This is a genomic window from Sedimentimonas flavescens, from assembly GCF_025154035.1.
Taxonomy (GTDB): domain Bacteria; phylum Pseudomonadota; class Alphaproteobacteria; order Rhodobacterales; family Rhodobacteraceae; genus Rhodobacter; species Rhodobacter flavescens.
On the sequence record NZ_JAOALJ010000007.1, the window covers coordinates 108,492 to 163,364 of the forward strand.

At 64.8% G+C, this 54,873-nt stretch carries 58 protein-coding genes (1 of these 58 cut by a window edge); 26 read left to right on the forward strand and 32 right to left on the reverse strand.

Annotated elements, in window-relative coordinates:
• Positions 1-99: the beginning of an NnrU family protein gene (locus N3C64_RS13715; protein WP_218630390.1), read on the reverse strand. It extends 588 nt beyond the left edge of the window; only the first 99 of its 687 coding nucleotides appear in the window; it begins with the start codon at positions 97-99; the stop codon falls past the left edge of the window.
• 77 nt (positions 100-176) lie between these two features.
• Here N3C64_RS13715 and N3C64_RS13720 point away from each other — a divergent pair, with 77 nt between their 5' ends.
• Positions 177-740, forward strand: a complete 564-nt coding sequence (locus N3C64_RS13720) for a DUF4202 domain-containing protein (protein ID WP_260014884.1) — start codon at positions 177-179, stop codon at positions 738-740.
• Here the strand turns inward: N3C64_RS13720 and N3C64_RS13725 are convergent.
• The 4 genes from N3C64_RS13725 to ade all read right to left on the reverse strand — a co-directional run bounded on the left by N3C64_RS13725 (position 737) and on the right by ade (position 5,402).
• Complete coding sequence (locus N3C64_RS13725) at positions 737-1,600, reverse strand: DMT family transporter (RefSeq protein WP_260014885.1); 864 nt, start codon at positions 1,598-1,600, stop codon at positions 737-739. The genes N3C64_RS13720 and N3C64_RS13725 overlap by 4 nt on opposite strands.
• A gap of 91 nt (positions 1,601-1,691) precedes the next feature.
• Positions 1,692-1,979, reverse strand: coding sequence for an HU family DNA-binding protein (locus tag N3C64_RS13730; protein ID WP_218630387.1), 288 nt, complete (start codon positions 1,977-1,979; stop codon positions 1,692-1,694).
• A gap of 148 nt (positions 1,980-2,127) precedes the next feature.
• Complete coding sequence (locus N3C64_RS13735) at positions 2,128-3,603, reverse strand: AMP nucleosidase (RefSeq protein ID WP_218630386.1); 1,476 nt, start codon at positions 3,601-3,603, stop codon at positions 2,128-2,130.
• A complete protein-coding gene (gene ade, locus N3C64_RS13740) occupies positions 3,600-5,402 on the reverse strand; it encodes an adenine deaminase (RefSeq protein WP_260014886.1) in 1,803 nt (600 codons plus the stop codon). The genes N3C64_RS13735 and ade overlap by 4 nt, the downstream gene beginning before the upstream one ends.
• A 75-nt stretch (positions 5,403-5,477) precedes the next feature.
• On the opposite strand from ade, the gene N3C64_RS13745 reads away from it, so the two are divergent.
• Together N3C64_RS13745 and N3C64_RS13750 are read left to right on the forward strand one after the other, a co-directional pair.
• Positions 5,478-5,771, forward strand: a complete 294-nt coding sequence (locus N3C64_RS13745) for an Rdx family protein (protein WP_218630384.1) — start codon at positions 5,478-5,480, stop codon at positions 5,769-5,771.
• The gene (locus N3C64_RS13750; RefSeq protein WP_260014887.1) at positions 5,768-6,610 is read left to right on the forward strand and encodes an SDR family oxidoreductase; all 843 of its coding nucleotides are present in this window, start codon (positions 5,768-5,770) and stop codon (positions 6,608-6,610) included. The genes N3C64_RS13745 and N3C64_RS13750 overlap by 4 nt, the downstream gene beginning before the upstream one ends.
• Here N3C64_RS13750 and N3C64_RS13755 read toward each other — a convergent pair.
• Positions 6,598-7,833 carry an MFS transporter gene (locus tag N3C64_RS13755; RefSeq protein ID WP_218630382.1) on the reverse strand — a complete coding sequence of 412 codons (1,236 nt, stop codon included), beginning with the start codon at positions 7,831-7,833 and terminating at the stop codon, positions 6,598-6,600. The genes N3C64_RS13750 and N3C64_RS13755 overlap by 13 nt on opposite strands.
• A gap of 132 nt (positions 7,834-7,965) precedes the next feature.
• Between N3C64_RS13755 and N3C64_RS13760 the strand changes: the two genes are divergently transcribed.
• A complete protein-coding gene (locus N3C64_RS13760; protein WP_218630381.1) occupies positions 7,966-8,553 on the forward strand; it encodes a glutathione S-transferase family protein in 588 nt (195 codons plus the stop codon).
• A gap of 15 nt (positions 8,554-8,568) precedes the next feature.
• Here N3C64_RS13760 and N3C64_RS13765 read toward each other — a convergent pair whose 3' ends face one another.
• Genes N3C64_RS13765 through N3C64_RS13775 form a run of 3 tightly spaced genes read right to left on the reverse strand, consistent with a single transcriptional unit; the run spans position 8,569 to position 10,921 of the window.
• On the reverse strand, positions 8,569-9,708 hold the full coding sequence (locus N3C64_RS13765) for a CaiB/BaiF CoA transferase family protein (RefSeq protein ID WP_260014888.1): 1,140 nt from the start codon (positions 9,706-9,708) through the stop codon (positions 8,569-8,571).
• A gap of 1 nt (position 9,709) precedes the next feature.
• The gene (locus N3C64_RS13770) at positions 9,710-10,363 is read right to left on the reverse strand and encodes a DsbA family protein (protein ID WP_218630379.1); all 654 of its coding nucleotides are present in this window, start codon (positions 10,361-10,363) and stop codon (positions 9,710-9,712) included.
• Between the two features lie 3 nt (positions 10,364-10,366).
• Positions 10,367-10,921: a DUF721 domain-containing protein gene (locus N3C64_RS13775; protein WP_375546120.1), complete on the reverse strand. Its 555-nt coding sequence runs from the start codon at positions 10,919-10,921 to the stop codon at positions 10,367-10,369.
• 83 nt (positions 10,922-11,004) lie between these two features.
• Between N3C64_RS13775 and mutY the strand changes: the two genes are divergently transcribed.
• Both mutY and N3C64_RS13785 read left to right on the forward strand, forming a co-directional pair.
• Entirely contained in the window at positions 11,005-12,051 is a 1,047-nt protein-coding gene (gene mutY, locus N3C64_RS13780; protein WP_260014889.1) for an A/G-specific adenine glycosylase, read from the forward strand.
• A 60-nt stretch (positions 12,052-12,111) separates the two neighbouring features.
• Entirely contained in the window at positions 12,112-13,254 is a 1,143-nt protein-coding gene (locus N3C64_RS13785) for an alkane 1-monooxygenase (RefSeq protein ID WP_260014890.1), read from the forward strand.
• A gap of 59 nt (positions 13,255-13,313) precedes the next feature.
• Here N3C64_RS13785 and N3C64_RS13790 read toward each other — a convergent pair whose 3' ends face one another.
• Positions 13,314-13,949 (reverse strand): alpha-ketoglutarate-dependent dioxygenase AlkB family protein, encoded by a 636-nt coding sequence (locus N3C64_RS13790; RefSeq protein ID WP_260014891.1) that lies wholly within the window; start codon positions 13,947-13,949, stop codon positions 13,314-13,316.
• Positions 13,950-14,127: 178 nt separating this feature from the next.
• Between N3C64_RS13790 and dnaK the strand changes: the two genes are divergently transcribed.
• The 3 genes from dnaK (at position 14,128) to radC (ending at position 18,093) form a co-directional block, all read left to right on the forward strand.
• Positions 14,128-16,041, forward strand: coding sequence for a molecular chaperone DnaK (gene dnaK / locus N3C64_RS13795; protein ID WP_260014892.1), 1,914 nt, complete (start codon positions 14,128-14,130; stop codon positions 16,039-16,041).
• Between the two features lie 65 nt (positions 16,042-16,106).
• Positions 16,107-17,258: a molecular chaperone DnaJ gene (dnaJ, locus tag N3C64_RS13800; protein WP_260014893.1), complete on the forward strand. Its 1,152-nt coding sequence runs from the start codon at positions 16,107-16,109 to the stop codon at positions 17,256-17,258.
• Between the two features lie 70 nt (positions 17,259-17,328).
• Entirely contained in the window at positions 17,329-18,093 is a 765-nt protein-coding gene (radC, locus tag N3C64_RS13805; protein ID WP_260014894.1) for a RadC family protein, read from the forward strand.
• A gap of 7 nt (positions 18,094-18,100) precedes the next feature.
• Here radC and N3C64_RS13810 read toward each other — a convergent pair whose 3' ends face one another.
• Entirely contained in the window at positions 18,101-18,460 is a 360-nt protein-coding gene (locus tag N3C64_RS13810; protein WP_260014895.1) for a hypothetical protein, read from the reverse strand.
• 198 nt (positions 18,461-18,658) lie between these two features.
• Positions 18,659-21,328, reverse strand: coding sequence for a preprotein translocase subunit SecA (gene secA, locus N3C64_RS13815; RefSeq protein ID WP_260014896.1), 2,670 nt, complete (start codon positions 21,326-21,328; stop codon positions 18,659-18,661).
• Between the two features lie 185 nt (positions 21,329-21,513).
• Between secA and N3C64_RS13820 the strand changes: the two genes are divergently transcribed.
• The 4 genes from N3C64_RS13820 to N3C64_RS13835 all read left to right on the forward strand — a co-directional run bounded on the left by N3C64_RS13820 (position 21,514) and on the right by N3C64_RS13835 (position 24,442).
• Positions 21,514-22,359, forward strand: a complete 846-nt coding sequence (locus N3C64_RS13820) for a peptidylprolyl isomerase (protein WP_218630369.1) — start codon at positions 21,514-21,516, stop codon at positions 22,357-22,359.
• A gap of 19 nt (positions 22,360-22,378) precedes the next feature.
• The gene (gene argJ / locus N3C64_RS13825) at positions 22,379-23,779 is read left to right on the forward strand and encodes a bifunctional glutamate N-acetyltransferase/amino-acid acetyltransferase ArgJ (RefSeq protein WP_260014897.1); all 1,401 of its coding nucleotides are present in this window, start codon (positions 22,379-22,381) and stop codon (positions 23,777-23,779) included.
• A 50-nt stretch (positions 23,780-23,829) separates the two neighbouring features.
• Positions 23,830-24,222 (forward strand): (deoxy)nucleoside triphosphate pyrophosphohydrolase, encoded by a 393-nt coding sequence (locus N3C64_RS13830; RefSeq protein WP_260014898.1) that lies wholly within the window; start codon positions 23,830-23,832, stop codon positions 24,220-24,222.
• An 88-nt stretch (positions 24,223-24,310) separates the two neighbouring features.
• Positions 24,311-24,442 (forward strand): hypothetical protein, encoded by a 132-nt coding sequence (locus tag N3C64_RS13835; protein WP_260014899.1) that lies wholly within the window; start codon positions 24,311-24,313, stop codon positions 24,440-24,442.
• A 69-nt stretch (positions 24,443-24,511) separates the two neighbouring features.
• Here N3C64_RS13835 and infB read toward each other — a convergent pair whose 3' ends face one another.
• The 6 genes from infB to pip form a co-directional block, all read right to left on the reverse strand.
• A complete protein-coding gene (gene infB / locus N3C64_RS13840; protein WP_218630366.1) occupies positions 24,512-27,040 on the reverse strand; it encodes a translation initiation factor IF-2 in 2,529 nt (842 codons plus the stop codon).
• On the reverse strand, positions 27,037-27,666 hold the full coding sequence (locus tag N3C64_RS13845; protein WP_218630365.1) for an RNA-binding protein: 630 nt from the start codon (positions 27,664-27,666) through the stop codon (positions 27,037-27,039). Before N3C64_RS13845 ends, infB begins: the two co-directional genes overlap by 4 nt.
• A 1-nt stretch (position 27,667) precedes the next feature.
• Positions 27,668-29,278, reverse strand: a complete 1,611-nt coding sequence (nusA, locus tag N3C64_RS13850; RefSeq protein WP_260014900.1) for a transcription termination factor NusA — start codon at positions 29,276-29,278, stop codon at positions 27,668-27,670.
• Positions 29,279-29,281: 3 nt separating this feature from the next.
• Positions 29,282-29,875 carry a ribosome maturation factor RimP gene (gene rimP / locus N3C64_RS13855; protein WP_218630363.1) on the reverse strand — a complete coding sequence of 198 codons (594 nt, stop codon included), beginning with the start codon at positions 29,873-29,875 and terminating at the stop codon, positions 29,282-29,284.
• A gap of 133 nt (positions 29,876-30,008) precedes the next feature.
• On the reverse strand, positions 30,009-30,467 hold the full coding sequence (gene tspO, locus N3C64_RS13860) for a tryptophan-rich sensory protein TspO (protein ID WP_260014901.1): 459 nt from the start codon (positions 30,465-30,467) through the stop codon (positions 30,009-30,011).
• A 16-nt stretch (positions 30,468-30,483) separates the two neighbouring features.
• The gene (pip, locus tag N3C64_RS13865; protein ID WP_218630361.1) at positions 30,484-31,455 is read right to left on the reverse strand and encodes a prolyl aminopeptidase; all 972 of its coding nucleotides are present in this window, start codon (positions 31,453-31,455) and stop codon (positions 30,484-30,486) included.
• A 66-nt stretch (positions 31,456-31,521) separates the two neighbouring features.
• Between pip and ubiG the strand changes: the two genes are divergently transcribed.
• Positions 31,522-32,265, forward strand: coding sequence for a bifunctional 2-polyprenyl-6-hydroxyphenol methylase/3-demethylubiquinol 3-O-methyltransferase UbiG (gene ubiG, locus N3C64_RS13870; RefSeq protein WP_260014902.1), 744 nt, complete (start codon positions 31,522-31,524; stop codon positions 32,263-32,265).
• Positions 32,266-32,307: 42 nt separating this feature from the next.
• On the opposite strand, the gene N3C64_RS13875 is transcribed toward ubiG, so the two are convergent.
• Positions 32,308-32,916 (reverse strand): L,D-transpeptidase, encoded by a 609-nt coding sequence (locus N3C64_RS13875; RefSeq protein ID WP_218630359.1) that lies wholly within the window; start codon positions 32,914-32,916, stop codon positions 32,308-32,310.
• A 171-nt stretch (positions 32,917-33,087) separates the two neighbouring features.
• Here N3C64_RS13875 and dalA point away from each other — a divergent pair, with 171 nt between their 5' ends.
• Positions 33,088-33,597: a divisome-associated lipoprotein DalA gene (gene dalA, locus N3C64_RS13880; RefSeq protein ID WP_218630358.1), complete on the forward strand. Its 510-nt coding sequence runs from the start codon at positions 33,088-33,090 to the stop codon at positions 33,595-33,597.
• A gap of 27 nt (positions 33,598-33,624) precedes the next feature.
• Here dalA and N3C64_RS13885 read toward each other — a convergent pair whose 3' ends face one another.
• The 6 genes from N3C64_RS13885 to hslO form a co-directional block, all read right to left on the reverse strand.
• Entirely contained in the window at positions 33,625-34,137 is a 513-nt protein-coding gene (locus N3C64_RS13885) for a L,D-transpeptidase family protein (protein WP_260014903.1), read from the reverse strand.
• A 67-nt stretch (positions 34,138-34,204) separates the two neighbouring features.
• A complete protein-coding gene (locus N3C64_RS13890; RefSeq protein WP_260014904.1) occupies positions 34,205-35,428 on the reverse strand; it encodes a class I SAM-dependent RNA methyltransferase in 1,224 nt (407 codons plus the stop codon).
• A 53-nt stretch (positions 35,429-35,481) separates the two neighbouring features.
• Positions 35,482-37,314 (reverse strand): ABC transporter ATP-binding protein, encoded by a 1,833-nt coding sequence (locus tag N3C64_RS13895; protein WP_260014905.1) that lies wholly within the window; start codon positions 37,312-37,314, stop codon positions 35,482-35,484.
• 58 nt (positions 37,315-37,372) lie between these two features.
• On the reverse strand, positions 37,373-38,518 hold the full coding sequence (locus N3C64_RS13900; protein WP_260014906.1) for a CCA tRNA nucleotidyltransferase: 1,146 nt from the start codon (positions 38,516-38,518) through the stop codon (positions 37,373-37,375).
• Positions 38,515-39,111: an NUDIX hydrolase gene (locus N3C64_RS13905; RefSeq protein ID WP_218630353.1), complete on the reverse strand. Its 597-nt coding sequence runs from the start codon at positions 39,109-39,111 to the stop codon at positions 38,515-38,517. Before N3C64_RS13905 ends, N3C64_RS13900 begins: the two co-directional genes overlap by 4 nt.
• Entirely contained in the window at positions 39,104-40,120 is a 1,017-nt protein-coding gene (gene hslO / locus N3C64_RS13910) for an Hsp33 family molecular chaperone HslO (protein WP_260014907.1), read from the reverse strand. Before hslO ends, N3C64_RS13905 begins: the two co-directional genes overlap by 8 nt.
• Before the next feature lie 96 nt (positions 40,121-40,216).
• Between hslO and N3C64_RS13915 the strand changes: the two genes are divergently transcribed.
• The gene (locus N3C64_RS13915; RefSeq protein ID WP_260014908.1) at positions 40,217-40,660 is read left to right on the forward strand and encodes an NUDIX hydrolase; all 444 of its coding nucleotides are present in this window, start codon (positions 40,217-40,219) and stop codon (positions 40,658-40,660) included.
• On the opposite strand, the gene N3C64_RS13920 is transcribed toward N3C64_RS13915, so the two are convergent.
• Entirely contained in the window at positions 40,657-41,904 is a 1,248-nt protein-coding gene (locus tag N3C64_RS13920; protein ID WP_260014909.1) for a PP2C family protein-serine/threonine phosphatase, read from the reverse strand. The genes N3C64_RS13915 and N3C64_RS13920 overlap by 4 nt on opposite strands.
• Before the next feature lie 189 nt (positions 41,905-42,093).
• Between N3C64_RS13920 and N3C64_RS13925 the strand changes: the two genes are divergently transcribed.
• Positions 42,094-42,420, forward strand: coding sequence for an Hpt domain-containing protein (locus tag N3C64_RS13925; protein WP_218630498.1), 327 nt, complete (start codon positions 42,094-42,096; stop codon positions 42,418-42,420).
• 3 nt (positions 42,421-42,423) lie between these two features.
• Here N3C64_RS13925 and ilvA read toward each other — a convergent pair whose 3' ends face one another.
• Positions 42,424-43,671, reverse strand: coding sequence for a threonine ammonia-lyase IlvA (gene ilvA / locus N3C64_RS13930; RefSeq protein WP_260014910.1), 1,248 nt, complete (start codon positions 43,669-43,671; stop codon positions 42,424-42,426).
• Positions 43,672-43,882: 211 nt separating this feature from the next.
• Here ilvA and N3C64_RS13935 point away from each other — a divergent pair, with 211 nt between their 5' ends.
• The 3 genes from N3C64_RS13935 to mog all read left to right on the forward strand — a co-directional run bounded on the left by N3C64_RS13935 (position 43,883) and on the right by mog (position 46,746).
• Positions 43,883-44,857, forward strand: a complete 975-nt coding sequence (locus N3C64_RS13935) for a hypothetical protein (RefSeq protein WP_260014911.1) — start codon at positions 43,883-43,885, stop codon at positions 44,855-44,857.
• 138 nt (positions 44,858-44,995) lie between these two features.
• Entirely contained in the window at positions 44,996-46,222 is a 1,227-nt protein-coding gene (locus tag N3C64_RS13940; RefSeq protein WP_260014912.1) for an argininosuccinate synthase, read from the forward strand.
• The gene (mog, locus tag N3C64_RS13945; protein WP_218630346.1) at positions 46,219-46,746 is read left to right on the forward strand and encodes a molybdopterin adenylyltransferase; all 528 of its coding nucleotides are present in this window, start codon (positions 46,219-46,221) and stop codon (positions 46,744-46,746) included. Before N3C64_RS13940 ends, mog begins: the two co-directional genes overlap by 4 nt.
• Before the next feature lie 63 nt (positions 46,747-46,809).
• Here the strand turns inward: mog and hemH are convergent, their stop codons facing one another.
• Complete coding sequence (hemH, locus tag N3C64_RS13950) at positions 46,810-47,859, reverse strand: ferrochelatase (protein ID WP_260014913.1); 1,050 nt, start codon at positions 47,857-47,859, stop codon at positions 46,810-46,812.
• Between the two features lie 129 nt (positions 47,860-47,988).
• Positions 47,989-48,825 (reverse strand): methyltransferase domain-containing protein, encoded by an 837-nt coding sequence (locus tag N3C64_RS13955; protein WP_260014914.1) that lies wholly within the window; start codon positions 48,823-48,825, stop codon positions 47,989-47,991.
• 70 nt (positions 48,826-48,895) lie between these two features.
• Between N3C64_RS13955 and N3C64_RS13960 the strand changes: the two genes are divergently transcribed.
• The 4 genes from N3C64_RS13960 to N3C64_RS13975 are packed head-to-tail and all read left to right on the forward strand — an operon-like array spanning position 48,896 to position 51,161.
• Entirely contained in the window at positions 48,896-49,597 is a 702-nt protein-coding gene (locus N3C64_RS13960) for a ComF family protein (protein ID WP_260014915.1), read from the forward strand.
• A gap of 36 nt (positions 49,598-49,633) precedes the next feature.
• On the forward strand, positions 49,634-49,891 hold the full coding sequence (grxC, locus tag N3C64_RS13965) for a glutaredoxin 3 (protein ID WP_260014916.1): 258 nt from the start codon (positions 49,634-49,636) through the stop codon (positions 49,889-49,891).
• Entirely contained in the window at positions 49,891-50,721 is an 831-nt protein-coding gene (locus N3C64_RS13970; protein ID WP_260014917.1) for a carbon-nitrogen hydrolase family protein, read from the forward strand. The genes grxC and N3C64_RS13970 overlap by 1 nt, the downstream gene beginning before the upstream one ends.
• Complete coding sequence (locus tag N3C64_RS13975) at positions 50,718-51,161, forward strand: MarR family winged helix-turn-helix transcriptional regulator (protein ID WP_218631189.1); 444 nt, start codon at positions 50,718-50,720, stop codon at positions 51,159-51,161. The genes N3C64_RS13970 and N3C64_RS13975 overlap by 4 nt, the downstream gene beginning before the upstream one ends.
• A gap of 107 nt (positions 51,162-51,268) precedes the next feature.
• Here N3C64_RS13975 and N3C64_RS13980 read toward each other — a convergent pair whose 3' ends face one another.
• The 3 genes from N3C64_RS13980 to N3C64_RS13990 all read right to left on the reverse strand — a co-directional run bounded on the left by N3C64_RS13980 (position 51,269) and on the right by N3C64_RS13990 (position 53,718).
• On the reverse strand, positions 51,269-52,384 hold the full coding sequence (locus tag N3C64_RS13980; RefSeq protein ID WP_218631188.1) for a site-specific DNA-methyltransferase: 1,116 nt from the start codon (positions 52,382-52,384) through the stop codon (positions 51,269-51,271).
• Positions 52,385-52,483: 99 nt separating this feature from the next.
• Positions 52,484-53,119: a ribonuclease HII gene (gene rnhB / locus N3C64_RS13985; protein ID WP_218631187.1), complete on the reverse strand. Its 636-nt coding sequence runs from the start codon at positions 53,117-53,119 to the stop codon at positions 52,484-52,486.
• Positions 53,120-53,208: 89 nt separating this feature from the next.
• A complete protein-coding gene (locus N3C64_RS13990; RefSeq protein WP_260014918.1) occupies positions 53,209-53,718 on the reverse strand; it encodes a hypothetical protein in 510 nt (169 codons plus the stop codon).
• A 163-nt stretch (positions 53,719-53,881) separates the two neighbouring features.
• On the opposite strand from N3C64_RS13990, the gene N3C64_RS13995 reads away from it, so the two are divergent.
• The gene (locus tag N3C64_RS13995) at positions 53,882-54,163 is read left to right on the forward strand and encodes a hypothetical protein (RefSeq protein ID WP_218631198.1); all 282 of its coding nucleotides are present in this window, start codon (positions 53,882-53,884) and stop codon (positions 54,161-54,163) included.
• Positions 54,135-54,839, forward strand: a complete 705-nt coding sequence (locus N3C64_RS14000; protein ID WP_260014919.1) for a winged helix-turn-helix domain-containing protein — start codon at positions 54,135-54,137, stop codon at positions 54,837-54,839. Before N3C64_RS13995 ends, N3C64_RS14000 begins: the two co-directional genes overlap by 29 nt.
• Positions 54,840-54,873 lie beyond the last annotated feature (34 nt).

Below are 54,873 nucleotides of genomic sequence, written 5' to 3' on the forward strand. Positions count from 1 at the left end.
CAGCGCCACGATCCGCCCCTTGATGCGTGGATTGGCAGGCACCGCGTGGGATGCCATGAAAATAAGGCCCGCGATCAGAAACTCGGCCCAGCCTGTCATATGCCTCTCCTTCTTGCCGTGGACCCTGCCACGAATTCATGCAACCTTGCCTTGACGAAAATCAGCCCCGGAACGCCATGACAACGCCCCTCGCCCGCGCACTTCGCGCCATCGACACCGCCAATTCCGCCGATCCGACGATCGAGGCCAGCCAGCCAGCCGCGCTGCTTTACGGTCAGCGCATGTCGGCCGAGCTGACGCGGCTGTTCCCCGATGCGTCCGAACCGCTGCAAATAGCAGCGCGCGGCCAGCATATCGAACGCTGGCTGCTGCCGCGCGCGGACTTTCCCGAAGGGCGCGAGGGCTACCTGAACTGGCGCCGCGAACAGGGCCGGCGCCACGCCGAACGCGTGGCCGGCATCATGCGCGAAGCGGGCTATGACGAGGAGGCCGTCGAACAGGCCGCGAAGATGCTGCGCAAGGAAGGCATCAAGCGCGACGCCGAAGTCCAGGCGCTTGAGGACGTGATCTGCTTTGTCTTCGTGCGGCACTACTTCGCCCCCTTCGCCCCCTCGCAAGAACCCGGGGCACTGCTGAAAATCGTGCAGAAGACCGCGCGCAAGATGTCGCCCGAGGGCCGCGCCCGTGCGCTGGCCGAGTTCGACCTGCCCGAACCCTTCGCCACCGCGTTCCGCGACTAGGCCTGTTTCGACAGCTGCACCGCGAGAATACCGCCCGCGATCACCGCGACCCCGACAAGATCGAGCCAGCCCAGCCGTTCACCCAGAACGGCTGCGGCGATGGCCACGCCGAAGAACGGGTTGAGGAAGTGGAAGGTCGCGGCCTTGACCGCGCCGATCCGCCCGACCAGACGGAACCAGATCCAGGTTGCCAGAACCCCCGGCACCAGCGTGGTATAGGCGAAGGCGCCCAGAAGGCGCGGGGTCCAGTTGACCTCCCAGGTCTCCAGCCCGACAGAGGCCACGGCCAGCACTGCTGAACCCACGAACATCTGCAAGCCCACGATCATCATCACATTGCCGCCCGAAGCCGCGCCACGCACGCTGAGCGTGGCAATCGACAGCGCCAGCGCCGCAACGAAGCACAGTGCCATGCCGACCGGATCGACGCCCCCAGACAGGCGCGCGCCCATGATGATCGCGACCCCCACGACGCCAGCCGCCAAGCCCAGAACGCCCAAGGGCCGTACCCGGTCGCGGAACACGACCCAGCCGAGGGCCGCAACCATCAAGGGCATCGTCGAGGCGATGATCGAGGCGACAGAGGCCTCGACCCATTGCATCGCTACGAAGTTGAGGCCCAGATAGAGCGCGTTCTGACATAACCCGAAGATCAGCGTCGCGCGCCATTGCGCGCGGCTTAACCGCCAGCTTTGCCCGGCAGCAAGTGCGATCCCCACCCCGATCAGGCCAGAGATCATGAAGCGCAGCGCCAGCGAGGCCAGCGGCGGCGCATCGGCCACGATCATCCGCGCAGAGGTAAAGGCCGAGGACCACATCAGCGCGAAGGCCAGACCCATTGCGATTGCGCGAAGATCCATCAACTTCCTTTCCCGGCCAAAGAAAAAGGCCGCCCTGCTCGCAGGGCGACCCTATCGGATGGCGCGGCCCCCGCAAGGGGGAGCGAACCGATCAGGCGTTGACGCTGTCTTTCAGCGCCTTCGCGATGGTGACTTTGACCTGCTTATCAGCTTCCTTGGTCTTGGTCTCACCGGTGGCCGGATTGCGGACCTGACGCTCGGGGCGGGCCTTGCAATAGACCTTGCCGATACCCGGCAGGGTCACGGCGCCGCCTTGGGCGACTTCCTTGGTGACGACTTCGGCAACAGCGTCCAGCGCGGCCGAGGCGGTTTTCTTGTCCGAGCCCATGACTTCGGCCAGAGCGGCCACCAGCTGGGTCTTGGTCAGCGGTTTCGACATTGCTTTTCCTCTCATGCGCCCCGATTGTTGCGGGGTCAATTTCAGGCCGCGTTACACGGCTTCGTTCGCCCCTAACACACGCTTTTTCAGGGCAAGGCAAGCCTTTTTCGCCTTTATCCACGGGTTTTCCGGCAAAGGCGGCGTTGCGTCACAGGAAGGCTGTTTCCTCGAAGCTACGCAATTTCCGGCTGTGAATACGCTCCAGCGGCATCTGTCGCAGCTTTTCCATCGCCCTTATGCCAATCTGCAAATGATTGGCCACCTGGGTGCGATAGAACTCGGTCGCCATGCCGGGCAGCTTCAATTCGCCATGCAACGGCTTGTCAGAAACGCACAGTAGCGTGCCGTAGGGCACACGGAACCGAAACCCGTTCGCCGCGATCGTGGCGCTTTCCATATCGAGCGCGACAGCCCGGCTCTGGCTGAGGCGATGCACCGGGCCGGACTGGTCGCGCAGCTCCCAGTTGCGGTTGTCGATGGTGGCCACGGTGCCGGTGCGCATGATGCGCTTGAGCTCATATCCCTCCAGCCGGGTGACCTCGGCCACAGCTTCCTGCAAGGCGATCTGGATCTCAGCCAGCGCCGGGATCGGCACCCAGACGGGCAGGTCATCGTCGAGAACGTGATCCTCGCGCAGATAGGCGTGCGCCAGGACGAAATCGCCCAGGGATTGCGAATTGCGCAGCCCCGCGCAGTGACCAACCATCAGCCAGGCATGGGGCCGCAGCACGGCGATATGGTCTGTCGCGGTCTTGGCGTTCGACGGCCCCACCCCGATATTGACCAGCGTGATCCCGTTCCCATCGGCGCGCTTGAGGTGATAGGCGGGCATCTGCGGCATCTTCGCAAGATGCGGGATGACCCCGTCGGGCGCCGTGATCTGCGCATTGCCCGGCGCTACGAAAGCCTCATAGCCCGAGGTCGGATCGGCCAGCATGTTGCGCGCGACCTTCTCGAACTCATCGACATAGAACTGATAGTTCGTGAACAGCACGTGGTTCTGGAAATGCTCGGCCGCGGTCGAGGTATAGTGCTGCAACCGCGCGAGCGAGTAATCGACCCGCTGCGCGGTGAAGGGCGCCAGATGCCCCGAGCCGTCCGGGTTCGGCCCGGCCATACCGTTGACGATGTCGTCGTTCATATTGGCCAGATCCGGCACATCGAAGACATCGCGCAGGCTGAAATCCAGAACGCCCTCCTGCGGTACGCTCACCTCGGGGTGGGCGGCCACCGCGAAATGCACCGGGATCGGCGTGGCCGAGATACCCACATGCACCGGCACGCCGTGGTTACGGATCAACAGGCCCAGCTGCTGGGTCAGGTAGTTGCGGAACAGGTCGGGCCGGGTGATCGTGGCCGCAAATGTTCCCGGCAGCGCGACATGGCCGAAACTCAGGCGGCTGTCGGCCTTGGTATGAGAGGCCACTGAAACCCGCACCTCTGGGTAGAAGGCGCGGAAGCGCGCACTTGGGCGGCCCGCGTTCAACGTCTCGTTGAACTTTTGCAGCAAGAAGCCGGTCGCCTCGGCATAAAGCGCCTCAAGACGCGCCACGGCCTCAGCGGCGTCGGTGAACAGCTCGGGCTCATGCGTATGCGGGGTCAGGGTAGTCAGCGGTTCATTCATTCGAAAAGCTCCGTCAGTTCGAACCGCGTCACATCGACGAGCCCGAGGTCGGAGATGCGAATCTCCGGGATCACCACCAGCGCCAGAAGCGAGTGCTGCATATAGGCATTGTTCAGCGTGCAGCCGCATTCGGCCATCGCCTCGACCATGCGCGAGGCACGTTCGGCCACGGTGGCGGCCGGGTCGTCCGACATCAACCCCGCGATCGGCAGCGGAACCGAGGCAATCTCGGCCCCGTCCTTCCAGACGCTAATCCCGCCGCCCATCTCGCCCAGACGATTGGCGCAGGCAGCCATCATCTCGCGGTCGGTGCCAACAACGATCATGTGATGGCTGTCATGCGCCACGGTCGAGCCCATGGCCATGCGGCCCTTGTAACCAAAGCCCGAGACAAAACCATTGACCACGCCGCCGGTGCCGCGATGCCGCTCGACCAGCGCGATCTGCGCGATGTCCTGCGCGGGGTCGCCATTGACGCGGCCATCGAGCACCGAAAGCTCGGCGGTCAGCGCCTTGGTGGGGGCCTGGTTCTCGACCACGCCGATCACGCGGGCGGTGACGGTATTGGCGCCCTCGGGGGCAGCGATGACGAAATCATCGGTCGCGAGTTCCTTGCCCAGATGCACGGTCTGACGCGCGGCCTCGGGCCAGTTGTAATGCGGACAGTCGACGGTGATCTTGCCACCCATCGCCACGGTGCGCCCGCGTGCGATCACCTGCTCGACCGGCAGGGTGACAAGATCCGAGGTCAGGATCAGATCGGCCCGCCGCCCCGGCGCGACAGAGCCCAACTCCCGCTCCAGCCCGAAATGGGTGGCGGTGTTGATCGTGCACATCTGCAGCGCCACCAGCGGGTCAGCGCCGCAGTCAACCGCATGGCGATAGACGCGGTTCATATGCCCGTCATTGACCAGCGTGCCCGAGTGGCAATCATCGGTGCACAGGATGAAGTTGCGCGGATCAAGGCCTTTCTCGGTCACCGCCGTGATCTGCGTCTTCACGTCATACCAAGCGGACCCCAGCCGCATCATCGAGCGCATGCCCATCCGCACCCGCGCAATCGCATCGGCCTCGCAGGTGCCCTCGTGGTCATCCGCCGGGCCGCCCGCGACATAGGCCCGGAACGGCCCACCCAGATCGGGGCTGGCGTAATGCCCGCCGACGGTTTTCCCCGCGTTTTGCGTCGCCGCGATCTCGGCCAGCATCTTCGGATCGGCTTGGATCACGCCGGGGAAGTTCATCATCTCGCCCAGACCGATGATGCCGGGCCATGTCATCGCCTCGGCGACATCCTCGGGGGTGATCTCGTAGCCCGTTGTTTCCAGCCCCGGCGCCGAAGGCGCGCAGGAGGGCATCTGGGTGAAAATGTTGACGGGCTGCTTCAACGCCTCGTCATGCATCATCCGCACGCCCGCAAGGCCAAGCACATTGGCGATCTCATGCGGGTCGGTGAACATGGTGGTGGTGCCATGCGGGATCACGGCGGCGGCAAATTCGGCGGGGGTGAGCATCCCGCTCTCGATATGCATATGCCCATCGACAAGGCCGGGGATCATGTAGCGGCCATTGGCCTCGATCACCTCGGTCTGCGGGCCGATATTGACCGACAGATCAGGCGCGATGGCGGCAAAGCGTCCCTCGGCCACGGCGATGTCGTAGCCCTCCAGAACCTCTCGCGTATGGACGTTGACCCATTTGCCGCCCCGGATCACAAGGTCGGCGGCCTCCCGACCCGCGGCGACGGCAATCAGACGCGGCGCGGCCTCGGGCCATGTTTTCAAAGTGTTTTTATGTTCCATGGCTCAGGGTGCCACCGAGTTCGAAGGCTTGCAAGTGACGTTGTTATGACCGGCTTGGCGCGCTATCAGTAGGCCATGGAACATGCATCGAAACCGCTCGTCACGATCACGTATTGCACCGGTTGCAACTGGCTTTTACGCGCCGGCTGGATGGCGCAGGAGCTGCTCTCGACCTTCGGCGAAGACCTTGGCGGAGTGACCATTGTCCCCGGCCATGGCGGCGCCTTCGAGGTCTCGGTCGATGGCACGCTGCTGTGGGAGCGCAAGCGCGACGGCGGTTTTCCCGATGCGAAAGAACTCAAGAAACGCCTGCGCGACGTGATCGAACCCGACCGCGACCTGGGCCACATCGACCGGAGCGGCGCATGAAAACCCTTCTGAGCATCGGCCACGGCTATTCCGCGCAGGAACTGGCCAAGATCCTGCTGCCGCAGGGCTGGCGCATCATCGGCACCACCCGCAGTGCCGAAAAGGCCGCAGCCCTGCGCGCGACGGGCATCGAGGCCCTGATCTGGCCGGGCCAGCCGCTGCCCCTGTCCGAGGTCACGCATCTTCTGACCTCGGTCGCCCCCGATGACGATGGCGACCCGGTGCTGCGCGCCCATGGTGCCGAGATCGCCGCCGCCGCGCCGCATCTGCAATGGACCGGGTATCTGTCGACCGTGGGCGTCTATGGTGATCATGGCGGCGAGTGGGTCGATGAGGACACCGCCCTCACCCCCGCCACCAAGCGCGGTCAGGCGCGTGTTCTGGCCGAGGCCGAATGGCTTGCGGTGCCCGGCCTCAACCCGCATATCTTCCGCCTTGCGGGCATCTATGGCCCCGGCCGCGGCCCCTTCGCCAAGGTGCGCGCCGGCACCGCGCGGCGCATCGTCAAACCGGGTCAGGTCTTCTCGCGCATCCATGTCACTGACATCGCACGGGTGCTGGCAGCCTCGATCGCGCGACCCAATCCGGGGCGCATCTACAACGTCTGCGACGATGAACCCGCGCCGCCCGAAGACGTGCTCAGCCTAGCCGCCGCGATGCTGAACCTGCCCGAGCCGCCCATGGTGCCCTATGACGAGGCCACCATGAGCCCGATGGCCCGCAGCTTCTACGCGGAATCGAAGCGCTGCCGGAACGACCGGATCAAGCAGGAGCTTGGCGTTAGCCTGCTCTACCCCGATTACCGCGCCGGGCTTGCGGCGCTGCTTCAGGCGGGCTGAGCCTGCATCGGCCGTTCGCGCACCGGCAGGTGCACGATGGCCGAGAAGGCACCGACGCCCACGCCGACCCACCACACCATCGTGTAGTCGCCGTAGATGTCATACAGCTTACCGCCGAGCCACACGCCAAGGAATGCGCCGATCTGGTGGCTGAGGAAGACAAAGCCATAAAGCGTGCCCATGTAGCGCAGCCCGTAGATATAGGCGACCAGCCCCGAGGTCAGCGGCACCGTGGCCAGCCACAGCGCGCCCATCACCAGCGAGAAGATCAGCACCGTCGCGGGCGTCATCGGCACCAAGATGAACGCCGCCGCCGCGATGGTGCGGCCCAGATAGATCAGTGCCAGAAGCTTCTTCTTGGACCAGCGCTTGCCCGCCCAACCGGCGTAGATCGAACCCGCGATATTCGCCAGACCGATGACCGAGATGGCGATGGCACCCAGTGCCGATTGCGTCTCGATGCCAATGGCCGCCAGCATCCCCGTCGGATCCACGGCGCCGCACATCTCGGTCACCATGGCGGGGAAGTGGGCGGTGATGAAGGCCAGCTGATAGCCGCAGGAAAAGAAGCCCAGGAAGATTAGCGTATAGGACGGGTCCTTGAAGGCGCGCTTGAGCACGGTGCCCATGCTTTCCTCAAGCTCGGCCCGGGTGGCGCGCTGCGGGGCGCGCAGCATCGGCAGCGCGAAAAGGCTCGCGAGGATCACGACCGCGAATATCATGAACACGCTCTGCCAGGTGAAATAGGCCAGAAGCGCCTCGGCCATCGGCGCGCCAATGACCTGTCCGGCCGATCCCGCCGCGGTGGCGATGCCAAGCGCGAGCGAGCGGTTCTCGTCGGAACTCGCGCGGCCCACGACCGCGAGGATCACGCCAAACCCCGTGCCCGCGATCCCGAAGCCCACCGCGATCTCAAGCAGGTCATGCTGCCAGGGCGCCGTGGCGAAGGCAGACAGCACAAGACCTGCGGCATACATCAGCGCGCCGACAATGATCGCGCGCCGGTCGCCAAAACGTTCCGCCAGCGCGCCGAAGATCGGCTGCCCGATGCCCCAGGCGAGGTTCTGGATCGCGATGGCCAGACTGAACTCGGCCCGCGGCCAGCCGAACTCGGTCGCGATCGGGATCTGGAAGACGCCAAACGAGGCCCGCACCGAGAAATTCAGCATCAGGATGATCGCCCCGCCGATCAGGACGGGGGTTAACAGGGGGGCTTTGGTCATGGGTGTCTCCCTTCGCGCGAAGACGCATTTCGCCATGCGGCTGCAACTGCGTCAATCGCGCGATTGTGTCCCGAACAATCGCCTTGCGCTGCCCCGCGCCCCGTGACCCAATGGCGCAAAACGGAGGAGCCCATGTATACCGTTATCGGTCCTGTCGCCTCGCGCGCGCTGCGGGTGCTTTGGATGCTCGAAGAGCTTGGCCAAAGCTATGAACATGTGAAGGCAGCGCCGCGCTCTGAAGGGGTCGTGGCCTTCAACCCGGCAGGCAAGGTGCCGGTGCTGATCGTCGATGGCACACCGGTGACCGACTCGACCGCGATCATCCAGTTCCTTGCCGACCGCCACGGCGCGATGACCCATCCGGCGGGAACTCTGGCCCGCGCGCGGCAAGACAGCCTGACGCAATTCCTGCTCGATGAATTCGACGCGGCGCTGTGGATGGCCGCGCGGCACAGCTTTATCCTGCCCGAGGAGCTGCGCCTTTCGGGCATCAAGAACACCCTGCGGTGGGAATTCGAACGCTCGCAGCATGTGCTGGTGCAGCGCATGGGCGATGGGGATTTCGTCATGGGTGACGAGATGACCGTACCCGACATCATCCTGAGCCATTGCCTCAGCTGGGCCCTGGCCGCCAAGTTCCCGATCGTCGAGCACCGCCTGACCGAGTATCTCGACCGGATGCGCGCGCGCCCTGCCTACAAGCAGGCGCTGGTGCGGTAAGGGGGCAGTGCCCCCTTACTTTGCGTTCATCTCCGCCTCGACCTCGGCCTGATGCTGGCCAAGACGCGGCGAGGGTTTTGCAACCGACAGATCCGCCCCCGAGAAGGCGATCGGCAGGCGCACGCCGGGCACGCCTTCGGGCGCGATCTGCATCTTGCGCGCGACGATCTGCGGATCGGCGAAAACATCCGCCATCTCGTTGATCGGCCCGGCCGGAACGCCCTTGGCCTCGCAGGCCGCCAGCAGATCGGCGCGGGTAAAGCCGCGGCTGCGCTCCGAGATCAGCGCGGTCAGCGCCTCGCGGTTGGCGATGCGGTCGGCGTTGGTCAGGTATTGTGGCGCCTCGGCCAGATCCTCGAGATCGAGAATGCCGCAGAGCTTGCGATACTGCCCGTCATTGCCCGTCGCCAGGATCACGTAACCGTCCGAACACGGGAAGACTGCGTAGGGCACCAGGTTCGGATGCGCATTGCCCATCCGCTTGGGCGAGGTGCCGGTGGCGAGGAAGTTCATCGCCTGATTGGCCATGATCGAGGTCGCCACGTCCAGCAGCGACAGATCGACCATCTGCCCCTCGCCGGTCGTGTTGCGCTGATGCACGGCCGCCAGAATGCCGACCGCTGCATAGACGCCGGTGAAGACATCGGTCACCGCGACGCCCACCTTTTGCGGCTCGCCATCCGCCGGGCCGGTTACGCTCATCAGGCCCGACATGCCCTGGATGATGTAATCGTAGCCCGCCCGGTGTGCATAGGGCCCGTCCTGACCGAAGCCCGTGACCGAGCAATAGATCAGCCGCGGGTTCACCTTGCGCAGGCTCTCGTAATCGAGCCCGTATTTCGCCAGACCACCGACCTTGAAATTCTCGATCAGCACATCGGCATCAGCGACCAGACGGCGCACGAACTCCTGCCCCTCTGGGGTGCGGAAATCCGCCGTGACCGAGCGTTTTCCCCGGTTCGCGCCGTGGAAATAGGCCGCGCTCTTCTCACCCTCATGCTCGATGAAGGGCGGACCCCAGCGACGGGTATCGTCACCCTCGGGGGCCTCGACCTTGATCACATCCGCACCCAGATCGGCGAGGATCTGGCCCGCCCAGGGGCCAGCCAGAATCCGCGCCAGTTCGACGACTTTCAGACCTGCAAGTGGCGTCATCTCAGAGCTTCGCGTCCAGAATGGCCTTGAGCTCCTCGTAGCTCATGTTCGAGTGCTTCACGCCGTCGATCACCAGCGTCGGGGTCGAGTTGATATCGTCCGCCGTCGCGTTCTTCTGGTAGGTCGCGATCATCGCGCCCACGCGCTCCTGATCGGCCATGCAGGTGTCGATCTGTTCTTTGCTCAGCCCGGCCTTGAGACCGATCTTGCGCAGGTTGTCCGCGATGGTGGCGTCCTTGCCGTCGCCGATCCAGTCCTTCTGCGTCTCGTAGATCATACCCGACAGCGCGTGGTATTTCGGCGCGCCACCGCATTGCGCGATCAGCCCGGCCCAAAGGCCATATTTGTCGAAATAGACCTCGCGGTGGATGAACTTCACCTTGCCCGTGTCAATGTAATCCTTCTTGAGCTGCGCAAAGACCGTGTCATGGAACGTCGCGCAATGCGGGCAGGTATACGAGGCGTATTCGATCAGCGTGATCGGCGCATTCGCATCCCCCAGCGGGATATCGGGCAGGATCTCGGCGCTCTCATCGGCGGCGGCGGGCAGCACAAAGGAGGTCTGGGTGCCGGCATTGCGGCTTGCGATCCAGCCGCCGGTCACGGCGATCGCGGCGGCCCCGGAAATTCCCAGAAGGAGGGTGCGTCGGTTCATCAGTCAGCCTTTCTTCAGTTTGGCCCGGCTCTCGGACCTCGATAGGACGTTTTGCGCCAGCTTTTCAAGCGCGGCGCGCAATGTGGGATCTCCAAAGCCCTCGGCGGTTTCATGGGCGCGGGCGCGCAATTCGGGCGATGGCGGCGGTTTCTCGGCCTTGGGCGCGGGGGTGAACTGCGCCTGCCCTTCGGCGAAGCCGATGGGGGCCGTTTGGGTCAGCACGATGCGCGAGATCGCGTTGTAGCCGTAGCAGGCGTTCACCTTCTCGCGGATCTGCGGCAGCTGCATCTGCAACATGGGCGCCGAGGCGCCAAGGGTCAGCAGGCTCAGCGTGGCACCGAACCCGCCCTTGGCATAGCCGATCTTGACCGGGCGGGTCTGTGCGGCGATGTCCTCGCCGACGATTTCGGCCCAATGGGTCAGAAGGCGCGACACCGCAAACCCCCGGCTTTCACCGGCCACGCGAATCCGCTCGCGCAGGAGCCGCCCGGCGGGCTCGAAGCCGCGCATCCGGCGGTCGGGCGTGTCGCTGATCTGCGGCGGTTTTTTCGGTGCCATCCCTGTCATTCCCGATTTTCGCGGTTATCTTATGCGCCCTGCGGGGCTTTGCCAGCACAATGGTCAAGGCGGAGGCATAAAGATTGCGTGACGAGGACGAGAGCGCAGCCGGCGCGGCGCTGCTGGCGTGGTATGACCGCGCGGCGCGCGTGATGCCATGGCGTGTCGGCCCGGCCGAGCGCGCGGCGGGCGCGCGCCCCGATCCCTATCGCGTATGGCTCTCAGAAGTCATGTTGCAACAGACCACCGTTGCCGCCGTGCGCGACTATTTCCGACGCTTCACCGAACGCTGGCCACGGGTCGAGGAGCTGGCCGGGGCCGAGGACGCCGATGTGATGGCCGAATGGGCGGGGCTCGGCTATTACGCGCGGGCCCGCAACTTGCTCAAATGCGCCCGCGCGGTCGCACAGGATCACGGCGGGCACTTCCCCGACACAGCCGACGGGCTGCGCGCCCTGCCCGGGATCGGCCCTTATACCGCCGCCGCCATTGCCTCCATTGCCCATGACGAGCCCGCGACCGTCGTCGATGGCAATGTCGAGCGTGTGGTTGCGCGCCTCTGGGCGGTCGAGACGCCCCTGCCAGTCGCCAAGCCCGAGCTGACCGCACTGGCCGCGCGGCTGACCCCGCGCACACGGCCCGGCGATCATGCGCAAGCGATGATGGATTTGGGCGCCACGATCTGCACGCCGCGCAAGCCGGTCTGCGCGCTCTGCCCGTTGCGCGGCTTTTGCGCTGCGGCAGCGCAGGGTGTCGCCGAGACCCTGCCGCGCAAGGCCCCGAAGCCCGAGAAGCCGACCCGCGCAGGCTTTGCCTATGTCGCGCTCGATCCATCGGGCGGAGTGCTGCTGGAGCGGCGACCCGACAAAGGGCTTCTGGGCGGCACGCTCGGTTTTCCTGGCTCGGACTGGGTCGAGGCGCCACACCCCAACCCGCCGCTGACCGCCGAATGGATCGAAGCACCCGCCGAGGTGCGCCACACCTTTACCCATTTCCACCTGCGCCTGCGGGTGATGGTGGCGCGCGCCGAAGGTGAGGGATTCACCCCGCGCGCGGCGTTCCGGCCCGCAGACCTGCCCACGCTGATGCGCAAGGTCTGGGACGCGGCGCAAAGCGCCATGACGCCGTAGCGGCAACGATTGCGGCGCAGGCCGGGCGCGCTATGATCGCCCCGTATGCATGAGGCCCCAATGTCGAGCCCCGAGGAAATCCGCAAACCGATCCGCGCGCTGCCTTTCTGGCTGTCGCTTGGCACCGTGCCTCTGGCGGTGATCGAGGCGCGTTTCGGCGGCTGGACGCTGCTGTTGCTGCCCGCCTATGCGTGGTGGCTGGTGAGCCTGCTCGACCAGCTTCTGGGCCGCAATACTGACCAGCCCGATGTCTCGACGCCCGAGGCAGATCTGTTCTGGTATCGGCTGATCACGCTGATCTGGTTCCCGATCCAGTTCGCGGTGATCTATGGCGCGATCTGGTATGTCACCCGCAGCGATCATCTGAGCCCCTCCGAAACGGTGGGGCTGTTCTTCGGTCTGGGTGTGATCTCGGGGACGATCGGGATTGTCTATGCGCATGAGCTGATGCACCAGAAGCCGCAGCTTGAGCGCTGGCTGGGGGATCTGCTGCTGGCGATGGTGCTTTATTCACATTTCCGATCCGAGCATTTGCAGGTTCATCACCTCTGGGTCGGCACGCCGCGCGATGCGGTCAGCGCGCGCTATAATGAGGGTTTCTATCGCTATTTCCTGCGCGTGCTGCGCGCCTGCCCCGGATCGGCCTGGCGGGCCGAGATGCTGCGGCTGGCACGAGCGGGGCGTTTTTCCTGGCACCGCAGCAATCCGTTCTGGCGCTATGGCGCGCTTCAACTGGCGGCGCTGGCGCTGGCATATGCGATCGGCGGCTGGATCGGGCTCGGGCTGTTCCTCTATCAGGCGTTCATCGCCGTGTGGCAGCTGGAGCTGACGAATTACGTTGAGCATTACGGGCTAACCCGCGCCTATCGCGGCGAGGGGCGGTATGAACCGGTGCGGCCGCATCATTCGTGGAACGCCGATCATCGGGCGACGAATTGGCTCCTGATCAATCTTCAGCGCCATTCGGATCATCATACCAAGCCTGATCGCCGCTTCCCGCTGCTGCAGACCTATACCGAGAACGAGGCGCCGCAGCTGCCGCTTGGTTATCCGCTGATGGCACTGATGGCGATGGTTCCGCCGCTGTGGCGGCGGCGCATGAACCCCCGTGTACGCGCCTGGCGACGGCAGCATTACCCGGAGGTTGCGGATTGGAAGCCCTACAACAGGGGCGCAAACCCGATGCCGCGCGGCTCGGTCTGAGCGCCGGGGCCTTCGCGCCCCCGGACCCCCGCGGGATATTTTCACCACATTGAAGAGGATCAGGTGACGACCCGCATCGTCAGGTTGATACGTCCGCCTTTGGGCAGAAGGGTCGAGGTGCCCGGCGCGACGCGGTCGATGCCGTGGTAGGTGAGGCGCGCGGGCCCGCCCATGACCAGCACATCGCCCGAGCGCAGCCAGAGGCTTTGGGTGGAACCGCCGCGCGTCTGGTTGCCGATGCGGAAAAGACCGTCATCGCCCAGACTGACCGAGACGACCGGCTGGGTGAAATCTGCCTCGTCGCGATCCTGATGCAGGCCCATGTGCGCACCCTCGGGGTAGAAGTTGATCAGGCAGCATTCGGGTTGGCGATCGGTGCCGGAGACCGCATTCCAAATGGTGGTCAGCATGGGCGGAATCGCGGGCCACGGTGTGCCCGAGGGGTGGGTTTCCGAATAGCGGTAGCCGCGCCGATCGGAGACCCAGCCGAAGCGCCCCGCCGAGGTCATGCGCACCGACATCGGCTTGCCATAGGGCGTCATCGGCGAGAAAAACGGGGCAGCGGCAACCACCGCGCGGATCTGCGCGACAAGCGCTTGCTGTTCTGGCGCTGTCAGCCAGCCCGGAAAGTGCTGAAATCCTCGGATTTCTTGCGGATCGGGGCGTTTGGGCGCGCTTTCGGCGGAATCGTTCATTTGTTGCGATCTTCCCGGGTCGCGGTTCTTGCAGGGGCTTTTTACCCTCCTTATATACGCCGGGAAGCCGGAAACGGACATGCGCCGTTCGCCGACATTTGAACCGAAACCCTGGGATTGGGATCGGGGGCCTTACGGGACCCGAACCCGCCAAATCGCCGAAAGAAGAGGTAAAGACATGGCCAAAGTGATCGGGATCGACCTTGGGACGACCAACAGCTGCGTCGCCATCATGGACGGCTCGCAACCCCGCGTGATCGAGAACTCGGAAGGGGCGCGCACCACGCCCTCGATCGTCGCCTATACCGACAACGAACGCCTTGTGGGCCAGCCCGCCAAGCGTCAGGCTGTCACCAACCCCACCAACACCGTTTTCGCCGTCAAGCGCCTGATCGGTCGCCGCGTGACCGACGCCGAGGTCGAGAAGGACCGCAAGCTGGTTCCCTACTCGATCGTCGATGGCGGCAATGGCGACGCCTGGGTCGAAGTGAAGGGTGAGAAATTCTCGCCCGCGCAGGTCTCGGCCGTCATCCTGCAGAAGATGAAGGAAACCGCCGAGAGCTATCTGGGCGAGACCGTGACGCAGGCCGTCATCACCGTGCCGGCCTATTTCAACGACGCTCAGCGTCAGGCCACCAAGGACGCCGGCAAGATCGCGGGCCTTGAGGTGCTGCGCATCATCAACGAGCCGACGGCGGCCGCGCTTGCCTATGGTCTCGACAAGAAAGAATCGAAAACCATCGCGGTTTATGACCTTGGCGGCGGCACCTTCGACATCACCATCCTTGAGATCGACGACGGCCTGTTTGAGGTGAAATCCACCAACGGCGACACCTTCCTGGGTGGCGAAGACTTTGACATGCGCATCGTGAACTACCTCGCCGAGGAGTTCAAAAAGGAGCATGGCGCCGATCTGACCAAGGACAAGATGGCCCTCCAGCGCCTGAAAGAGGCGGCGGAAAAGGCCAAGATCGAGCTTTCGTCGAGCCAGCAGACCGAGATCAACCAGCCGTTCATCTCGATGGATGCCTCGACCGGCACGCCGCTGCACATGGTGATGAAGCTGACCCGTGCCAAGCTGGAAAGCCTTGTGGGCGACCTGATCAAGGCCTCGCTCAAGCCCTGCCAGGCGGCGCTGAAGGATGCGGGCGTCTCGAAGGACGAGATCGACGAGGTCGTTCTGGTCGGCGGTATGACCCGTATGCCGAAAGTGGTCGAGGAAGTGACCAAGTTCTTCGGCAAGGAGCCCCACAAGGGCGTGAACCCCGACGAGGTCGTGGCGCTTGGCGCGGCGATTCAGGCCGGCGTTCTGCAAGGTGACGTGAAAGACGTCGTCCTGCTCGACGTGACGCCGCTGTCGCTTGGTATTGAAACGCTCGGTGGCGTGTTCACCCGCCTGATCGACCGCAACACCACGATCCCGACCAAGAAGTCGCAGATCTTCTCGACCGCCGAGGACAACCAGAACGCGGTGACGATCCGCGTGTTCCAGGGCGAGCGCGAGATGGCGGCCGACAACAAGATCCTCGGCATGTTCAACCTTGAAGACATCCCGCCCGCACCGCGCGGTATGCCGCAGATTGAGGTGACCTTCGACATCGACGCCAACGGCATCGTCTCGGTTTCGGCCAAGGACAAGGGTACCGGCAAGTCGCAGAACATCACGATCCAGGCCTCGGGCGGTCTGTCGGATGAGGACATCGACAAGATGGTGCGCGACGCCGAGGCCAATGCCGAAGCCGACAAGAAGCGCAAGGAACTGGTCGAGACCAAGAACCAGGCCGAAAGCCTGCTGCACTCGACCCGCAAGTCGCTCGAAGAGCATGGCGACAAGGTGGATGGCTCGACCGTCGAGGCGATCGAACTGGCTGCCAACGCGCTTGAAGAGGCGCTCAAGTCCGACGACGCCGGCAAGATCAAGGGTGGCATCAGCAACCTGACCGACGCCGCGATGAAACTGGGCGAGGCGATCTACAAGGCGCAGGCTGCCGAAGGCGGCAATGCCGATGCAGACGAGGATGGCCCGCGCGGCGTGGACGACGACATCGTCGATGCCGATTTCGAGGACATGGGCGAAGACAAGCGCAAGTAAGCGCAGGAACCTGAGGAACGGGCCCTGCGGGGCCCGTTCCCTTGTTCCCCCAAGGGGATTCTGCAATGGCAAAGCGTGATTTCTACGAGGTTCTGGGCATCGCCAAAGGTGCCTCGGCCGAAGAGATCAAGAAGGCCTATCGCAAGAAGGCAAAAGAGCTTCACCCCGACCGCAACCAGGACAATCCCGAGGCCGAGGCCCAGTTCAAGGAAGCGAACGAGGCCTATGACGTGCTCAAGGACGCCGACAAGAAGGCGGCCTATGACCGCTTCGGTCACGCGGCCTTCGAGGGCGGCATGGGTGGTGGTGGCGGGCCGCGCGGCGGGTTTGCGCAGGGCGATTTCGGCTCGGCATTCTCGGATGTGTTCGAGGATCTGTTCGGCGATTTCATGGGTGGGCGCGGCGGCCCCGGCGGCGGGCGTTCGCGCGCGGCGCGAGGTTCGGACCTGCGCTACAACATGCGTGTGACGCTGGAGGAGGCGTTCAAAGGCGCACAGAAGACCATCACCGTGCCGGGCTCGACCCAGTGTTCGTCGTGCAACGGCACCGGCGCCGAAGGCGGGGCCGAACCGCAGACCTGCCCGACCTGCTCGGGCATGGGCAAGGTGCGCGCGCAAAACGGCTTCTTCACGGTTGAGCGGACCTGCCCGACCTGCGGCGGCCAAGGCCAGGTGGTCAAGAACCCCTGCCGCGCCTGCCACGGCGCTGGCCGGGTCGAGAAGGAACGCACGCTCTCGGTCAACATTCCGGCGGGGGTCGAGACCGGCACCCGTATCCGTCTTGCCGGTGAGGGCGAGGCGGGAATGCGCGGCGGCCCCTCTGGCGATCTCTACATCTTCATCGAAGTGCGCGAGCACGCGATCTTCCAGCGCGAGGGCGTACATCTATACTGCCGCGTGCCGGTCAGCATGGCCTCGGCCGCGCTTGGCGGTGAGGTCGAGGTGCCCACGATCGACGGCGGGCGTTCGCGCGTGAAAATCCCGCAGGGCTCGCAATCGGGCCGCCAGATGCGCCTGCGTGCCAAGGGCATGCCCGCGTTGCGCGGCGGTGGCGTCGGCGACATGGTGATCGAACTGGCGGTGGAAACCCCGGTCAACCTGACCACCCGCCAGAAGGAACTGCTGCGCGAGTTCGAGAAGATCGAGGCCGAGAACAACCCCGAAGGGGCGAGCTTCTTCAAGAAGGTCAAAAGCTTCTGGGACGGCATGAAAGGTTGAACGGGCGCCTTCGGGCGCCCTTTCCATTTTCTTAACGCTTTCTTCACCAAGCCTGCGGCAAGATCGCCGCATGAAGCCACCCTCAGCCTTTCACGAAATGCCCCTGCCGCTCTTCGGTGACCCCGACGAGGCCGCGCCGGTTGCGCTCCCCGATGGCCGGCTGCCCTCTTACATCGGGGACCATCGCAAACGCCTCAGAGAACGTTTCGTGGAGCGGGGCGCCACGGCGCTAGCCGATTACGAAATGCTTGAATTGGTCTTGTTCCGGGCCATCCGACGGCAAGATGTGAAACCTCTCGCCCGCCGCCTGATTGATACCTTTGGTGATTTCGGCAGGGTCTTGTCTGCCTCGGAACCCCGACTAAGGGATGTTCATGGTGTCGGCGACGCCGTGATCATGGAACTCAAGATCGTCGAGGCGGCGGCGCAGCGGCTGGCGCGTTCGAAGGTCATCCACCGACCGGTGCTGTCATCGTGGAAGGCGTTGCTGGATTACTGCCACACCACCATGGCGCATCGCGAGGTCGAGCAGTTTCGTGTCCTTTACCTCGACCGCAAGAACATCCTGATCGCGGATGAGGAGCAGGCGCGCGGCACGGTCGATCATGTACCGGTCTACCCGCGCGAAGTGGTCAAGCGCGCGCTGGAAGTAAACGCCTCGGCGCTGATCCTGGTGCATAACCACCCCTCGGGTGATCCGACGCCCTCCGAGGCCGATATTGCCATGACGGACCGCATCAGGATGGCCGCCGACGCATTGGGCATCGTGCTGCACGATCACCTGATCATCGGCAAGGACACGGAGCTAAGCTTCCGGTCGTCAGGGTATCTTTAGGGGGCGATCAGTTGCTCAGCGGAGCGGGGATCGACACAGGGCCGCCAAAGCCGCCGAACTGCGGGGCTTTCGGCTCGCCGGGGGCTTCGAGCGCGACAAGACCGATATCATCGGTCAGCGCGCGGGTCGCAAGCTCTGGCAGCGATGCGACGCCGCCAATGGTCTGGCCGGTCAGGGCAAGGCGCGGGCGGGCGATAACGGCCTGTGCCTGCGGGATTTCGGTGGCATAGACAAGCTGACCATTGTGCAGATGCGGGCGCTGCTGCGCGGTATCGGCATCTTCCATCACGTTGCCGGTCGCGGCGGCCAGCATGAAGGTCGCGATCAGAATGCGCGCATTGTGCAGCTTGTTCTTGTGCTTCTGCATGGCTTTCCCCAGCCGAATCGTGGCCCTTCAATCACCCTAGGATTGAAAACGGGCAAAGCCGTGACGATTGCGGGGCAATAGTGACCAAATATTAACCCTATTCTCCCTAGATATAGGGTCCGTTATGGTTCGGTTAACTATATATGGAAAAGCGCCCGCACCGAACGGGGCGAGCGCCTTAGCTTTGCCATATTTTCGTCAAGCGATCCGGCCGTGGCAGTGCTTGAACTTCTCGCCCGAGCCGCAGGGGCAGGGATCGTTGCGCGAAGGCTCGCCCCAGGTCGCTGGATCGTTCTCGTCGAAGCCGGGTTTCGCGGCCGGGGCCGGGGGTGCCTCGGGCTCGGGCTGCGGCATGGCTTGGGCCATCATCGCGGCGCGCTCTTCCTCGGTCAGCGGGCGGATCTGGCCAAGGCGCTTGGTCACCTCGGAACGCAGCCCATCCAGCAGCGTCTCGAAAAGCTGGAAGCTTTCGGTCTTGTATTCCGACAGCGGGTCGCGCTGCGCATAGCCGCGGAAACCGATGACCGAACGCAGATGCTCAAGCGTCACAAGATGCTCGCGCCACTTGGTGTCGATGGTTTGCAGCAGGATCTGCTTTTCGATCGTGCGCATGGTCTCGACGCCGAAGGTCTCGGTCTTCTGCGCCATGAACGCGTCGCTGGCCTCTTCGATACGCTCGATCAGCACGTCCTGATCGACGCCTTCCTCGGCGGCCCATTCGGCGATCGGAAGCTGCATGTTCAGCCCGTCGAGCACCGCATGCGTCAGCCCCTCGACATCCCATTGATCTGCATAGGATTTGGGCGGGGCGTATTGATCGACGAGATCCTCGACGACCTGGTGGCGCATATCCTGCGCGATCTCGCCGATATCCTCGGATTCCATGATCTCGCGGCGCTGGCTGAAGATCGCCTTGCGCTGGTCGTTCATCACGTCGTCGAATTTCAGCAACTGCTTGCGGATGTCGAAGTTACGGCCCTCGACCTTCGCCTGCGCGCGCTCCAGCGACTTGTTCACCCAGGGGTGGATGATCGCCTCGCCTTCCTTCATCCCCAGCTTGGTCAGCACGCCTTCGAGCTTTTCCGAGCCGAAGATGCGCATCAGGTCATCTTCGAGCGACAGGAAGAAGAGCGAACGCCCCGGGTCGCCCTGACGGCCCGAGCGGCCGCGCAGCTGGTTGTCGATGCGGCGGCTTTCGTGGCGCTCGGTGGCCAGAACGAACAGCCCGCCCGCCTCAAGCACCTTTTGCTTTTCTTCGGCATGTTCTGCCTCAATCCGCGCACGCAACTCTTCGGGGTTAGCCTCGGGGTGCGCGGCCAGTTCCTCAAGCACCTTCATCTCGACGTTTCCGCCCAGCTGAATGTCGGTGCCGCGACCGGCCATGTTGGTGGCGATGGTCACCGCGCCCAGACGGCCAGCATCGGCCACGATCTTGGCCTCCTGCTCGTGCTGGCGGGCGTTGAGGACGTTGTGCGGGATGCCTTCGGCCTTGAGCATCTCCGAGATCATCTCGGATTTCTCGATCGAGGTCGTACCCAGAAGCACCGGCTGCCCCTTGGCATGGGCTTCCTTGAGCGCCTCGATCACGGCGGCGTATTTGTCGCGCGCGGTGCGATAGACGCGGTCGTGTTCGTCTTTACGCTGAATCGGGCGGTTGGTGGGTACTTCGACCACGCCCAGGCTGTAGATCTCGGCGAATTCCTCGGCCTCGGTTGCGGCGGTGCCGGTCATGCCCGCAAGCTTTTCATACAGGCGGAAGTAGTTCTGGAAGGTCACCGAGGCCAGCGTCACGTTCTCGGGCTGGACCGGCAGGCGTTCCTTGGCCTCGATCGCCTGATGCAGACCGTCCGACAGGCGGCGGCCCTTCATCGCGCGGCCGGTGTGCTCGTCGATCAGGATCACCTCGGTGCCCATGACCACGTAGTTCTGGTCCTTGTGGAAGAGCTTGTGGGCGCGCAGGGCCTGGGTGACATGGTGCACGATGGTCGTGCTTTCGGGATCGTAGAGCGACTGGCCCTCGGGCAGGATGCCGGCCTCGTGCAGGCGGCGCTCCAGATACTCGTTGCCTTCCTCGGTATAGGTCGCGTTGCGGCCCTTCTCATCGAGGGTGAAATGCTCGGCCGTCAGTTCGGGAATGAACTTGTCAAGCGTGTTGTACAGCTCCGAGCGGTCCTGCGAGGGGCCCGAGATGATCAGCGGCGTGCGCGCCTCATCGACCAGGATCGAGTCGACCTCGTCCACGATCGCGTAGAAATGGGCGCGCTGCGCCATTTCCTCGACCGAGCCCTTCATGTTGTCGCGCAGGTAGTCGAAGCCCAGTTCGTTGTTGGTGGCATAGGTCACGTCGCAGCGATAGGCAGCGCGCTTTTCGTCATCGGGCTGGAAGGGCACGACAACGCCGGTGGTCAGGCCAAGCGCGCCATAGACCTTGCTCATCCATTCGGCGTCGCGGCGGGCGAGATAGTCGTTGACGGTCACGACATGCACGCCCTTGCCGGGCAGCGCGTTCAGATAGGCCGGGAAGGTCGCGACAAGGGTCTTGCCCTCGCCGGTTTTCATTTCCGAGATATTGCCCTGATGCAGGAAGATGCCGCCCATCAGCTGGGTGTCGAAGGCGCGAAGGCCAAGCGCGCGCTTGGCGGCCTCGCGGCAGTTGGCGAAGGCTTCGGGCAGCAGCGCGTCGAGATCCTCGCCGCCCTGCGCACGGGTCTGAAGCTCGCGCGTTTTCTCGATGATCTGGGCATCGGTCAGCTTTTCGAACTCGGGTTCGAGCGCGTTGATCTTGGCGACAAGCGGACGGACCGATTTCACCTTGCGGTCATTCGGCGTGCCGAAAACCTTCTTTGCGATAGTTCCAAGGCCCAGCATGTTCTCTCCGCGGGTTCATCTGACCAAATCGTGTGACAAGCGACCTTGTCGCGCCCCTGCTTGCCGCCTAGAACGGCTAACGAAAATGGGGCGAAGCTGCCTTCACAGGACCTTAGGCGATGTAAGGGGCTGCCGTCAGAGTGTCAACGCCGCGGGGTGCCGCGGCCCTTGCAGGAGTGGCCTTGATGCCGAAACTCGCGAAATATCTTGGGTCTGTTGCCGTGATTTTGGCCATGGGTGGCGCCGTTCAGGCCGAAGAGGTCAAGGCCGACACCGTCGTGGCCACGGTCAACGGCACCCAGATCACCCTGGGTCACATGGCCAGCGTGCGCGAAAGCCTGCCGCCGCAGTATCAGCAGCTGCCCGATGACGTTCTGTTCGAAGGCATCCTTGAGCAGTTGATCCAGCAGACCGCTCTGGCCGAAATCGGGCAGGACATGATGACGCACCGCGACGAGATCGCGCTTGAGGTCGATCGCCGCGCCTATCTAGCCAATTCGGTCCTGGAACGCACCGCGGGCGGCGCCGTGACGGACGACGCGCTCAAGGCGGCCTATGAGGCGAAATACGCCAATGCGGAACCCACGCGCGAATACAACGCCGCGCATATCATCGTGGAAACCGAGGAGGACGCCGCCCGGATCAAGAAAGAGATCGAGGACGGGCTCGATTTCGGCGAGGCGGCCAAGCAATACTCGACCGACGGTGCGGCGCCCAACGGTGGCGATCTGGGCTGGTTCGGGCTTGAGGCGATGGTCAAGCCCTTCTCGGATGCGCTGGCCGAGATGAAGGACGGCGAGGTCAAGGGCCCGGTGCAGACCGAGTTCGGCTGGCATGTCGTCAAGCTGATGGAAACCCGTCTGGCCGAAGCCCCCACGATGGAAGAGGTCCGCGCCGAGCTGGAAGGCGATCTGCGCCAGGCCGCCGTGGAAAAACGCGTGACGGAAACCGTTGAAAAAGCGAAGGTCGAGAAAATGACCGAGGGTGTGGACCCCGCGCTCCTGAAGGACGCGGCGATCCTCGGCGAATGATCCGGCTCGGGAGGGCATGATGGCGAAGAAAAGCGAACTCAAGGCCAAGATCGACAAGCTCAAGGCCAAGGTGAAAGACCTGCGTGTCAAGCTTGAGGGCACGGCGGGCGAGGTCGTGGCCGAGGTCGGCAAGGAGCTTGCCGAGGCCAAGGCCGTCGTCGAGGCGAAGGTCAAGAAGGCCAGCCCGGTCTCGCCGCTGGCGCCTGCGGCGTTCCCTGCGCTGCCGGTGATCGACGGCGTCGAGTTCGCCGCCATCGGCGCGGGCGTGCGCTACGCGGGCCGCACCGACGTGATGCTGGCGCGCGTGGCGCCGGGTGCCGCGATCGCGGGGGTATTCACCACCTCCTCGACCCGCGCGGCCTGTGTTCTGGATTGCCAGGAGAAGCTCAAGCTGAAGGTGGCCGCCGATGCGGGCGCCGCGATCATCGTGAACTCGGGCAATGCCAATGCCTTTACCGGCGCGCTTGGTCAGGAAGCCGTGGATGCGGTGACCGCCGCAGTCGCGCAGGCGACCGGCGTGCCCGCCTCGCGCGTGTTCTCCTCCTCGACCGGCGTGATCGGCGAGCCCCTGCCCTATGACCGCATCACCGCCAAGGTGGGCGATCTGGTGGCAACTCTCGACCCCAAGGGGATGGAGGCCGCTGCCCGCGCGATCATGACGACCGACACCTTCCCCAAGGGCTCGGCCGCCGAGATCGCGGGCGAAGGCGGCACGATCAAGATCGCTGGCATCGCCAAGGGCTCGGGGATGATCGCGCCCAACATGGCGACGATGCTGGTCTATATCTTCACCGATGCGAAGATCTCGACCAAGAACCTGCAAAAGATGCTCTCGCGCAATACCGATGACACGTTCAACGCGATCACGGTGGATAGCGACACATCGACTTCGGACGCGCTGATCCTTGCGGCCACGGGCCGCTCCACCGCTGCCGAGATCACCGATCTGCGCTCCAAAGCCGCGCGTGATTTCGAGGCCGCGCTACGTGGCGTGATGATGGATCTGGCGCATCAGGTGGTGAAGGACGGCGAAGGCGCGACCAAGTTCGTCGAGGTCCGCGTGAGCGGCGCCGAGACCGCCGAGGATGCGCATAAGGTCGCGATGGCGGTGGCGAACTCGCCGCTGGTCAAGACCGCGATCGCCGGGCAGGACGCGAACTGGGGCCGCGTGGTCGCCGCTGTCGGCAAGTCCGGCGCCAAGGCCGACCGCGACAAGCTGCGCATCAGCTTTGGCGATATGGTCCTGGCCGAGAACGGCTGGCGCGTGCCGGATTACTCGGAAGAAGCCGCGAGCGCCTATATGAAGGGCCAGGAACTGGTGATCGGCGTCGATCTGGGCCTTGGCAAGGCGAAGAAGTCGGTCTGGACCTGCGATCTGACCCATCGCTACATCGACATCAACGCGGACTATCGCTCGTGAGCGGTGGCTGTGGACCCGAGGGGGCGCCTCCGCCCCCTCCGCCCGCACGCGTGATCCTTGTCTCTGCGGTGGCGCTGATCGACCCGGACGGGCGTATCCTTCTGGCGCAGCGCCCCGAGGGCAAATCACTGGCGGGCCTGTGGGAGTTTCCAGGCGGCAAGGTCGAGCCAGGCGAAAGCCCCGAGACCGCGCTGATCCGCGAGCTGCACGAGGAGTTGGGCATCGAGACCTGGCACAGCTGCCTTGCGCCGCTGACCTTCGCCAGCCACGCCTATGACGATTTCCACCTGCTGATGCCGCTGTTCGCGTGCCGCCGATGGGAAGGCATCGTCACCCCGCGCGAGGGGCAGAAACTGGCCTGGGTGCGTGCGCGCGAGTTGCACAGCTACCCGATGCCCCCGGCGGACGAGCCCCTGATCCCGATCCTGCGCGACTGGCTTTAAGCCAGCGCCGCGCCCGATAGTTTCGCTTTGCGCTTTGCGCGAGCTGTGAGATTATCGAGCCAGCAGAGGGGATTTGGGAGGAGAACTGATGCTGCGCACCATCGTGGTGGGAAGCTGTGTCTCGGTGCAGGGCACCTTCGTGGCGCAACTCGACAGCGAAAGGATCGTCGTCCGCGTGGACGGTCGCCTTTACGCGGGTCGGGCCGTGACGAGATCCTGACAAGAAACAATCGAAATGCAAAAGGGGGGCCGCAAAGCCCCCCTTTTTCGTTTCCGATATTCAACTGCCTCAGAGGCTGCGTTCGACTTCTTCGCGCTCGAAGATCTCGATGACATCGCCAGCGCGGATGTCGTCGTAATTCTCGAAGGCCATGCCACATTCCTGACCGGAGGTGACTTCCTTGACCTCGTCCTTGAAGCGCTTGAGGGTCTTGAGCGTGCCCTCGTGCACCACAACGTCGTCGCGCAGCAGGCGCACACCGGCCGAACGGCGGGCAACACCCTCGGTGACCAGACAGCCTGCGACCTTGCCTACGCCCGAGACCTTGAAGACCTCCTTGATCGCGGCATAGCCGATAAAGTGCTCGCGGACTTCGTTCTTGAGCAGACCCGAAGCGGCGGCTTTGATGTCGTCCACCAGATCGTAGATGATCGAGTAGTAGCGGATCTCGACGCCCTTCTGGTTCGCCGAGGCACGCGCCGGGGCGTTCGCACGGACGTTGAAGCCGATGACCGGCGCACCCGAAGCTTCGGCCAGGCCGATGTCGCTTTCGGTAATGGCGCCGACGCCCGAATGCAGCACGCGCACGCGCACCTCTTCGTTGCCGACCTTCTCGAGCGCCTGAACGATCGCTTCGGCCGAACCCTGCACGTCGGCTTTCACCAGAACCGGCAGTTCGGCGACGCTTTCATCAGCCTTGGCCTTGGCCATCAGCTGCTCCAGCGTGGTCGCGGCACCGGCGGCGGCGCGCTTGTCCTTGGCGGCCTGGATCCGGTAATCGGCGATCTCGCGGGCCTGCGCCTCGGTCTCGACGACGTTGAGAACGTCGCCCGCCTCGGGCGTGCCGTTGAGGCCGAGAACCTCGACCGGAACCGACGGGCCAGCCTCGTCGACGCGCTCGCCCTTGTCGTTGATCAGCGCACGCACCTTGCCCCACTGCTCGCCCACGACGAAGATATCGCCGCGCTTGAGGGTGCCGTGCTGCACCAGAACGGTGGCAACCGGGCCACGGCCGACGTCGAGCTTGGCCTCAATCACCGCGCCTTGCGCCGCGCGATTGGGGTTGGCCTTGAGTTCGAGGATCTCCGCCTGAAGCGCGATGGCTTCGAGCAGCGTATCGAGACCCTTGCGGGTCTTGGCCGAAACCTCGACCGTCTGCACTTCGCCGCCCATCTCTTCGACGACGACTTCATGTTGCAGCAGGTCGGTGCGCACCTTCTGCGGGTTCGCAGCAGGCTTGTCGCATTTGTTGATCGCCACGATCATCGGCACACCGGCCGCTTTCGCGTGGTTGATCGCCTCGATGGTCTGCGGCATGACCGCGTCATCGGCCGCAACGACCAGAACGACGATGTCGGTCACCTGCGCGCCACGGGCACGCATCGAGGTGAAGGCCGCGTGGCCGGGGGTATCGAGGAACGACAGCACGGCACCCGACTCGGTCGTGACCTGATAGGCCCCGATGTGCTGGGTGATGCCGCCAGCCTCGCCCGAGACCACGTTGGTCTGGCGGATGGCGTCGAGCAGCGAGGTCTTGCCGTGGTCGACGTGACCCATGATCGTGATGATCGGCGGGCGCGAGGTCAGGTCTTCGGCCTTGTCCTCGACCGAGTCGATCACCTGTTCCACGTCGGCATCCGACACGCGCACGGCCTTGTGGCCGAACTCGTCGATCACCAGTTCCGCGGTATCGGCGTCGATCGGCTGGTTGGCGGTAACCATCATGCCCATCTTCATCAGCGCCTTGACGACATCGGCGGCGCGCTCGGCCATACGGTTGGCCAGCTCGGACACGACGATGGTTTCGGGCAGCTGAACTTCGCGCACCATCTTCTCGGCCTTCTGGCCGAAGCCCATGGCCTTCTGGCGCGCCTTTTCCTGCTTGCGCTTCATCGCGGCCAGCGAACGCTGACGCCCGCCTTCGCCATCGACATCCGACAGCGAGAGCTTGCCGGCGCGGCGGCCCTCGTCGCCCTTGCCACGGCCACCACGGTTGTCGCGGTCGGGGGTGGCGCTGCGCTCGTCGCGGTCGCGGTCGGTCTTGCGCGGACCGGTGGCCGAAACGCCCTTGGTCGCGGCGCGCGCGGCGGCGGCCTCGGCAGCGGCGGGATCGGCCGGGGTCTCGGCCTTGGCCGGGGCCTTGCGGACCTCTTCCTTCTTCTGGGCGCGCAGTTCGGCCTCGCGGGCCTTGCGCTCCTCTTCTTCCTGCTTCAGGCGCAGCGCTTCTTCGCGCTCGCGCTCTTCGCGTTCCTTGGCCTCGATCTCGGCGCGGCGACGCTCGCGCTCTTCCTCGCGGGCCTTTTCATCGGCGGCACGGGCGGCGGCCTCTTCGACCTCGCGCGCTTTCGCCGCCTGAAGCGCCTTCAGACGGCGCTCCATCTCGGCATCCGAGATCCCCGCAGGACGTCTCGAGGGATCACCAAGCGCCGGCGAGCCCGATGCTTTGGAACCGGACGCGCCCGGTTTCGGCACGACCACCTTCTTGCGCTTGGTCTCGACCACCACGCTTTTCGTGCGGCCATGGGAGAAGCTCTGCTTCACCTGACCGGGGCGCGCGCCGCCAAGACCCAAGGGTTTCTTTCCGTCCGTATCGCTCATGCCGTCTTCGTATCCTTCAGGGCGGGTTTGCCGCCGTCCTGCTTGCGCATTCCCGCAAGCCTTGCCGCTTCGTCTATAACACGTCGGGTGAGTCCGCCAGCCGCAAGCGCGCCGTGTATGGCATGATCGCGGCCGAAAGCCAAACCCAATTCCGAACTGGTGAGGCAGCCGAACCAGCGCCCGCCCTCGGGCGTCCAAAGCTTGCCCTTTCCGCGGTCCGATCCGTCGGAGGCCTGAAACAGGACACGAGCGCGTCCTTCGGCCAGCCAGCCCTTCACCTTCTCAAATCCTACAACAGCCCTGCCGGATTTGCGCACCAGAGAGATAAGCTCCACGACGCGATGTGCAAGGCCATCCTCGACCATATCGGCGAGGTTCTCGGGTACTTTCGCAGGCGCCTTGGCCGCGCGGGCAAAAAGCCCCTTGGCTGCGGCCTTGTCGATGGCCTCACGCTCTGCGGTTACCCAGATGCCCCGACCCGGCAGCTTCTCCGCCAGGTCGGGATAGATCACGCCATCGGGGCCGAGCACGAAACGCACCAGCCCGGCCTTGGGCTGCACGTCACCCGTGACGATGCAGCGCCGCTCCGGCACGTCCGATGTTTTTTCCCGGCCCCCTCGGCTCATCTTATTCCTCGATCTCTTCCTCGGTCTCGTCTTCCTCGGCCTCGGCGGCCAGTTCCGACGGATCGACCCAACCCAGCTGGATACGCGCGGTCATGATGAACGCCTGCGCGTCTTCCAGCGACACGTCGAACTTCTCAAGCAGACCTTCGTCCTTCACGCGCTGGCCATCGACCGTGGTCCAGCCACCGGCCAGTTCCCAGTCGGCGCAGGTCGCGAAGTCTTCCAGCGTCTTGATGCCGTCCTTGGCCAGCGCCTCGATCATCTGCGGGGTCAGGCCCTCGAAATCGAACAGCGACTGCTCGACGCCCAGTTCCTTGGCCGCTTCGATGGCCTTGCGGTTCTGCTCTTCGATGAAGTCGCGGGCGCGGGCCTGAAGCTCCTCGGCGGTGCCTTCGTCCACACCCTCGATCGCCAGCAGCTCGTCGATATCGACATAGGCCACTTCCTCGAGGTTGGTGAAGCCTTCGGCCACCAGCAACTGCGCGAAGAATTCGTCCAGGTCCAGCGCCTCGACGAAGAGCTTGGTGCGCTCGGCGAACTCGGCCTGACGGCGCGCCGATTCCTCGGCCTCGGTCAGGATGTCGATGTCGAGACCCGTCAGCTGCGAAGCCAGACGCACGTTCTGACCGCGACGACCGATGGCGAGCGAGAGCTGCTCGTCCGGCACCACGACCTCGATCTTGCCGGCTTCCTCGTCAAAGACGACCTTCGAGACTTCAGCCGGTTGCAGCGCGTTCACCAGGAAGGTCGCGGTGTCTTCGTTCCACGGAATGATGTCGATCTTCTCGCCCTGAAGCTCGCCCACCACGGCCTGCACGCGCGAGCCGCGCATACCGACGCAAGCGCCGACCGGGTCGATCGAGTTGTCATTGCTCAGCACGGCGATCTTGGCGCGCGAGCCCGGATCGCGGGCGACGGCCTTGATCTGGATGATGCCGTCATAGATTTCCGGCACTTCCATCTTGAAGAGTTCCGCCATGAATTGCGGATCGGTGCGCGACAGGAAGATCTGCGGGCCACGGGTCTCGCGGCGCACGTCTTTAACATAGGCGCGAATACGGTCGTTCGGGCGATAGGATTCGCGGCCGATCTTCTCGTTGCGGCGCAGGATGGCCTCGCCACGGCCGATATCGACGATGATATTGCCGTATTCCTCGCGCTTGACCACGCCGTTGATGATGGTGCCCTTGCGGTCCTGGAATTCCTCGAACTGGCGGTCACGCTCGGCCTCACGGACCTTTTGCAAGATGACCTGCTTGGCCGATTGCGCGGCAATGCGGCCCAGATCGACCGGGGGAACCTCGTCGATGACCTCGTCGCCGACTTTCGGATCGGCCAGATACTGCTTGGCCTGCGCGACGGTCAGCTCTGCCTGGTAGTTCTCCAGCGCCTCGTCCTCGACCACGGTGCGCACACGCGTGAAGGTCGCGCGGCCCGACTTGCGGTCGATATGGACGCGGATGTCCATCTCGGCGCCATAGCGCGACTTGGCGGCACGAGCGAGGCTGTCCTCCATCGCCTGGATCACCAGATCCGGGTCGATCATCTTCTCGCGCGCGACGGCCTCGGCGGTCTGCAGAAGTTCCAGTTGGTTGGCAGAGGTAATTGCCATCTCTCAGTTCTCCTCGTCGGGGGAATTCGTGTCTTCGGTTTCGATGTCGTCGAATTGGGTCTCGTCGATGATGCCCGCATCCTTGCGCTGGCGCAGCATCTCGGCGATCAGCTCGTCGGTCAGGATCAGCTTGGCATCCGCCAGCCAGTCGAATTGCAGGCCGATGGTGACCATCTCGCCCTGCTCATCGATCTCGATCAGCACCTCGTCGCCCTCGGTGCCGCGCAGGATACCCTTGAAGCGCTTGCGCCCGTCGATCTGCTCGAAGGTCTCGATCCGGGCCTCGTAGCCCTCCCACATCTCGAAATCCTTCAGGCGCGTCAGCGGACGGTCGATGCCGGGCGACGAGACCTCAAGCGTGTAGTTCTCCTCGATCGGGTCCTCGACGTCGAGCACGGCCGAAACGGCGGTCGAGATCGCGGCGCAATCATCCACGTCGATGCCGCCCTCGGGGCGGTCGGCCATGATCTGCAACAGCGGATGGCGTCCGCCCTGAAGGCGGATGCGCACCAGCTCGAATCCCAACCCCTCGATGGCGGGGGTGACAATCTCGGCCAGACGCCGGTCGATGGCGGTCTTGGCGATCAGGTCGGTCATCTTCCGATCCTTTAAAACAAAAAACGGGCCAGAGCGGCCCGTTGCACTTCTCCGGTGGGCGCCAGGTTTGGACCCCGGCACGCCGCTGTTGATGTGCAGATACGCTTTTACAGGGGATTCCGCAAGCAGAACTTCAGAGCGCGCGGTTGTCGCGCCAGATCCGCCAGTTCAGCGCGGCCGCAAGGCTCAGCCAGATCAGGTAGGGCGCGACCAGCAAGCCCGCGATCAGATCAAGCCGCAGGAAGGCCAGGCCCATCGCCGCGACCGCCCCCCACAAGAGCGCGATCACAACCATGCCAAACGCCATGCGCCGCGCGCCGAAGAACACCGGCGTCCAGAGCGTGTTGAGCGCGATCTGAAGCGCGAAAAGGGCAAGCGCAAACTGGCTGCCCTCGGCCTCGGCGACCCGCGCGGCGGCATAGGCGAGCGAGACGTAAAGATAGCTCCAGACCACCGGAAACACCCAGCCGGGCGGGGTGAAGGAAGGCTTGCGTAGCGCGGCGTACCAATCGCCGGGCTTGAACACCATGCCGGTCGCCGCCGCCGCGCAGGAGGCTGCCAGAAACACGGCGAAGTAACCCGACAAGGTCATGCGTGCCTCCCCACCCTCAGGGCCGCAGCGCGTCCATCGCGCGCACGAGGGCCGCTGTGATGCCCGGCTCGCTCAGCGCGTGGCCCGCGGCGGGCACCATGCGCAACTGCGCCTGCCGCCAGCCCTGCGTCAGCCGCCAGCTTGAGATCGGCGGGCAGATCATGTCCATCCGGCCCTGCACGACGATGGCGGGGATATGCTCGATCCGGGCGCGGTCGCGCAGGATCTGGCCATCCTCTTCGAGGAAGGCGGCATTGCTGAAATAATGGTTCTCCAGCCGCGAGAAGGCGCGGGCGTACTCGGCGGGCGCCTCGCCGGGAAAGCCGTCGTATTCGACCGAGGCGAGCGCATTTTCCCACATCGCCCAATGGCGGCCAAAGCGCGCCTCTTCGGCGAAATCGCCCGAGAAAAGCCGCTTGTGATAGGCGCCGATCAGGTCGCCGCGCTCATCGTCGGGGATCGGGCGGATGAACTGCTCCCACAGGTCGGGGAAGAACTGGCCCGCGCCGCCGGCATAGAACCACTCCAGCTCGGCCCGCGTCGCAAGGAAGACCCCGCGCAACACCAGCGCCTGCACCCGGTCGGGATGGGTCTGGGCATAGATCAGCGACAGTGTCGCGCCCCAGCTGCCGCCAAACACCATCCAGGCGTCGATCCCGAAGGTCTTGCGAATCCGCTCCATATCCGAAACGAGATGCCAGGTCGTGTTGTCCTCGACCGAAGCGAAGGGCTTCGACAGGCCGCAGCCGCGCTGGTCGAACAGGATCACGCGGTAATGCGCCGGGTCGAAATAGCGCCGCATCTGCGGGCTGCATCCCCCCCCCGGACCGCCATGGCACACGATCACCGGCTGGCCCTGCGGATGGCCCGACTGCTCGACATAAATGCGGTGGCCATCGCCCATATCGAGCATCCGCTGATCGAAGGGCTCGATCGGCGGGTAAAGAAAGGCGCCCGATGTGCGCTTTTGCCCTGCGGTTCTGTCCATGATCAGACTATATAACGCGTTGAGCGCCCCCGCCATGGGGGCCGGACGAATTCAAGAGGTAGATCCATGCAAGGCGCTGCAAGCAGCATCGACCCGGCCGAAGTGGCGAAATTCGAGGCAATGGCCGCCGAATGGTGGGATCCGAACGGCAAGTTCAAGCCGCTGCATATGCTCAACCCCTGCCGGCTGGATTACATCACCACCCAGATCGCCGCGCAATTCGGGCGCGACCTGAAGGTCCCGCGCCCTTTCGAGGGGCTGCGCATCCTCGATATCGGTTGCGGCGGCGGGTTGCTCTCTGAGCCGATGGCGCGCCTTGGCGCCACCGTCGTGGGCGCCGACGCGGCCGAGCGCAACATCCCCGTCGCGCGCCTTCATGCCGAGCAATCCGGCCTTGAGATCGACTACCGCCACTGCGCCGCCGAGGATCTCGCCGCCGCGGGCGAGCAGTTCGACGTGGTGCTGGCGATGGAGATCATCGAGCATGTCGCCGTGCCGCAGGATTTCGTGAACACCTGCGCGGGGCTGCTGAAATCGGGCGGGCTGATGCTGTGCTCGACCCTCAATCGCAATGCCAAGAGCTATATGATCGCGATCGTCGGGGCCGAGCAGATCATGCGCTGGCTGCCAAAGGGCACGCATGAATGGTCGAAATTCATCACCCCGGACGAACTCTATGGCCTGATCCGCGCCTCGGGTCTCGATCCGGTCGATCGCAAGGGGATGGTGTTCAACCCGCTCGCCTGGCGCTGGTCGATCTCGGATCGTGACCTGTCGGTGAACTACGTCACCGCCAGCGTCAAAAGATAGGGGGCGCCCAAGGCGCCCCGTTCATCCGATATCCCGCAAGGGTCAGATCAGCAGCACCTGGGTGCCGACCTTGGAGTATCCGAACAGCTCCTTGATGTGCTCGTTATACAGGCCGATACAGCCGTTCGACGACTTGCGCCCGATCTTGCGCGTGTCATGGGTTCCGTGAATGCGGTAATACTGCCACGACAGGTAAAGCGCATGGGTGCCAAGCGGGTTGTCCGGCCCGGCGGGCACGAAATCCGGCCAGTCGGGGTTGCGCTCTTTCATCGAGGGGGTCGGTGACCAGGTCGGGCCTTCGACCTTGCGGATCACCTCAGTGCGGCCACGGCGGGTCAGTTCCTCGGACACCGGAACCGAGGTCGGGTAGAGGCGATAGATCGACTGATCCTCGGACCAGTAATGCAGCGCGCGCGAAACGGTATCGACCAGAATCGCCCCGTTCTTGAGGTTGCTGAAATAGGGCTGCCACTCAAGCGCACGGAAGCTCGAGATATTGCGCCGCATGTTGGTGTAGTCGTTTTCCTCATGCTGCACGACGCCCGCATCGAGCGTCTGCGCGAAACCGGCGGGCGCCGCGAGGCTTGCGCCCGCGAAAACGGCAGTGCTCAGGAAAGCCCGGCGATCGAGGGTTTTGCGCACGCTGGTCATGGTCGAACTCCGTTCCGGCTCTGTCGTGGCCGATTCGACGCACCATTATTGCGTGCACGCCGCAGACGCAAATCAAACCCTTGTCATATACCCGTTTCACGAAACTGTGGGTTTGCGCCCCCATATGCGAGCGTGTAAGCGACTCACGATCAACTCAGGGGGTCGTTCGCGATGAAATCTGTAAAAGTGCTGTTGCTGCTTGGCGCCATGACCCTGGCCGCCTGCCAACCGACCGAACCCGCGCTTGGGCCCGACGGCAAGCCCTTGCCGCAGGTCTACAAGATCACCTCGAAAGAGGCCGGACTCATCCCGCTGCGGGTGCAGGAATCCATGAACTCGCTGCGCGCGGTGCGCGGCACGGCCCCGGTCGTGCTGAACCCGCAGCTGAACGCCGCCGCGCAGGCCCATGCGCAGGACATGGCCGCGCAGAACCGCGCCTGGCACTGGGGCTCGGACGGCTCCTCGATGCTCGACCGTGGCCGCCGCGCGGGCTATCCCGGCCAGGTGATCGGCGAGAATATCTCGGAGACCTACGAGACCGAGATCGAGACGCTCTCGGCCTGGATGGCAGTTGTCGATACCCGTGACGTGATCCTGAACCCGGCAGCGACCCAGATGGGCTTTGGCTGGTATCAGGAGCCATCGGGCAAGATCTGGTGGACGATGGTCACCGGAAACTGAAAAAGGGCCCCGCGGGGCCCTTTTCGTTTACGGGAAGAGGAAGACCGGCGTGCCGTCGGCGACCATGGCGTAGACCTCTTCGATCTCGGGGTCGGTGACGGCCACGCAACCCGCCGTCCAGTCCTTGCCAAGGCCCCGGTCCTTGCCCGCACGCCCGTGGATGAAGATGTCGCCGCCGGGTTCCTTGCCCTGCGCCTCGGCGAAAGCCATATCCTGCGGGTTCGGATAGGAGATCCCGAGCGACAGGTGATAGGCCGAGTTCGGATTGCGCCGGTTGACGAAGTAAAGCCCCTCGGGCGTCTTGCCATCGCCTTCGAACTGCTTCTTGCCAACCGGGTTGCCGCCAAGGGCGATCTTGTATTCCTTGATCAGCGTCTTGTCCGAGATCAGATACATCACGCGCGCGTCCTTGTGGACCTGCACCTGCGTGATCGGCGGGCCGGAATAGGACCGGAATTTATGCGCGCCCCGCGCGCTGTCGCCGCAAGCGGCAAGAAGGCCCAGAGAGCCAAGACCCATGAGGGCGGTACGACGGTGCATTTTCTGCCTGTTATGACTGCTCGTTTTATCCACAACCTATCCCAAATCAGGCTGCGGCGAAAGGCTGCTAGCCCCGCCGGAACCGCGCTGCAAGCTCGATATGCGAGGACCAGCGGAACTGGTCCACCACGATCAGATCGGCCAGCGCAAAGCCCGCCTCGATCAGCACCTGCGCATCGCGGGCGAAAGTGACCGGATTGCAGGAAACATAGGCAAGTTCGCGCGTTTTCGAGGCACAGATTTCACGCACCTGCGCCTCGGCGCCGGCGCGCGGCGGGTCGATCACGATCGCGTCATAGCGGTCCAGCTCATCGGGCAAAAGCGGGCGGCGGAACAGGTCGCGCGCCTCATGCGTCACGCGCTTGAGGCCCTGCGCCCCGCGCCAGCCGCGATCGAGCGCCTCGAGCATCGCGGCCTCGCCCTCGACGGCATGCACCTCGGCGCGGTCGGCAAGGGCAAGGGCAAAGGTGCCGCAGCCCGCGAACAGGTCGGCGATCCGGTCGGCGCCCGCCAGCGCCGCGCGCACGAAACCGACCAGCGCGGCCTCGCCTTCCTCGGTGGCTTGCAAGAAAGCGCCGGGGGGCGGCGTGACCCGCGCGCGGCCGAAGTTTTGCAGCGCCGGGCGGCGCGCGGCCACGGTCTCGCCGTTCCACGACAGGCGCGCCAGATCATGGTCGCGCGCAAGGCCCGAGAGCGATTCGAAAAGCGCCGGCTCCATCTCCTTGCCGCCTTGCGCGGCCATCTCGACACCGGCCTCCGACAGGGTCAGGGCAAAGCTCACCTCACCCTTGCGCGAGGCGCCAAGCGCGGTCGCGGCATGCAGCGCGGGGATCTTTTCCATCAGTTCGGGGCGCAGGATCAGGCATTCGGGCACCTCGACCAGCGTATCCGAGGCTCGCGCGTGAAAGCCCACCAGCGTGCCCTTCTTGGTACGCCGCCCGGCCAGCGTCGCGCGGCGGCGGGCATGGAGCGGCGAGGTCTCGACCCGCGCCACCTGCGCGGCGATCCCACGCACCGACAGCGCATTCTCGACCACCTGGGCCTTCCAGCGTGCAACGAAAGCATCCGAGGCATGTTGCAGCACGCATCCCCCGCAGGCGCGGTAATGCGGACAGGGCGCTTTCACGCGCTCGGGCGAGGGGGTGACGATCTTGGGTTGCGCGATGCGACCGCCCTCGGCCTCACCCTCGATCTGCTCGCCCGGCAGGGCCATGGCGACATGCACGGTCCCTTCCGGGCCGTGGGCAACCGCATCGGCATGCAGCGAGAGGCGTTCGATGGTGAGCAACATGGCAATCCCCTTTTGCCGCCCGATTAGCAGGGGGCGGGGGCGCGCGCCAAGGCTTATTGCGCGGCTTCGGTTTGCGCGTCCTCATCCGTGCCGATGAATCCGCCCGACTGGCGGTTCCAGTAGCGCGCGTAAAGCCCGCCGCGTTCGAGCAGTTCGGCATGGCTGCCCTGCTCGACGATACGGCCCTGATCCATCACCACGATCCGGTCCATCTGCGCGATAGTCGACAGCCGGTGCGCGATGGCCAGAACGGTCTTGCCTGCCATCACCCGCGACAGCGCCTGCTGGATCGAGGCCTCGACCTCGCTATCCAGCGCCGATGTCGCCTCGTCGAGCACAAGGATCGGCGCATCCTTGAGGAAGGCGCGCGCAAGGGCGATCCGCTGACGCTGTCCGCCCGACAGCTTCACGCCGCGCTCACCCAAGGCCGCATCATAGCCGCGCTTGCCGGTGTGATCGGCGAGGCCTTCGATGAACTCATGCGCCTCGGCGGCCTTGGCTGCGGCGATCAGCTCGGCGTCGGTGGCGTCGGGGCGGCCGTAAAGGATATTCTCGCGCGCCGAGCGGTTGAACATCGCGGTTTCCTGCGTGACCATGGCGATCTGGCGGCGCAGGCTTTCCTGCGTCAGGCCGCGCAGATCCTGCCCGTCGATCAGCACCGCGCCCTTCTCGGCGTCGTAAAGCCGCAAGAGCAGCGCAACGAGGGTCGATTTGCCGGCACCCGAGGCCCCGACGATGCCGATCCGCTCTCCGGGGTGGATGGTCAGCGCGATATCCTCGACCCCGCCGGTGCGCCGCCCATAGGCGAAGCTGACATGGTCAAAGGCGATCTCGCCGCGCGAGGCGGTGATCACGCGCGCATCGGGCGCGTCGCTCAGCGTATGGGCGGGGGTAAGGGTGCGCATGCCGTCCTCGACCTCGCCGATATTGCCCCACATGCCCATCAGCGCCTGCGACACCCACCCCGACATCTGCGCGATACGGATCGACACCGCGCCCGCCGCCGCGATATCCCCGACCGAAGCCTGCCCGCGCTGCCACATCAGGATCGCCGTCCCCACCAGAATCACTGGCAGAAGCCCGGAAAACGCCATCTGCGTCGTGCGATACCAGGTCTGGATCACGCCGAACTCGCGCGCCTTCAGGCGGAATTTCTCCATCGCGCCAAGGGCCGCACGGTCTTCGTGATCGGAATGGGCGAAGAGCTTGACCGTCTTGATATTGGTGATGGTGTCGACCACCTGCCCCGTTACCATGGCGCGGGCCGAGGCACGCTCTTTCGAGCGGGCGCGAACGCGCGGCAGGAAGGCGCGGATCAGCAGGAAGTAAAGCACCATCCAGACCGCCAGCGCCAGCGCGCCCCATTTGTCGATCCCCATGAGAAGCGCGATCGAACCGATAACCGAGGCCAGCGCGAACATCACCGTGTTGACCATCTCCGAGGCCACATCGGTCACGGCCCGCGCGGTCTGCATCTGCTTTTGCGCGATGCGCCCCGCGAAATCATTGTCGAAGAAGGTGACCGACTGGCCCATCGTCCAGCGGTGCAGCCGCGACAGCACCAGCGGCATCACATTGGGGTTGATGAGCAGGTTCGAGGTCGAGGACGACAGCCCGAAAGCCACGGGCCGCAGCACGAGGTAGAAGATTACGAAGCCGACAAGCAGCGTCCAGTGCTCGGCAAAGACCGTGGCGGGGTCGGCGGAGGTGGCGGTATCGACCACCCGGCCCAACAACCAGGCCGAGACCACCTCCATCGAGCCCGCAAACGCCGACATGGTTCCCGCAACAATCAGGGCGGGCCAGGCCCCGGTCAGGCTCCAGCGGAAAAAGGCGCCCAAACGTTGCGGCGGCGGCCCCTCGGCGGGGCGGAAGGCGTCGATCATCACATTCTCACTTTCACCCGCAGGATATATGTCTGCGGCACCAAAGGGAAAGAGCGGCCTAGCCGAGCAGATCGTCGCGGGTCGGTTGGAAATCCTCGGCGATCCAGCGGGTCTCAAGTGCGCGCAGCCGCGCGCCAAGGGCCGGTCCCTGAAGGCCGGGCATCAGATCGGAGGCGGTGACGGGGAAAACCTGCGCCGCGCCGCGTTGGATCGGCGCGCGCCAATCATCCGCCAGCGGCTGACCAAGTGAGGCCGCGCGGATCAGCGTGGCATCAGCGGCTGGATCGGCCCCAAAGCGATAGCCAAGGGCGGCGGGCGGCGCATCGCTTTGCAGTGCCGCGCGGATCTGCTCCAGCCCGCGCAGCTCGGCCTTGGACAGGCGCAGCCGTTCGGCCGGATCTTCACCACCAAGCGCGACAAGGCGGCGCAGGAAGGCGGGCGCGGTGCCCTCCTCAAGATGCACGAGCGGCGCGATCGCGCGGCTATCGGCGCCGGGCAGCACATGGGCGAGAACCCCGGTCGCCTGCATCGCGGCCAGTGCGGGCGCAGGATCGGGTGCGGCCAGCAGCCTGCGCATCTCATGCCCCACCCGCTCGCGCGAGAGTCCATCAAGGCCAAGCGCGTGTTCGGCGCAGGCCGCCAGCCCCTCGGGGTCGATGCCGAGTGCGGGGTCGCCATACCAGGCGGTGAAACGGAAGAAGCGCAGGATGCGCAGGTAATCCTCGCGGATGCGCTGATCTGGGTTGCCCACGAAACGCAGATGCCGCGCGGCCAGATCGGCCAGCCCCTGCCCAAGCGGATCAAGCACCGTGCCATCGGCACGCGCATAAAGCGCGTTCATGGTAAAATCGCGCCGCGCGGCGTCTTCCTCGATCCGGGTCGAGAATTCCACCGTGGCATGGCGGCCATGGGTTTCGACATCGCGGCGGAAGGTGGTAATCTCATGAGGCTCATGCGCGGCAACGACCGTGACGGTGCCGTGGTCGATCCCCGTGGGCACCGATTTGAGCCCGGCGGCTTGGGCCAGTTCGATCACCCGCTGTGGCACAGCGTCGGTGGCGATATCCATATCGGTGACGGCGGCGCCGATCAGCGCGTTGCGCACGCAGCCGCCCACCAGCAGCGCCTGATGGCCGCCCGCCTCCAGCATGGCCAGCACCTGTTGCAGATGCCCCGCCTCGATCCACTTGCCCGTCAGTTTCATTCCGCCATCCGGTCGCCCAGTGCCCGCAGCATACGCGCGGTCGCGCCCCAGATGTAATAGGGTCCGAAAGGCGCCACGTAATAGCTGCGCCAGGTGCCCAGCCAGCGCCGCCGCTCGACCCGGAAGTTGGCCGGGTTGGCGATATGGGCGAAGGGAACGGTGAAGACCTCATCGACCTCGCCCGCCTCGGGGATCGGGGTGAAGGGCGTGTGGATACGCGCGACAACCGGCGTCACGTTGAAACTGGTGACGGTTTCATGCGCCTCGAGCGTGCCGAGAATCTCCAGATTGCCGGGCGGCAGGCCGATCTCCTCCTGCGCCTCGCGCAGGGCGGCCTCGATCGGGCCGCTGTCCTCGGGCTCCTGCTTGCCGCCGGGAAAGGCGATCTGGCCGGGGTGGTGCTTGAGATGCGAGCTGCGCTTGGTCAGGTAAAGCTGCAAGCCATCGCGCGTGGCCTCGAAGGCCACCAGAACGGCGGCCGGGCGCAGCACGCGGTTGTCCGGCAGGACGACCCCCGGATTGAGATCGTAATCCGACGAGGGCCGCCCCGGACGGGCCAGAGCGGCCAGGACCGGGGCAAGCGGATCACTCATCGACCGACTCCTTCGGGCTGCCATCGGGGTTGACCGTCGCCTCGAACCCAAGGCTTTGCGGGTCGAACTCATAGTGCGCGCCGCAGAACTGGCAATCGGCGGTGACGCGGCCATCCTCGGTCGTCATGTGACGGATGTCCTTGGCGGAATAGATCGCCAGACTGTCGCGCACCCGCGATTCCGAGCAGGTGCAGCCGAACTCGATGCGCTGCGGATCGAAGACGCGCGGGCCTTCCTCGTGGAAGAGCCGCACCAACAGGTCGGTCGGATGCACCGTGGGGCCGATCAGCTCCATCTCCTCGACGGTGTCGAGCAGGTGGTTCACGCGGTTCCAGTTCTCTTCCTCATCGCCTTCGAGAATATCGGTGTGTTGCAACAGCCCCGCCTCACCCGAACCTTCCTTGGCCGCGAAGGGCGAGGCCTTGGGCATCACCTGCAACATCACGCCACCGGCACGCCAATGCTCTCCCTGCCCCGGCAGGGTCGAGCGGCCGTAAGAAATGGCAAAGCGCGTGGGCAGCTGCTCGGACTGCGCGAAATAGGTCTGCGCGCAGGTGCTCAGCGAACCGCCAGCCAAAGGCGTGATACCCTGATAGGGCACGGTGCCCTCGCCCTGATCGATCAGGATGGCAAAGTAGCCGTCGCCGATCTGGCTGAACGGGTCGACCTCGGGGTCGAGCCGCTCGGCGTCAAAACTGGCCCAGCCACGGATACGGGCGGGCTGGCCATCGGAGGTGGGGCCGTAATAGTCCGTCGCGAGGATACGGATCGGGCCATTGCCGCGCACCTGGATCGACAGCTTCCAGCGCAGCTTGATCGTCTGGCCGATCATCGCGGTCAGCAGGGCGACCTCGGCCACCAGCGCCTCGACGATCGCGGGATAGTCGTGCTGCGCCAGGACCTGCTCAAGAACGCCATCCAGCCGCGCCACCCGGCCGCGCACGTCGGAACGGTCGAGCTGGAACGGCAGGACAGTATCGTCCCATGCGATTTGAGATAGCGTGGTCATGCGGGTTCCTTGGGGGTTTTCCATCAGCCCGAAGGCTGGCATACCGCGCCTATATAGGCGCAACAGCCGAAAGACCCAAGGGGGCAAGGAGCCGGGATGATCCGCAGGTTTGGAGAGCCCATCGTGCATGAGCGCACGTATCGCCGCCGCCCCGGCGCCTATGCCGTGCTGATGCGCGACGGCGCGCTGCTTGTCACCCATCAGGCCGAGCCCACGCCCGAGTTTCAGCTGCCGGGCGGCGGTATCGACCCCGGCGAAAGCCCGGTGCGCGCCCTGCACCGCGAGGTTTACGAGGAAACCGGCTGGAGCATCGCCACCCCGCGCCGGATCGGCACCTACCGGCGCTTTGTCTACATGCCCGAATACGATCTCTGGGCCGAGAAGCTGTGCATGATCTACGTGGCCCGCCCGGTCCTGCGCCTTGGTCCGCCGACCGAGGCCGGCCATAGCGCGATCTGGATGGAGCCTAGGGCCGCGCTGGAACAGCTCGCGAATTCAGGTGACCGGCACTTTCTGGCGCAGGCGCTGGCGGGCCTTTAGACGAACAACCCGCGCATCTCGTCGAATTCGAATAGCACGCCCGAGACATCGTCGGCCAGGACACCCCCGGCGAAGCGGTCGATCTTTTCATAAACCGCATTCAGAAACACCTCGCCGCGCAGCCCGGCGGCGGCCTCAATGATTTCGGCCAGCCCCTCTTCGCCCAACAGGTTCGCGTCTGCGTCGGCGGCTTCGGTGATCCCGTCCGACATCAGGAACAGCCGGTCGCCCGGATTGAGGCGCGCGGTCACGGTTTCATATTCCGCGCCCTCGATCAGCCCGACCGGCAGACCGCCGTCGCCAAGATACTCGACCGCGCCCGAGGCGCGCTGGATCGCCGGATAGGGATGGCCCGCCTGCACCAGCTCGACCCGCCCCGACACCAGATCGACATCGGCATAGATCAGCGTGAAATAGCTGTCGGTCTGCATCTCGGCCAGCACCAGCCGGTTGAGATAGGCAGCCAACTCGGCCGGGGGGCGGGCATCGCAATGGCCGTAGCTGGCGGGAACAAGGGCGATGTTCTGCTCGGGCGTCGCACCCGACAGATAACCCGCCAGCCGCGCCGTCATCAGTGCCGAGGTGATCCCGTGCCCGGCCACATCCATCCCGAACAGCGCTACGCGATGTGCGTTGATCGGGAAGAAACCGACCAGATCGCCGCCGACATGGCCCGAAGGCCGCAGCATCAGCGACACCTGCGCCGTCCCGAATGAGCGATAACGCTCCCGCACAAGGCTTTGCTGCAGCTTGCAGGCCTCGGTCAGGTCGCGGTCGATAACGTCGTAAAGCCCCTGCAACTCGCCTAGCGCCGAAGACAGCAGGCGATTCTTCTCCTGCAACTGCCGCTCCATGGTCAGGATGCGCTCGCCCGCGCTCAACCGCGCGCGCAGTTCTTCCCCGCTGATCGGCTTGGCCAGAAAATCGTCGGCGCCGCTTTCCAGACCCTGCGCCACCTCGTTCTTGTCGGTCTTCGAGGTCAGCAGGACGAAATATCCGTAGCCTTTGCGCGGCATTGCGCGGAAGGCCCGGCAGAAATCCAGCCCCGACATGCCCGGCATCATCCAGTCCGACAAAACGATATCCGGCTCGGCCTCGGCGCAGATCGCCAGTGCCTCTTCGGCATTGCCCGCCTCGATCACCTCATATCCCGAACGCGCCAGTTGGGCCGAGAGGATTCGGCGCTGCATCCGGCTGTCATCGACCACCAGAACGCGGCGCGGGGCTGCATCCGCCGCAGGCATCCCCGGCCGGGTTGATTGTGTCGTCTGTTCAAGCACCTTGGACCCATCGCACAAATACCGTCTGTGCCGATCCTGCGCGGGCGGGGTTTAAGATCGCGTGAATCGCCGCGCACCACGGCATTAAAGCTTGCGAAAGGAATAGCGCCTAACCTGCAGGTCAGTCAGGGTTTCAGTGCGTCGGAGGTCACGGTGATTGATTGGCAAAGAGTTCTCGACCTGCATACGGAGATCGGAGCCGACGGATTGGCCGAGGTGCTTGAGCTTTTCCTCGACGAGGTCGAAACCGTCACCATGCGCCTTGGCCGCGCACCCGACCTGCTCGAAGAAGACCTGCATTTCCTGAAAGGCTCGGCCTGGAACCTCGGCTTTCGCGACTTCGGCGCGCTGTGTCAGGACGGCGAGCGAAAGGCCGCGGCGGGCCATGCCGAGGCCATCGACCTAGCCGCCATCCTGGCCTGCTATTCCGACTCCAAGGCGATGTTCCTCGCGCGGATCGAGACGGTTCTGGCCGCCTGAGCCTCAGACCAGGAACTCGGCCAGCGTCTCATCCTCGGTGATGTCGCGATAAGTGAACCCGGCCGCGTCGAGCTTGCCGGTCAGCAGATCGAAGTTTTCCGCTCGCTTCGTCTCGATCCCTATCAGGACCGAACCGAAGTTGCGCGCCGATTTCTTGAGATACTCGAACCGTGCGATATCGTCGTCGGGGCCAAGCATCTGCAGGAACTCGCGCAGCGCGCCGGGGCGCTGCGGCATCCGCAGAATGAAGTATTTCTTCAGCCCGGAGTAGCGCTGCGCCCGTTCCTTGACCTCGGGCAGCCGCTCGAAGTCGAAGTTCCCCCCCGAGGTCACGCAGACCACGGTCTTGCCGCGAATCTCCTCGGCCAGTTCGGGCAGCACATCGACGGACATCGCACCTGCCGGTTCCAGAACGATCCCCTCGATATTCAGCATCTCAAGGATGGTGATGCAGATCCGGTCTTCGGGCGCGAGGAGGATCTGCTCGGGGCGCACCCAATCGAGCGCGGCAAAGGGCAGCGCGCCGATCCGCGCCACCGCCGCGCCATCGACAAAGCTGTTGACCTGGCGCAGCGTCACCGGCTCGCGCGCCGCGACGGCGGCGGTCAGGCTAGCGCCGCCAAGCGGCTCGACAAAGCGGAACTCGGTCGCCGGGGCGGTCGCACGCAGATAGCCCGTGACGCCGGCGGCTAGGCCGCCACCGCCCACCGGCAGTATCACCAGATCGGGCGCGCGGCCCAACTGGTCGAGGATCTCGACGCCGACCGAGGCCTGCCCTTCGATCACATCCGTATCGTCGAAGGGCGCGAGGAAATGTGCGCGGGCTTCGGCGCAATACTCCTTGGAGGCCGTCAGCGTCTGGTCGAAATAGTCGCCGGTCAGCACGATCTCGACCGCGTCGCCGCCGAAGGTCTTGGTTTTGTCGATTTTCTGCTGCGGCGTGGTGACCGGCATGAAGATCGTTCCCTTCACACCGAAATGGCGGCAGGCGAAGGCCACGCCCTGCGCATGGTTGCCCGCGCTCGCGCAGACGAAATGCGCGGCCTGCGGATCGCGCTCGCGCAGCTTGCGCATGGCGGTGAAGGCCCCGCGCAGCTTGTAGCTGCGCACCGGCGTCAGATCCTCGCGCTTGAGCCAGATATCGGCCTCATAGCGCTTGGACAAATGATCGTTGCGCTGAAGCGGAGTCGGATCGAACAACGCGCGCAGCGCACGAGTAGCGGCAAGGGTGGCGAGGGCAAATTCACTCATGTTTCATGCTCTGGCGCGCGTTGCGTCTTTAGGCAAGAGCCTTTCCCTGACGGCATAGGAAAAATTCCGCGCAGCGGCGGCGGCAAAACGGCAAGAATATGCGCAACTCGGGCAGCAACCCAATTTCCGCCCTCCCCCTGCCCAAAAATGACCATAGTCTGCGCCGCATCTGTTTACCAACTGTCACGCCCTCAACCTGCGGAGACCGCACATGCGTATCAAGACCCCCCTCATCATCGCCGCAACGGCTGCGGCCCTCGTCGTCGCCCCGGTGGCGACCAGCTCCTTCACCGGTGCCGATCTAGTCTTTGCCAAGGGCAAGGATGGCGACAACGGTGGCGGTAACGGCGGCGGCAAAGGCGGCGGGAACGGCGGTGGCAACTCGGGCAAGAGCTCGGGCAGCGACGGCGGCAACGGCAAGTCCAAAGGCACCTCGTTCAGCCCGAAGGACAAGTCGAGCAAGTCGACCGGCACCTCGTTCAGCGGCTCAAGCAAGTCGTCGAACGGCAAGAAGAACGCCACGAAAACCAACCATGGCGCCATCGCATCCGAACTCAAGGGCCTGAACGCAGCCCATGCCAGCCCGAACGCGCTGGCCAATGCCTCGCCCAACAGTCAGGTCGGCCGCATTGCCACCTACAAAGCCGCTGTCGAGGCAGGGATGCTGGCCGACAAGAAGCTTGACGACGCCAATGTCGAGCTTGCCGCGCTGGACGAGAAGCTGGCTGGCTACAGCACCGAGCGCACGGTCGAAGAGATCGACGGCGATCTGGCAGGCCTGACCGAACCGACCCCGACCGATCTGGTCGAGGGCGACGAGGGCTATGAAGAGGCGGTCGCGCAGTACGACGCCGACATGGCGGCCTATAATGAAGCGAAGGGCGCGCTCGATGCCGAACGCGCCGAGGCCGAAGCCCGCGATGCGGACCTGGCAGCGAAAGCCGCCCTTGAGGCCGAGATCGCAACCCTCGAAGAGGAAGCCGCCGCCGCCGATGCCGCCGAGCATGACGCGCTGCTGGCCGCCTCGAATGGCCGCGAGCTTTCGCCCGAAGCTCTTGAAGAGCTGAACCGCATGCTCGACCCGCAGATGCCGGTCGAAGAGGAAGCGACCTCGGAGGAAGACACCACCGAAGAAGGCGCGCCCGAAGAAGTGGTTGCCGAAGTGACCGAAGAGGCCGCCGAGTAATCGCCCCCGACTCCACTGGTTCCTACGTTTTGCGGGCGGCCTTCGGGCCGCCCCAATTCGTTCCGGCCGCACCCTTGCCCGTAAGGAAAAAAACCAATAGACCGCGTGCAAACCACTAAGCATAGCAAGGGGCTTGCCATGTCCGCGCCTAAGAAAGTCGTGCTCGCCTATTCGGGTGGCCTCGATACCTCGATCATCCTCAAATGGCTGCAAACCGAATACGGCTGCGAGGTGATCACCTTCACCGCCGACCTCGGCCAGGGTGAAGAACTCGAACCCGCCCGCAAGAAGGCCGAACTGCTGGGCATCAAGCCCGAGAACATCCACATTGAGGACGTGCGCGAGGAATTCGTGCGCGATTTCGTCTTCCCGATGTTCCGCGCCAATGCGGTCTATGAAGGCCTCTACCTTCTGGGCACCTCGATCGCGCGCCCGCTGATCTCCAAGCGTCTCGTCGAGATCGCGCATGAGCATGGCGCCGATGCAGTCGCCCATGGCGCCACTGGCAAGGGCAACGATCAGGTCCGCTTCGAGCTGTCGGCCTATGCGCTCGACCCGATGATCAAGGTCATCGCGCCCTGGCGCGAATGGGATCTGACCTCGCGCACCAAGCTGATCGAATTCGCCGAGCAGAACCAGATCCCGATCGCCAAGGACAAGCGCGGCGAAGCGCCCTTCTCGGTCGATGCGAACCTGCTGCACACCTCGTCCGAGGGCAAGGCGCTGGAAAACCCGGCCGATGAAGCGCCCGAATACGTCTATCAGCGCACCGTCAGCCCCGAAGAAGCCCCGGACATCCCCGAATATATCGAGGTGACCTTCGAGAAGGGTGACGCCGTGGCGATCAACGGTGAGGCCCTGTCGCCCGCCACGATCCTGACCGCCCTGAACGAATACGGTCGCAAGCATGGCATCGGCCGCCTCGACTTCGTGGAAAACCGCTTCGTCGGTATGAAGTCGCGCGGCATCTATGAAACCCCCGGCGGCACGATCCTGCTCGAGGCCCACCGCGGCATCGAACAGATCACACTCGACGCGGGCGCGGGCCATCTGAAAGACAGCCTGATGCCGCGCTATGCGGAACTGATCTACAACGGCTTCTGGTTCTCGCCCGAGCGCGAGATGCTGCAAGCCCTGATCGACAAGAGCCAGGAAAACGTCACCGGCACAGTGCGTCTCAAACTCTACAAGGGCTCGGTGCATTGCGTCGGCCGCTGGTCGGACTACTCGCTCTATTCCGAAAAGCACGTGACCTTCGAGGAAGACGCGGGCGCCTATGACCAGAAGGACGCCGCAGGCTTCATCCGCCTGAACGCGCTGCGCCTGAAACTGATCGCCACCCGCAACGCGCGTGTGAAGAAATGAGCGCCCGGGCCGCCATCGTCACCGTCTCGGATCGCGCCAGCCGCGGCGAGTACGAAGACAAGGGCGGCCCCGGCTGCGAAGACTGGCTGCGCGGCGTGGTGACCACGCCGCTCACCATCACCCGTCACATCATCCCCGACGGGCGTGAGAGCGTCGCCGCGACCCTGCGCCAACTGGTGTCCGAAGGTGCCGACCTGATCCTCGTGACCGGCGGCACCGGCCCCGCGCCGCGCGACGAAACCCCCGAAGGCTGCGCCGATGTGTTCGAGAAAGAACTCGCAGGCTTTGGCGAGGAAATGCGCCGCGCCTCGCTGCTCGAAGTCCCGACGGCGATCCTGTCGCGCCAATCGGCAGGCATCGCGGGCAAGTCGCTGATCATCACACTTCCCGGCAAACCCTCGGCCATCGCCACTTGCCTCAACGCGGTTTTCGCGGCGGTGCCCTATTGCCTCGACCTGATCGGCGCGGGCTTCATCGACACCGATCCTGCCAAGATCAAGGCCTTCCGCCCCAAGGCGAAGTAACCCTCGCCTATTCTTCTTGGCTCAAGTACCTCGGGGTGCGGGGCAGAGCCCCGCGTGTCCTTCTCAGGCAATCCACCCCGCCAGGTTCTCCTCAACCACTTCCATCAGCGCCGTGATGTGCAGATCGTCGTCGTTAAGACAGGGGATATAGGTAAAGCTCTCGCCGCCTGCGTGCTCGAAGGCCTCGCGGATCTCGCCGTTAATCTCCTCCAGCGTCTCGATGCAATCGGCACTGAATGCGGGCGAGATCACCGCGATATTCTTTTTGCCAGCCTTGGCGAGTTCCGCCACATGCTCGACTGTGTAAGGCTTGAGCCATTCCTCGGAGCCGAAGACCGACTGGAAGGTCGTGTCGATATCGCCCTTCCGCCAGCCGAGCCGTTCCATCAACAGGCGCGAGGTCTTCTGGCACTGGCAATGGTAGGGGTCGCCTTCCATCAGATAGCGCTTGGGCATCCCGTGATACGAGGCCACAAGCACATCGGGGCGGGCGGGAAGCGTCGCATAGACCCGCTCGACCGAAGCCGCCAGCGCCTCGATATAGCTCGGGCGGTCGAAATACTCGGGCGCGACGCGGGCCGCAGGCTGGCGCTTTTGCGTCATCAGCGCGCGGAAGAACTGATCGTTCGCCGTGGCCGAGGTCGCACCCGCATATTGCGGGTAAAGCGGCAGGAACAGGATCTTCTCGCAGCCCTGCTTCACCATCCGATCCACGACATCATGGGTCGAGGGGTTGCCGTAGCGCATGCAGTAATCCACCACCACCTCGGCGCCATAGCGCGCGGCGACAGCCTCTCGCAGCTTGGTCACCTGCTGCTTGGTGATGGTCATCAGCGGGCTTTCGTCGGCCTCTTTATTCCAGATCAGCTTGTAATTCGCGCCCGAGGTAAAAGGCCGCTTCGACAGGATGATCAGCTGCAACAGCGGTTGCCACTTCCACGCCGGATAGTCGATGACCCGCTTGTCCGAGAGGAACTCGTTCAGATAGCGCCGCATCGACCAGTAGTCCGTTGCATCCGGCGTGCCGAGGTTGGCCACCAGCAGACCGATCTTCGCATTGGGCACCGGCGGGTGGTCGGCGGGGGCATGGGCAAGGCGCGGATTGGTGCTCATCTTCCTGTCCTGTCTCTCTCTTCTCGGAACCTCTCCCGACTTAAAGCCTTTTGAGCGCGGGTCAATGCGACCTTTCACGAAGCACTCAGCGCGAACAACCTGAGCGGGCCTTTTGCGCCGGAACAGGGTCTATTTCGGGGGTTTCTCGCCGGTTGGCAGCTCGCGGGTGTTCAGCGCATCGGCCAACCGCTGAATGGCCGAACCGGGGCGCAGCGGCTTTTGCTGGCTTTCATGCGGCTTCCAGCCGGTCAGCCAGACCATGTCGAAGGTGGCATGCACCCGACCCTCGGGCTCGGCAAAACTCTCGGCATAGCGGCGCAGCGCCTCGACGATTACACCGCGCGGGGTGAAGCGGCGCAGCCGGGCGTCAAGCGCATTGCCCTCGCCCATGGCGCGCAGATCATGCAGCAGCCGCAGCGGGTCGGCGTAGCTAACCTTGCGCTGCACGCTGTCGGCCACCGGCAGGGCCAGACCCGAGCGTTGCAGCAAGGCGCCCAGATCGCGGATCTCGCCCATCGGCAGCACGCGCGGGCTGAGGCCACCGCTGACCGACGCCTCGGCCTCGGCCAGTACGGCGCGCAGCTCGTGCAGGGTCTGGCCGCCGAAGGCCACGGCGATGAAGAGCCCGTCGGGGCGCAGCGCGCGCGCCGCCTGCACGATCTGCCCGACCGGGTCGTTGGCCCAATGCAGGCACATCGCATGCACCACCAGATCATGACCGCCCGGCTCCAGATCCAGCATCTCGTCATCGGCCACGACCTTGGCGCCGGGCAGGACGGCAAGCCACGGATCGGGAAAATTCGTCACGATGGCGGGCTGCGTAAAGGTTCTGTTAACCTCGTTGAGCCTCTCCTCAAGCTCGATCGCGGCATCTTCGTGCAGGAACAGCTCGGGTCCCTGTCGCTTGGCGCGGTCACGGTTGCGCAACAGCGCGGCTCGGTCGGTGAGTTTGGGCGGGGTGCTCATGATGGGGCGAGAGATTAGTGCGCTTCGTGACGGGATTCTAGCCGGGATCGGCAGCTTGGGGCGCGGCCTGATGCACACGGTCTTTCCGCCGCGCTGCATCGCCTGCGGCGAGGCGGTGGCCAGCGACTTCGGCCTGTGCGGCGCCTGCTGGGCCGAGACGCCCTTCATCACCGGATTGTGTTGCGATCACTGCGGCGCGCCGCTTCCGGGCGACGACCCGGCAGCGGTCCTGTGCGATGACTGCCTGCGCCACCCGCGGCCATGGCAAAAGGGGCGCGCGGCGATGCTCTATTCCGGCGCGGCGCGGCGCATGGTGCTGGGCCTCAAACATGGCGACCGGCAGGATCTTGTGCGGCCCATGGCGGTCTGGCTGGCGCGCGCCTGCGAAGGCATCATCGAAGACGGAATGCTGATCGCGCCCATCCCGCTGCACCGCAAGCGCTTGATAAAACGACGTTTCAACCAGTCCGCCCTGCTTGCGCAGGCGCTGGCACGGCGCACGGGGCTGACCTGTCTGCCCGATCTTTTCCTGCGTAGCCGCGCCACCCCCAGCCAGGAGGGTCGCAGCCGCGAGGAGCGGTTCGAGAACCTCTCGGGCGCCATCGCCATCCGCCCGCGACACAGGCAGGCATTGCAGGGCAAGGCGCTGCTGATCGTGGATGATGTGATGACGTCGGGCGCCACGCTGAGCGCCGCGACCGAGGCGGCCTATGCCGCAGGCGCACATAAGGTGTGTGTTGCGGCACTGGCGCGCGTTGCGAAGCATCCCTAAATCCCTATAGTCTTCGCCCCAGATCCGAGGGAACCCATGAAACGCGTTGAGATTTACACCACCCGCACCTGCCCCTATTGCATCGCCGCCAAGGCGCTGCTGACCCGCAAGGGTATCCCCTTCGAGGAAACCGACGTCGGCGCCGACCCGGCGCTGCGCATCGCGATGACCGAACGCGCGAACGGTCGCCGCTCGGTTCCGCAGATCTTCATCGGCGGCCAACACGTCGGCGGCTGCGACGATCTGCATGCGCTCGATGCGGCGGGCAAGCTTGACCCGATGCTGGCGGCCTGATGAAAGCGGCGCTCGTCCAACTCTCGGTGACCGACGATCCGGCAGTGAACCTGCCGGTCACCCTCGGCTTCATCCGCGAGGCGGCGGGCGCGGGCGCAGATTTCATTCTGACGCCGGAGTGCACCAACCTGCTGTCGTCGAACCGCGCCCATCAAAACGCCGTGCTGCGCCATGAAGAGGACGACCTGACGCTTGCCGCCCTGCGGGCCGAGGCCGAGGCGCTAGGCATCTGGCTCTTGATCGGCTCGCTCGGGCTCAAGACCCATGACGCCGACGGGCGGTTTGCCAACCGCTCCTTCCTGATCGGGCCGCAGGGCCAGATCGTCGCGCGCTACGACAAGATCCACATGTTCGACGTGGATGTCTCGGAAACCGAGCGGTATCGCGAATCCGAGACCTACCGCCCCGGAACCCGCGCCGTGCTGACCGAGGTTGCCGGAACACCCCTTGGCATGGCGATCTGCTACGATCTGCGTTTCCCGCATCTGTTTCGCAGACTGGCGCAGGGCGGTGCGCAGATCCTGACGCTGCCCGCGGCTTTCAATGACACAACGGGCGCCGCGCATTGGGAAAGCCTGATCCGCGCGCGCGCGATCGAGAATACCTGTTTCATGCTCGCACCCGCGCAATGCGGCACCCACGCGGCCCATGGCGGTCGCCCGCGCCGGACCTGGGGCCACAGCCTTGCCGTTGCGCCTTGGGGTGAGGTTCTGGCCGATGGCGGCACGGAACCCGGCGTCACCCTGGTCGAGATCGACCTTGCGCGCGTTGCGCAAGCAAGGGTAAGGGTGCCCTCGTTAGCGCATGACCGGGACTTCGAGGGACCATGAACGATACAACCGATCCCCTCGCCGCAACCCTCTTCGCAGAGGTCTTCACCGTGGACCAGCTGGCCCGCAACGTGGTCAGCCGTGCGCTGCCCAAGGGGATGGAGATCTCGCATTTCTCGGTGCTGAACCATCTTGCCCATATCGGCGAAGAGCGCACCCCCGCCCAGCTGGCGGCGACGTTCCATGTCACGCGCGGGGCGATGACCAACACGCTTTCCAAGCTCGAATGGGCCGGCCACATCCATATCCGCCCCGATTGGGACGATGCGCGGCGCAAGTTCGTTTCGATCTCGCCCGCCGGGCGGCAGGCGCGCGATGCGGCGCTGGCGGCCTTCATGCCGGTGATCGCGGATGTCGTGCGCTCGATCGGAACCGAGCGGGTGCGCGCCGCCCTGCCGGTGCTGCGCGAATTGCGCAAGCAGCTGGAACTGGATCCCTAAGCCCATGAAAAGGCCCCGCCGAGCGAACGGCGGGGCAAGGCTGTGACCGCGGGCGGACCACGGGCACTGGCGGTAACCTAAAATGTCAGGGGAAAGCGGGCGCCCGATCAGTTCGGGCGGCCGTCCATTTCCGCACGGATCTGCTGGCGCAGCAGGTCGATGGGCACCATCTTGCCATCGCGCTTGAAGTGCCAGTAGGTCCAGCCGTTACACGACGGCGCACCTTCGAGATGCGCGCCGACCTGGTGGATAGAGCCCTTCACGTCATTTCCGACGAGCGTGCCATCGGCGCGAACCTTCGCCTTGTAGCGATTGCCGATGGAGAAAAGCTCTTCGCCCGGGCGCAGCATGCCGCGCTCCACGAGCTGGCCGAAGGGAACGCGCGGTTCTGCGCGCTTCGAGCCGGTGATTTCGAGGGCTTCCTTGTCGAATTTCCGCACGCGGTCGATGCGCTTCTGCGCCACCGCACGGTAGGAAGCCTCGCGCTCGATGCCGATGAATTCGCGGCCGAGCATCTTCGCAACGGCCCCGGTTGTGCCGGTGCCGAAGAACGGGTCAAGGATCACGTCGCCCGGGTTCGTGGTGCCCAGGATCACGCGATGCAGCAGGCTTTCGGGCTTTTGCGTCGGATGCGCCTTGTCGCCCTGGTCGTCTTTCAGACGCTCATTGCCAGTGCAGATCGGCAGCACCCAGTCCGAGCGCATCTGCACGCCTTCGTTAAGCGCCTTCAGCGCCTCGTAATTGAAGGTGTATTTCGCCGCTTCCGACTTCGAGGCCCAGATCAGCGTCTCATGCGCGTTAGTCAGGCGCTTGCCGCGGAAATTCGGCATCGGGTTCGACTTGCGCCACACGACATCGTTGAGGATCCAGTAGCCCTGGTTTTGCAACTCGGCGCCGAGGCGGAAGACGTTGTGATAGGAGCCGATCACCCAGATCGCGCCATTGGGCTTGAGGATGCGGCGCGCCGCGGCCAGCCAGTCGCGGGTAAAGCGGTCGTAGCTGGCGAAGGAAGAGAACTGATCCCAGTGGTCATCGACCGCATCGACCTTGGAATTGTCGGGCCGGTGCAGATCTCCGCGCAGCTGTAGATTATAGGGCGGGTCGGCAAAGATCAGATCGACGCTTGCCTCGGGCAAGCTGTTCATGACCTCGATGCAGTCGCCCGCAATGATCTGGTTAAGCGGAAGCCGCGCGGCCTCCACAGGAGCTTTCGTTTTCGTCATCTGTGCCTCATTTCCCGTACTGCTCGGGGTGTCGACTTGTGTCGATCTGTGGCTCCAAAGATGAGTCAAAGACGAATCAGCGTCAAATTCTTTTTTGAATCAAGCACTTACAGATTTTGCTTGGCACAAGATGTTGTGGACGGGTTTGAACGAACGTCTATGAACGGGGGTAACCCCAAGATCTAGAAGGGCCTGCAGATGGTCCTTGGTGGGGTAGCCTGCGTTCTTCTCCCAGCCGTAGCCGGGGTATTGTTGCGCCAAATCCACCATCAGCGCGTCGCGCGCCTCTTTCGCCAGGATCGAGGCCGCCGCGATCGAGACTGACCTTGCGTCACCTTTCACCAGCGCCTCGGCCGAAAGCGACAGATCGCGCGGGATGCGATTGCCATCGACAAGCACATGGTCGGGCGCGCCTTGCAGCCCAGCGATGGCGCGGCACATCGCCAGATGCGAGGCTTGCAGGATATTGAGGCTGTCGATCTCCTCGACGCTCGCATGGGCCACGCACCAGTCGGCGCTGGCGGTAATCTCGGCCACCAGCTCGGCGCGGCGCCGGGCGCTGAGCTTCTTGGAATCGTTCAGGCCCTGCGGGATGCGCGCCGGGTCCAGCACAACTGCCGCCGCCGTGACCGGGCCGCAAAGCGGACCCCGCCCGACCTCGTCAACGCCGGCGATACGGATCAGACCGCGCGCCTGCGCGGCCAACTCGAAACTGTAATCGGGTGCCTGTGCCATGCGTGAGTCCTGCCCGCTCCGCCGGCCCCGCGCAACGAAAAACGCGAGGGCCAGTGGCCCCCGCGCCCTGCTCGTGCCTCATGTCGCAGTTAGCGGCGGCTGATGCGGAAGCCGCGATCCTCAAGGCAGTTCTTGCCATAGACCTCTTCGCGGAAACCGCGATCGCCACGAATGTCGAAGGCACAGGATCTCGGCAGGCGGACATGCTCTTTCCGCGCGATCTTTTCGAGGCAACGCCCCTCGACCATCTGGCTGCGCTGGCCGCGACGCTCGACGGTGATCATGCAGCGCGAGGGCACATCAAGGCGCACGCGCTGACGGTTGCGATCCTGATAACGGTAGTCGTAGCCGCGGCGCGCATCCCAGGGGTCATCCACGCGCTCGGCATAGGGATACCAGTTCTGGGTGTTGCTCTTGGTCGAAGGGCGCGCGTTGTCTTTCATGTTGTCCATGATGATGGCTGCGGCACCGAGGCCAAGGATCAGGCCAAGCGCCTCCTTGTCGTCAAGGGCGGCGGCGGGCGTGGGGGCAACGGCGGTCAGCGCAAAGGCAGCAGCGGCGGTGGCGGCGGTGATGGCCTTGAAGGAGAAGCGGATCATGGTCAGGTCCTCGTCTTGGCGGGTCGCCCCGCGATTAGGGATGGCCGACCATTGCGCCAGCGCCGTTCGACACGCAATAACAGCCCCCTGCTATCCGATAACACCGGCAATAACCCGCTTGGCTATTGCATAGCGCCGCCGCCCATCGCAGCCTGAGCGCATGATGAAACACACCCTTCTTGCCCTTGCCCTGTTGGTCGCTGCCGCCCCCGCGCAGGCCGCCTGCTATGCCGATTACAAGGCCAAGCAGGACAATCCCTTGCGGCTGCATTACGGCGTCGCGGAACTGCCCGACAATGCCTGCTCGAAGCAGGCGGCAGCGCGCGCATTGTCCAAACGCCTTGAACGTGGGGGATGGACGCTGCTGAACATTCTCTCCATTTTCGGCCCGGAAGGGTTGGAGCAGAGGAAGGCCAGTGCCGGACAATATTTCCTCCGTTACTGAGGGCCTGCGCACAGGCAACCGCGCGGTGATCTGGGGGATCGCGGCGATCGCCACGATTCTGGCGGTCGCGGCGGCGCTTTTGTTCCTGTCGCTGCCCGATGCCAATGCCTTCAACACACGGGTCGAGCGGATCTTTGTCGAGAACGACGCGCTGACCTCGCCTGGCGAGATCAAGCTGCTTGAGGTTCTGGCCCAGTCGGGCACCGCTTTCGCCGAGGTGCTCTCGTCCTACCGCGTGATCATCTTCATTCTGCTGGTCTTCGCGACCGCGCTGATGATTGCCGCACTGGTTCTGCTGGTCATTTTCGTCAGCCTCAATCGCCGCATGTCCGAGATCCAGCGCGCCGGGATCGAGGTGCAGCGCCTGCGCATCCTGCGCGGCGAGAATGCGGTGATGCTCAACGACATGGCCTTTACCCTGACCCCCGCCGCGATCGAGACGCTGGCCGTTCTGGCAGAGGCGCGGATGGATGACGACATCCTGACCGGCGCGCAGATCGAGGCCGTGATCTCGGGCCGCCCCGAGGCCGATTGCGACGAGGCCGCCGGTGCCACCCGCATCAAGCGGCTGCGCGATGCGCTTGGAAACCAGCTTGTGGCCGAGCTTCTGGTGCGCAACATTTCACGCAAGGGTTACACTCTCACCGTAGCCAAAGAGGCAATCCGCGTGGACTGACGCGCCCCCTATTTTCCTTGCAGAGGGGGGGCCG

Coding starts and splice junctions, on each gene's coding strand:
- N3C64_RS13760 (WP_218630381.1), top strand. CDS start 7,966: ATGTATACCGTTATCGGTCCTGTCGCCTCGCGCGCGCTGCGGGTGCTT.
- N3C64_RS13745 (WP_218630384.1), top strand. CDS start 5,478: ATGGAACATGCATCGAAACCGCTCGTCACGATCACGTATTGCACCGGT.
- ade (WP_260014886.1), bottom strand. CDS start 5,402: ATGGAACATAAAAACACTTTGAAAACATGGCCCGAGGCCGCGCCGCGT.
- N3C64_RS13720 (WP_260014884.1), top strand. CDS start 177: ATGACAACGCCCCTCGCCCGCGCACTTCGCGCCATCGACACCGCCAAT.
- N3C64_RS13750 (WP_260014887.1), top strand. CDS start 5,768: ATGAAAACCCTTCTGAGCATCGGCCACGGCTATTCCGCGCAGGAACTG.
- N3C64_RS13730 (WP_218630387.1), bottom strand. CDS start 1,979: ATGTCGAAACCGCTGACCAAGACCCAGCTGGTGGCCGCTCTGGCCGAA.
- N3C64_RS13915 (WP_260014908.1), top strand. CDS start 40,217: ATGATCCGCAGGTTTGGAGAGCCCATCGTGCATGAGCGCACGTATCGC.
- N3C64_RS13990 (WP_260014918.1), bottom strand. CDS start 53,718: ATGATCCGCTTCTCCTTCAAGGCCATCACCGCCGCCACCGCCGCTGCT.
- rimP (WP_218630363.1), bottom strand. CDS start 29,875: ATGACCGACCTGATCGCCAAGACCGCCATCGACCGGCGTCTGGCCGAG.
- dalA (WP_218630358.1), top strand. CDS start 33,088: ATGAAATCTGTAAAAGTGCTGTTGCTGCTTGGCGCCATGACCCTGGCC.
- N3C64_RS13810 (WP_260014895.1), bottom strand. CDS start 18,460: ATGCAGAAGCACAAGAACAAGCTGCACAATGCGCGCATTCTGATCGCG.
- rnhB (WP_218631187.1), bottom strand. CDS start 53,119: ATGGCACAGGCACCCGATTACAGTTTCGAGTTGGCCGCGCAGGCGCGC.
- grxC (WP_260014916.1), top strand. CDS start 49,634: ATGAAACGCGTTGAGATTTACACCACCCGCACCTGCCCCTATTGCATC.
- hemH (WP_260014913.1), bottom strand. CDS start 47,859: ATGAGCACCAATCCGCGCCTTGCCCATGCCCCCGCCGACCACCCGCCG.
- hslO (WP_260014907.1), bottom strand. CDS start 40,120: ATGACCACGCTATCTCAAATCGCATGGGACGATACTGTCCTGCCGTTC.
- tspO (WP_260014901.1), bottom strand. CDS start 30,467: ATGACCTTGTCGGGTTACTTCGCCGTGTTTCTGGCAGCCTCCTGCGCG.
- N3C64_RS13890 (WP_260014904.1), bottom strand. CDS start 35,428: ATGTTGCTCACCATCGAACGCCTCTCGCTGCATGCCGATGCGGTTGCC.
- N3C64_RS13785 (WP_260014890.1), top strand. CDS start 12,112: ATGTCGAGCCCCGAGGAAATCCGCAAACCGATCCGCGCGCTGCCTTTC.
- dnaJ (WP_260014893.1), top strand. CDS start 16,107: ATGGCAAAGCGTGATTTCTACGAGGTTCTGGGCATCGCCAAAGGTGCC.
- N3C64_RS13725 (WP_260014885.1), bottom strand. CDS start 1,600: ATGGATCTTCGCGCAATCGCAATGGGTCTGGCCTTCGCGCTGATGTGG.
- N3C64_RS13790 (WP_260014891.1), bottom strand. CDS start 13,949: ATGAACGATTCCGCCGAAAGCGCGCCCAAACGCCCCGATCCGCAAGAA.
- argJ (WP_260014897.1), top strand. CDS start 22,379: ATGGCGAAGAAAAGCGAACTCAAGGCCAAGATCGACAAGCTCAAGGCC.
- N3C64_RS13940 (WP_260014912.1), top strand. CDS start 44,996: ATGTCCGCGCCTAAGAAAGTCGTGCTCGCCTATTCGGGTGGCCTCGAT.
- radC (WP_260014894.1), top strand. CDS start 17,329: ATGAAGCCACCCTCAGCCTTTCACGAAATGCCCCTGCCGCTCTTCGGT.
- infB (WP_218630366.1), bottom strand. CDS start 27,040: ATGAGCGATACGGACGGAAAGAAACCCTTGGGTCTTGGCGGCGCGCGC.
- N3C64_RS13970 (WP_260014917.1), top strand. CDS start 49,891: ATGAAAGCGGCGCTCGTCCAACTCTCGGTGACCGACGATCCGGCAGTG.
- dnaK (WP_260014892.1), top strand. CDS start 14,128: ATGGCCAAAGTGATCGGGATCGACCTTGGGACGACCAACAGCTGCGTC.
- N3C64_RS13835 (WP_260014899.1), top strand. CDS start 24,311: ATGCTGCGCACCATCGTGGTGGGAAGCTGTGTCTCGGTGCAGGGCACC.
- N3C64_RS13905 (WP_218630353.1), bottom strand. CDS start 39,111: ATGAGTGATCCGCTTGCCCCGGTCCTGGCCGCTCTGGCCCGTCCGGGG.
- N3C64_RS13820 (WP_218630369.1), top strand. CDS start 21,514: ATGCCGAAACTCGCGAAATATCTTGGGTCTGTTGCCGTGATTTTGGCC.
- N3C64_RS13935 (WP_260014911.1), top strand. CDS start 43,883: ATGCGTATCAAGACCCCCCTCATCATCGCCGCAACGGCTGCGGCCCTC.
- mog (WP_218630346.1), top strand. CDS start 46,219: ATGAGCGCCCGGGCCGCCATCGTCACCGTCTCGGATCGCGCCAGCCGC.
- ilvA (WP_260014910.1), bottom strand. CDS start 43,671: ATGAGTGAATTTGCCCTCGCCACCCTTGCCGCTACTCGTGCGCTGCGC.
- secA (WP_260014896.1), bottom strand. CDS start 21,328: ATGCTGGGCCTTGGAACTATCGCAAAGAAGGTTTTCGGCACGCCGAAT.
- N3C64_RS13755 (WP_218630382.1), bottom strand. CDS start 7,833: ATGACCAAAGCCCCCCTGTTAACCCCCGTCCTGATCGGCGGGGCGATC.
- N3C64_RS13960 (WP_260014915.1), top strand. CDS start 48,896: ATGCACACGGTCTTTCCGCCGCGCTGCATCGCCTGCGGCGAGGCGGTG.
- N3C64_RS13920 (WP_260014909.1), bottom strand. CDS start 41,904: ATGCCTGCGGCGGATGCAGCCCCGCGCCGCGTTCTGGTGGTCGATGAC.
- N3C64_RS13995 (WP_218631198.1), top strand. CDS start 53,882: ATGAAACACACCCTTCTTGCCCTTGCCCTGTTGGTCGCTGCCGCCCCC.
- N3C64_RS13885 (WP_260014903.1), bottom strand. CDS start 34,137: ATGCACCGTCGTACCGCCCTCATGGGTCTTGGCTCTCTGGGCCTTCTT.
- N3C64_RS13770 (WP_218630379.1), bottom strand. CDS start 10,363: ATGAACCGACGCACCCTCCTTCTGGGAATTTCCGGGGCCGCCGCGATC.
- ubiG (WP_260014902.1), top strand. CDS start 31,522: ATGCAAGGCGCTGCAAGCAGCATCGACCCGGCCGAAGTGGCGAAATTC.
- N3C64_RS13895 (WP_260014905.1), bottom strand. CDS start 37,314: ATGATCGACGCCTTCCGCCCCGCCGAGGGGCCGCCGCCGCAACGTTTG.
- N3C64_RS13775 (WP_375546120.1), bottom strand. CDS start 10,921: ATGGCACCGAAAAAACCGCCGCAGATCAGCGACACGCCCGACCGCCGG.
- nusA (WP_260014900.1), bottom strand. CDS start 29,278: ATGGCAATTACCTCTGCCAACCAACTGGAACTTCTGCAGACCGCCGAG.
- N3C64_RS13975 (WP_218631189.1), top strand. CDS start 50,718: ATGAACGATACAACCGATCCCCTCGCCGCAACCCTCTTCGCAGAGGTC.
- pip (WP_218630361.1), bottom strand. CDS start 31,455: ATGGACAGAACCGCAGGGCAAAAGCGCACATCGGGCGCCTTTCTTTAC.
- N3C64_RS13845 (WP_218630365.1), bottom strand. CDS start 27,666: ATGAGCCGAGGGGGCCGGGAAAAAACATCGGACGTGCCGGAGCGGCGC.
- N3C64_RS13900 (WP_260014906.1), bottom strand. CDS start 38,518: ATGAAACTGACGGGCAAGTGGATCGAGGCGGGGCATCTGCAACAGGTG.
- N3C64_RS13735 (WP_218630386.1), bottom strand. CDS start 3,603: ATGAATGAACCGCTGACTACCCTGACCCCGCATACGCATGAGCCCGAG.
- N3C64_RS13955 (WP_260014914.1), bottom strand. CDS start 48,825: ATGAGCACCCCGCCCAAACTCACCGACCGAGCCGCGCTGTTGCGCAAC.
- N3C64_RS13980 (WP_218631188.1), bottom strand. CDS start 52,384: ATGACGAAAACGAAAGCTCCTGTGGAGGCCGCGCGGCTTCCGCTTAAC.
- N3C64_RS13765 (WP_260014888.1), bottom strand. CDS start 9,708: ATGACGCCACTTGCAGGTCTGAAAGTCGTCGAACTGGCGCGGATTCTG.
- N3C64_RS13875 (WP_218630359.1), bottom strand. CDS start 32,916: ATGACCAGCGTGCGCAAAACCCTCGATCGCCGGGCTTTCCTGAGCACT.